32 protein-coding genes, 1 tRNA gene, 2 pseudogenes and 1 riboswitch are annotated in these 57,671 nt (G+C 38.1%); of the genes and pseudogenes, 19 read left to right on the top strand and 16 right to left on the bottom strand.

Annotated features, from left to right (window positions below; all coding sequences use genetic code 11):
- Positions 1-1,255: 1,255 nt before the first annotated feature.
- A complete protein-coding gene (locus tag ACFIKR_RS06690) occupies positions 1,256-2,173 on the bottom strand; it encodes a rhodanese-related sulfurtransferase (RefSeq protein WP_015856755.1) in 918 nt (305 codons plus the stop codon).
- Between the two features lie 115 nt (positions 2,174-2,288).
- On the opposite strand from ACFIKR_RS06690, the gene eda reads away from it, so the two are divergent.
- Entirely contained in the window at positions 2,289-2,954 is a 666-nt protein-coding gene (gene eda, locus ACFIKR_RS06685; RefSeq protein ID WP_375659312.1) for a bifunctional 4-hydroxy-2-oxoglutarate aldolase/2-dehydro-3-deoxy-phosphogluconate aldolase, read from the top strand.
- On the opposite strand, the pseudogene ACFIKR_RS06680 reads toward eda, so the two are convergent.
- Positions 2,852-3,380, bottom strand: a pseudogene (locus ACFIKR_RS06680) (hypothetical protein); the annotation flags it as partial. The gene eda and the pseudogene ACFIKR_RS06680 sit on opposite strands and share 103 nt — an antisense overlap.
- 37 nt (positions 3,381-3,417) lie before the next feature.
- Positions 3,418-4,245 (bottom strand): ferredoxin--NADP reductase, encoded by an 828-nt coding sequence (locus tag ACFIKR_RS06675; protein ID WP_375659311.1) that lies wholly within the window; start codon positions 4,243-4,245, stop codon positions 3,418-3,420.
- 1,027 nt (positions 4,246-5,272) lie between these two features.
- Between ACFIKR_RS06675 and alr the strand changes: the two genes are divergently transcribed.
- Positions 5,273-6,388: an alanine racemase gene (gene alr, locus ACFIKR_RS06670; protein WP_375659310.1), complete on the top strand. Its 1,116-nt coding sequence runs from the start codon at positions 5,273-5,275 to the stop codon at positions 6,386-6,388.
- 1,621 nt (positions 6,389-8,009) lie between these two features.
- Here the strand turns inward: alr and gcvP are convergent.
- From gcvP to gcvT, 3 genes are read right to left on the bottom strand one after another with little or no spacing between them, the layout of a single operon-like run.
- The gene (gene gcvP / locus ACFIKR_RS06665; protein WP_375659318.1) at positions 8,010-10,805 is read right to left on the bottom strand and encodes an aminomethyl-transferring glycine dehydrogenase; all 2,796 of its coding nucleotides are present in this window, start codon (positions 10,803-10,805) and stop codon (positions 8,010-8,012) included.
- Between the two features lie 5 nt (positions 10,806-10,810).
- Positions 10,811-11,179: a glycine cleavage system protein GcvH gene (gene gcvH / locus ACFIKR_RS06660; RefSeq protein ID WP_015856760.1), complete on the bottom strand. Its 369-nt coding sequence runs from the start codon at positions 11,177-11,179 to the stop codon at positions 10,811-10,813.
- Between the two features lie 6 nt (positions 11,180-11,185).
- Positions 11,186-12,298 carry a glycine cleavage system aminomethyltransferase GcvT gene (gcvT, locus tag ACFIKR_RS06655; RefSeq protein ID WP_375659309.1) on the bottom strand — a complete coding sequence of 371 codons (1,113 nt, stop codon included), beginning with the start codon at positions 12,296-12,298 and terminating at the stop codon, positions 11,186-11,188.
- Between the two features lie 137 nt (positions 12,299-12,435).
- A riboswitch (glycine riboswitch) is annotated at positions 12,436-12,533 on the bottom strand.
- Positions 12,534-12,979: 446 nt separating this feature from the next.
- On the opposite strand from gcvT, the gene ACFIKR_RS06650 reads away from it, so the two are divergent.
- From ACFIKR_RS06650 to ACFIKR_RS06635, 4 genes are all read left to right on the top strand, one after another.
- A complete protein-coding gene (locus ACFIKR_RS06650; protein WP_375644963.1) occupies positions 12,980-13,642 on the top strand; it encodes an LON peptidase substrate-binding domain-containing protein in 663 nt (220 codons plus the stop codon).
- A 13-nt stretch (positions 13,643-13,655) separates the two neighbouring features.
- Positions 13,656-13,862, top strand: a complete 207-nt coding sequence (locus tag ACFIKR_RS06645) for a Trm112 family protein (RefSeq protein WP_375659308.1) — start codon at positions 13,656-13,658, stop codon at positions 13,860-13,862.
- Positions 13,863-14,502: 640 nt separating this feature from the next.
- Entirely contained in the window at positions 14,503-14,883 is a 381-nt protein-coding gene (locus tag ACFIKR_RS06640) for a helix-turn-helix domain-containing protein (RefSeq protein ID WP_375659307.1), read from the top strand.
- 1,295 nt (positions 14,884-16,178) lie between these two features.
- Positions 16,179-17,210 carry an aspartate-semialdehyde dehydrogenase gene (locus tag ACFIKR_RS06635; protein WP_375644965.1) on the top strand — a complete coding sequence of 344 codons (1,032 nt, stop codon included), beginning with the start codon at positions 16,179-16,181 and terminating at the stop codon, positions 17,208-17,210.
- A gap of 282 nt (positions 17,211-17,492) precedes the next feature.
- Here ACFIKR_RS06635 and ACFIKR_RS06630 read toward each other — a convergent pair whose 3' ends face one another.
- Entirely contained in the window at positions 17,493-18,140 is a 648-nt protein-coding gene (locus tag ACFIKR_RS06630) for an SH3 domain-containing protein (RefSeq protein ID WP_375636454.1), read from the bottom strand.
- A gap of 535 nt (positions 18,141-18,675) precedes the next feature.
- On the opposite strand from ACFIKR_RS06630, the gene ACFIKR_RS06625 reads away from it, so the two are divergent.
- The 3 genes from ACFIKR_RS06625 to ACFIKR_RS06615 are packed head-to-tail and all read left to right on the top strand — an operon-like array spanning position 18,676 to position 21,208.
- Positions 18,676-19,494, top strand: a complete 819-nt coding sequence (locus ACFIKR_RS06625) for a MetQ/NlpA family ABC transporter substrate-binding protein (protein WP_273788251.1) — start codon at positions 18,676-18,678, stop codon at positions 19,492-19,494.
- Positions 19,495-19,521: 27 nt separating this feature from the next.
- Positions 19,522-20,556, top strand: a complete 1,035-nt coding sequence (locus tag ACFIKR_RS06620) for a methionine ABC transporter ATP-binding protein (RefSeq protein WP_015856779.1) — start codon at positions 19,522-19,524, stop codon at positions 20,554-20,556.
- Positions 20,549-21,208, top strand: a complete 660-nt coding sequence (locus ACFIKR_RS06615; RefSeq protein WP_015856780.1) for a methionine ABC transporter permease — start codon at positions 20,549-20,551, stop codon at positions 21,206-21,208. The genes ACFIKR_RS06620 and ACFIKR_RS06615 overlap by 8 nt, the downstream gene beginning before the upstream one ends.
- A gap of 922 nt (positions 21,209-22,130) precedes the next feature.
- Here ACFIKR_RS06615 and ACFIKR_RS06610 read toward each other — a convergent pair.
- Entirely contained in the window at positions 22,131-22,610 is a 480-nt protein-coding gene (locus tag ACFIKR_RS06610) for a MaoC family dehydratase (RefSeq protein WP_375636453.1), read from the bottom strand.
- 163 nt (positions 22,611-22,773) lie between these two features.
- Between ACFIKR_RS06610 and ACFIKR_RS06605 the strand changes: the two genes are divergently transcribed.
- Positions 22,774-24,108, top strand: a complete 1,335-nt coding sequence (locus tag ACFIKR_RS06605; RefSeq protein ID WP_375647641.1) for an NAD(P)H-dependent oxidoreductase — start codon at positions 22,774-22,776, stop codon at positions 24,106-24,108.
- A 698-nt stretch (positions 24,109-24,806) separates the two neighbouring features.
- Here the strand turns inward: ACFIKR_RS06605 and ACFIKR_RS06600 are convergent.
- Positions 24,807-25,175 (bottom strand): hypothetical protein, encoded by a 369-nt coding sequence (locus tag ACFIKR_RS06600; protein WP_375659306.1) that lies wholly within the window; start codon positions 25,173-25,175, stop codon positions 24,807-24,809.
- Positions 25,176-26,320: 1,145 nt separating this feature from the next.
- On the opposite strand from ACFIKR_RS06600, the gene ACFIKR_RS06595 reads away from it, so the two are divergent.
- The 4 genes from ACFIKR_RS06595 to ACFIKR_RS06580 all read left to right on the top strand — a co-directional run bounded on the left by ACFIKR_RS06595 (position 26,321) and on the right by ACFIKR_RS06580 (position 29,721).
- Complete coding sequence (locus tag ACFIKR_RS06595) at positions 26,321-26,464, top strand: hypothetical protein (RefSeq protein WP_375659305.1); 144 nt, start codon at positions 26,321-26,323, stop codon at positions 26,462-26,464.
- A 489-nt stretch (positions 26,465-26,953) separates the two neighbouring features.
- Positions 26,954-27,697 carry a creatininase family protein gene (locus ACFIKR_RS06590; RefSeq protein WP_375659304.1) on the top strand — a complete coding sequence of 248 codons (744 nt, stop codon included), beginning with the start codon at positions 26,954-26,956 and terminating at the stop codon, positions 27,695-27,697.
- Between the two features lie 13 nt (positions 27,698-27,710).
- Positions 27,711-28,739, top strand: coding sequence for a CobW family GTP-binding protein (locus ACFIKR_RS06585; protein WP_375659303.1), 1,029 nt, complete (start codon positions 27,711-27,713; stop codon positions 28,737-28,739).
- Between the two features lie 10 nt (positions 28,740-28,749).
- Positions 28,750-29,721 (top strand): WD40 repeat domain-containing protein, encoded by a 972-nt coding sequence (locus tag ACFIKR_RS06580; RefSeq protein WP_375659302.1) that lies wholly within the window; start codon positions 28,750-28,752, stop codon positions 29,719-29,721.
- A gap of 219 nt (positions 29,722-29,940) precedes the next feature.
- Here ACFIKR_RS06580 and ACFIKR_RS06575 read toward each other — a convergent pair whose 3' ends face one another.
- The 7 genes and pseudogenes from ACFIKR_RS06575 to ACFIKR_RS06545 all read right to left on the bottom strand — a co-directional run bounded on the left by ACFIKR_RS06575 (position 29,941) and on the right by ACFIKR_RS06545 (position 53,394).
- A complete protein-coding gene (locus ACFIKR_RS06575; RefSeq protein ID WP_375659301.1) occupies positions 29,941-33,282 on the bottom strand; it encodes an autotransporter outer membrane beta-barrel domain-containing protein in 3,342 nt (1,113 codons plus the stop codon).
- 168 nt (positions 33,283-33,450) lie between these two features.
- Positions 33,451-33,862, bottom strand: a pseudogene (locus tag ACFIKR_RS09660) (autotransporter outer membrane beta-barrel domain-containing protein); the annotation flags it as partial.
- Between the two features lie 479 nt (positions 33,863-34,341).
- On the bottom strand, positions 34,342-34,548 hold the full coding sequence (locus ACFIKR_RS06565; protein ID WP_375659299.1) for a hypothetical protein: 207 nt from the start codon (positions 34,546-34,548) through the stop codon (positions 34,342-34,344).
- Between the two features lie 747 nt (positions 34,549-35,295).
- The gene (locus ACFIKR_RS06560; RefSeq protein ID WP_375659298.1) at positions 35,296-38,415 is read right to left on the bottom strand and encodes an autotransporter outer membrane beta-barrel domain-containing protein; all 3,120 of its coding nucleotides are present in this window, start codon (positions 38,413-38,415) and stop codon (positions 35,296-35,298) included.
- Between the two features lie 429 nt (positions 38,416-38,844).
- On the bottom strand, positions 38,845-41,766 hold the full coding sequence (locus ACFIKR_RS06555; protein ID WP_375659297.1) for an autotransporter outer membrane beta-barrel domain-containing protein: 2,922 nt from the start codon (positions 41,764-41,766) through the stop codon (positions 38,845-38,847).
- Positions 41,767-42,902: 1,136 nt separating this feature from the next.
- Positions 42,903-46,031, bottom strand: a complete 3,129-nt coding sequence (locus ACFIKR_RS06550) for an autotransporter outer membrane beta-barrel domain-containing protein (RefSeq protein ID WP_375659296.1) — start codon at positions 46,029-46,031, stop codon at positions 42,903-42,905.
- Positions 46,032-46,707: 676 nt separating this feature from the next.
- Positions 46,708-53,394 carry an autotransporter outer membrane beta-barrel domain-containing protein gene (locus ACFIKR_RS06545; protein ID WP_375659295.1) on the bottom strand — a complete coding sequence of 2,229 codons (6,687 nt, stop codon included), beginning with the start codon at positions 53,392-53,394 and terminating at the stop codon, positions 46,708-46,710.
- 197 nt (positions 53,395-53,591) lie between these two features.
- Between ACFIKR_RS06545 and ACFIKR_RS06540 the strand changes: the two genes are divergently transcribed.
- From ACFIKR_RS06540 to ACFIKR_RS06520, 5 genes are all read left to right on the top strand, one after another.
- Complete coding sequence (locus tag ACFIKR_RS06540; RefSeq protein WP_375659294.1) at positions 53,592-54,542, top strand: siderophore ABC transporter substrate-binding protein; 951 nt, start codon at positions 53,592-53,594, stop codon at positions 54,540-54,542.
- Positions 54,543-54,644: 102 nt separating this feature from the next.
- The gene (locus tag ACFIKR_RS06535) at positions 54,645-55,601 is read left to right on the top strand and encodes an ABC transporter permease (RefSeq protein ID WP_375644975.1); all 957 of its coding nucleotides are present in this window, start codon (positions 54,645-54,647) and stop codon (positions 55,599-55,601) included.
- Positions 55,594-56,544 carry an iron chelate uptake ABC transporter family permease subunit gene (locus ACFIKR_RS06530; RefSeq protein WP_375659293.1) on the top strand — a complete coding sequence of 317 codons (951 nt, stop codon included), beginning with the start codon at positions 55,594-55,596 and terminating at the stop codon, positions 56,542-56,544. Before ACFIKR_RS06535 ends, ACFIKR_RS06530 begins: the two co-directional genes overlap by 8 nt.
- Complete coding sequence (locus tag ACFIKR_RS06525) at positions 56,541-57,299, top strand: ABC transporter ATP-binding protein (protein WP_375659292.1); 759 nt, start codon at positions 56,541-56,543, stop codon at positions 57,297-57,299. The genes ACFIKR_RS06530 and ACFIKR_RS06525 overlap by 4 nt, the downstream gene beginning before the upstream one ends.
- Positions 57,300-57,362: 63 nt before the next feature.
- Positions 57,363-57,436 (top strand) — tRNA-Gln (locus ACFIKR_RS06520).
- Positions 57,437-57,671 lie beyond the last annotated feature (235 nt).

The following is a 57,671-nucleotide window of genomic DNA, read 5'->3' as shown; positions in this document are numbered from 1 at the left end:
CCACAGGCACGTGCGACTTTGGGCAATGCATCCTATAAAACGAATTCTTGCTCATTTCAATCATTTTTTTAATTTTAAACATTTTTTAATTCTTAAAGATAAAATGATGCGAAAAAACAACACTCTCTTCCACCAGACAAAGCTATCCATCCGCTTTCATGAGATCAGACCCTTTACATCATCCGTGCAACATAAATCACTGTCTTGCTTTTAAAGCCCCTCGTTTCTTTACCCTATTCTATCTCCTAATATCCGCAGCAGAAAATAACGCAAAATAAATTACTCAACACATTAATTTATAATGATAATTTATTATTTTGCCTTTAAACAAAAATCTCATCATAAAATTCTCTTATTTCACCCCTCTTACAATGAATTCGTTAAGATCATTCTTTTGCGCATCACAAATAAAAAACAACTGAAAACTGGGGATAGTAACGACTAACACACTATCATCTTTAAAGATAACGATGTCCTTCCTCCAACAAATACCATTATCTTTCTTATTGACATCCTAAAAAACATCCCTGTTTCCACATTCATTTCACAGCATCGCTTAAGCAAAATATCATGAAAATTCCTCGTATAATATAGCTTGTGTAGTATAAATTAACTACATCGCACCCTCTTTACACTTATGAAAGTACAAGCCAGTGCCCCCATTCTATCTGCCAACTCCCAATATTACAGAAACTCCTACATTGAAATGTTTCATAACACCTTATCTAAAATGATTTTTGTCCACACGTTTCTCCCATTTGTAACGTACAGGTGAATGAGTTTTACGTGATTTGTTCTCATCTAATTTGAAAGCAATAAAGTTCACAATATTTAACTCTTTTATTCAAATAAAAATAATTTATCATTATAAATTAATGTATTATATTAAATTTTGGAATCATAAACTCCTATTATCATTTTATTTTTCCCACCTAGCATCTGCTTTTTCATCTCCTCTTATTAATCACATCTTATTCATACGCTTTTCTCTTAAGCTATAAATCTCCCTCCCCTGCGCTGTTGGTGAAGAGAGTTTCTATTTTAAAATGAAAAGTATTTAAAAACTCAATCCTATGAAATGTAAGGAGAGCAAACGATCTATAATGATTATTTATAAATCAAATAATCTAACATAGACAAAAAGACCGAATAATATCCGGTCTTATAAAATATTTTTCTACCAATATCAAAAAACTCTTTTCTCTTAAATTTAAGAGAAAAACGCTAAAATTTACAGCCCTACACTGTGCTATCCTTATGTCCCTTGATGAGAATCAATTGCACGCAACTTCAACAATTGAAACTGCCTATGGCGCTCACGAAAGCGCTCTCTATCGGCTTCACTACGCGTGTTATAACAAGCATCACAGGAAACACCTTCCTCATAATGAGGCGATAATTTGCTTTCAGCATTAAGAGGGGAACGACACGCGCGACATAATTCGCGTCCACATTCTTCAAGACCATGTTGAACAGAAACACGCTCATCAAAAACAAAACACTCACCCCACCATAAACTTTCCTCTTTTGGAATTTTTTCTAAATATTTTAGAATACCTCCTTTTAAATGGTACACCTGCTCATAACCAAGTTCACGTACATAAGCTGTTGATTTTTCACACCGAATACCGCCTGTACAAAACATAGCAATTTTCTTTTTCTTCTTTAAATCAGCTTCATGTTGACGCACCCATTCAGGAAATTCGCGAAATGTTTTAATCTGCGGATCAATCGCTCCTTGAAAACTCCCAATCGCATATTCATAATCATTACGCGTATCGATCAAAATTGTCTCTTCATCTTGAATAAGAGCATTCCAATCTTCAGGATCCACATAAGTACCAACAACTTTTAGCGGATCAACACCTTCAACCCCCATTGTCACAATCTCTTTTTTCAACCGCACTTTCATGCGATGAAAAGGCATTTTTGATGCCCATGAATATTTAATCTCCGGCGTTTGAAACGCTGGCTCAGCGGTAATAAAATCCACCAATGCCTCAATCGCAGCACAAGAACCAGCAACCGTTCCATTAATTCCCTCTTGTGCTAAAAGCAAAGTGCCTTTGATATCCTTTGCTTGACATAAATCCTGCAAAGGTTTTTGCAATTGATGATAATGCTTCAAATCTGCAAAGCAATAAAGTGCAGCAACTTTAAAATTCTTTTCCATGTGTTTTGCCATAACGCGCGTTTCATTCAATTTCAAGATTTATTCATGTACTCTTTAACATATTGTGCTTAATCAAACGATACAAATAATATCATCTCCAAGAAGAAAAAATATCATGTGCCAAAAAAGAGAAAAGCTTTTACTATATCTCCAAGGACAAACTGTTATACCTGTTTTGCTCATTGACAATCTACAAAGTGCTGTACCCTTAACACGCGCTCTTGTCAAAGGCGGATTAAAAACAATTGAGATCACCTTGCGAACACCAAATGCCCTCAAAGCAATTCAGAAAATTACACAAGAAGTCCCTGAAGCAATTGTTGGAGCCGGAACAATTCTCAACACAACACATTACGAAAAAGCCGAACAAGCGGGAGCCAAGTTTATTGTAAGCCCCGGATTATCAAATGAATTAATCAATTGTGCAAAAAATAGTGAAATTCCCCTTCTTCCCGCTGCAATGACCCCAAGTGAACTCATGCAAGCATTAAACAAAGGCTATTCATATCTCAAATTTTTCCCAGCTGAAGCCGCTGGAGGTATTTCCTTCATCAAAGCTTTAGCATCTCCCTTCTCTGATGTCCGGTTTTGCCCAACAGGCGGTATTACACAAAAAAGTGCAACACAATGGCTCCAACTGCCTAACGTCTTCTGCGTTGGCGGTTCTTGGATAGCGCCTCAACAACTCATTGCAATAAGTGATTGGGATTCGATTACTGCATTAGCATATACTGCATCGCAACTTCCCTCTCCCTCGAAAAAAGCTCTTTCTACAATATAATGTAAAATGCAAGAACATCAGCCCCTTCAACAAGACCAAAGCTTTCACACATCCTTGCGCAATCTTTAACATTGTCATAAAACCACAAATCATCACCCGATCTTCATCAGGATGAATTTAGGAGAGTGCTATTGTTTCAAAGCAGCTTGTTTCAAAAAAGCATCCACTCTCCATAACAGTCGTAATACGCTCCATATACTCAGAAAGCTCGCGCGTGGTCATAAAATAAGATTTCAACTGTTGTGCATATGCTCCAATGAGTGGATCTTGTTGCAAAGAGGAAAAAAGATCTTTTGCATAACTTAACTCATTCTGCTCACGCGTTATTTAAATAAGGACAACTTCTGAAAATTTTTCATAAGTGCCAAGATCACGAATAAAGCTTGCAAAAGGAAAAAAAACCGTACCGGTTTGAAAGAAGATTAGGCCGGTTGTTTCAAAAAAGCCTCAACTTTTCCACTCATTACTCCACAAAAGCGCGCTCTACAACATAAGTAGCAGGAGCATTATTGGCCCCTTCAACAAGACCAAAACTTTCACACATCCTTGCGCAATCTTTTAACATTGCCATGGAACCACAAATCATCACCCGATCTTCATCAGGATGAATTTTAGGAAGGCCAGTTGTTTCAAAAAAGTCCCCACTTTCCATAACAGTCGTAATACGGCCCATATGCTCAGAAGGTTCACGAGTAGTCATAGGATAGAATCTCAACTGTTGTGCATACTCTCCAATGAGTGGATCTTGTTGCAAAGAGGAAACAAGATCTTTTGCATAAACTAACTCACTCTGCTCACGCGTTGTTTGAATAAGGACAACTTCTGAAAATTTTTCATAAGTTTCAGGATCACGAATAAGGCTTGCAAAAGGAGCAACCCCCGTCCCAGTTGAAAGAAGATAAAGACGTTTTCCAGGAATAAGAGCATCAAGGACCAGTGTTCCTGTAGATTTTTTACGCATGAGAACTGTATCACCAATTTTAATTTTTTGGAGATGCTCGGTTAAAGGTCCCCCTGGAACTTTTATCGAAAAAAACTCAAGCTGTTCATCCCAAAAGGGACTTGCAATCGAATAAGCGCGATAAATCGGCTTTTCTGCATTTGGCAAACCGATCATAACAAACTCACCCGAACGAAAACGAAAACTATCCGGACGATTCAAACGGAATTTAAATAACCGATCTGTATAGTGGCAAACCTCTTGGACAGTAAGGGCGAACACATTCTCAGGAATCGGAAAATTTGCAACGCTGCTGATGTTTGACGGAACATTAGTAGCAGACGTATTCATACTCTTCCCCATATCTTTATTGAACGTTAAATTTCGAATCCTTGACGTGATATAGTACTTGCATAACCATCTGCCAACAATTTTCTTAAAACAAAAATCTCAAGATTAACACTTTATTAAACGAATGAGGAAAATACGAATACAAATCCCATTCAAAGAAAAACAAAAACATTGAGTATTAAACAATCACGGTACTCTTTTCCCCTTTAACACATAATGCATATTTCCATTGTAACGCTATAACACTCTCTCGCTTAACAAAACTTATGACCTAAAACCTTCAAATAAGAGAGATAAAATTTTTGTTGATTGAACGATAACCGCACGAATCTTCAACAAGATTTCCGGCATTACATCTATTGTTTTCGTTACTGACCTTTTTACACTGCGCTTTCCATAAATATCCATAAATAAAAGAATCTAACGCGCTCTATAAGCGACAATATTCAAATCAACGGGTTTTCTAAATCAACAGTTTTTAATATATCAGAAAGTGTTTACCACACTGTTTTCCATTTAACAAAAATAACTTTAAGTGCATGAGACGACATCCAAAATTGCACAGATAAATGATCTTCCCCCCATGATAGAAAACTTATAATGCATTGATTTAGAGTGGTTAATTTAATATTTTACCTTCTCTGAATAAACAGCCAATGCAATGTTTAATCAAAACAATCGCACCAGCAACAACAGCCTAATCTTGCACTCTTCAAAATGATACAATACAATAAACTATGTTTTATTTTTTTATATGCCTCAACTAAGGAAAATAAGTAAAAAACAAAAGTCTATGTTTTACAAATTATTAGAAGATACCGTGTTGCTAACAACACAAATAAAACTAAAATATCTCTTATATCCAGAGTACCATTTTACATAAAAAAACGACTTTAATGGTGCATAATTCAGTATAAGCTCCTTATGATTTTAACCATAGAAAATAGTGTCTTTCCCTATATCGTAAAGAACCTCAATGAAATAACCAAAAAACTCCGTATTTTACGAACACAGATAAGCTCTTAAAATGAAAAAATCCGTTAATGATGAAATCAATACATCACTCTATGTAGCTGTAGCAACCATCAATGTCAGTGCCATTGTTTCCAATTATATCACTTTAGCCAAACGTGTAGCTCCAACACAATGTTCAGCAGTTGTAAAGGCAAATGCCTATGGATTAGGAGCTCACAAAATTGCTCCTGCCCTTTATCAAGCTGGTTGTCGCACTTTTTTTGTTGCCCAAATCATAGAAGCCCTCCAATTAAAAAGCATCTTACCATCACATGTCACGATTGTCCTTCTAAATGGACTTCCACACTTAGCAGAAGAGTTTGTCGCACAATCTGGTATTGTTCCTGTTCTAAACTCTTGGAATGCCATTGAAAATTGGCAAAAAATTTGTCAAAAAAAAGATAAAAAATTTCCAGCAATTGTTCAAATCGATACCCATATGAACCGATTAGGACTGGATCAAAAAGAATTACAAAAACTCATCAAACACCCTACAATTTTCGAAAAAGCAGAAATAAAATATATTCTCAGTCATCTTTCTAACGGAGAAGATGATACCCACCCATCCAATTATGCCCAATTGGCTACTTTAAAAAACATCCTTGCGCAATTGCCTGCTTGCAAAGTTTCCTTTGCCAATTCTGGAGGTATCTTTCTAGGATCAGATTTTTATTTTGATCTTGTTCGCCCCGGCATTGCACTTTACGGAGTTGATCCGCGGGGGAAACACCCATCACCTCTGAAACCTGTTTTAAAACTTGAAGCCCAAGTCATTCAAAACCGCGTTGTTGATATAGGTACACCTATTGGTTATGGAGAAAGCTTTATAACCAACAGACCAAGCACTCTTGCAACCATTTCTATAGGCTACGCAGACGGCTGGCTCCGTACTCTTTCGAATAAAGGAACTGTTTATTTCAACGGGCACAAACTTCCCATGGTTGGGCGGGTTTCTATGGATTCCATTATTGTAGATACGACCGATCTTGAACAAAAACCTCAAACTGGTGACTGGGTAGAACTCATTGGTCCCCATCAAACAGTTGAAAAAGTATCTATAGATGCCGATACCCTTCCCAATGAAATTCTAACATCTCTTGGCTCCCGCTATAAATACATTTACACATAAAAACTCTTTAAAGAAATAAATTGATAAAAATCATCATTTTAGAAAATTGAGGTTTTTTTATGAAAGATTTTACAACAATCAATCACATAGAATGATCATAGACACCGCACATTCACAGAAATCTCAAAACAGACAAGTTGATGAACTGTTTTATGGAAGTAGCTTTCACCAAAAATACAAAAGCTTAGCCTTTCCCCCATAAATTGACAAAAAAGAATCTACTGCAAAGTTTTTAAAATGAAATGCCCAATTAAACCAAAATATTAATTCTCTAGATATCAAACAAAACATCCAATCTTGTAAGTTTCTCTTATTTTCAGCTTTGTTCATATTGAAGCAATCAAAATCATTCGCTTGCATACCACAAACTGGACTATGTGTAGATAAAAATGATTTAAGAAAAGAATACCTCTTATGAACCATCTCAAGTGCCAAGGGCTATAACATTAAGCGGCTGAAAAAGTGTATGATAGTGCCAACTTCCTCCTTCATAGAGCGTAAAGATTGGGGGGCTCTCAATAGATTTATCGTTGTACCATTCACGAGCGCCGTCGCGAAATGGAATTGGGAGCGAAATGTCTCTTTAAAACAAACACGTGAATTAACAACCAAAGTATATTCTTTTTGGAGTGTTCTGTTTTACATGAGGGGGTCCCCATTAAAGAACAAATAAATAAAAGCATGGGACAATGTGTAATCCCCATTATAAAAAAACATTGCTTTAGATGCTTCTGAAAGCCGTAAAGCTGAATTAAAAGGAGATGACAAACTGAGGATTGAGTTTCACCTTTACGGCTTTATATTTCTATGAAATTAGATTGTCTTCCAGTTTCAAAGATTACGTCAACAGAAATACGCAATCCCCTCGCCATCATCTGGCATACAAAAGCTTGAACTACTCATAAAGCTCTTTTTTGTCTCAATCTCTGACTTAAAACATGTCGCTGCATTAAGTTTGGATGTTGATTTACAGGCAACAGCTAAAGCACACGAGCTCTTAGGAAAACAACGCCGTAAAGTCACAAACTGACTTGCAATGAAGTGGAAAGATGTGCCGGCTTTTATAAGACCCCTTGTAAAAAAAACATAATACATTTGGCTTTGCGTTTGCTCATTCTGACAGGTGTTCTTACATATTTTTTCGTCATATTTACAAAAAGCAGATTAAAGAGAAATATTTAGACAATTCTTGACTCGAAAAGATGCAACAACAGAGTTTCGCGTGTCTTTATCATCAAAAACATTAAATTTGATTTTATTCTTTCTACAACCCGTCGTCGTCACCTTAGTGAGAAGTAGTATGTCACAACACATGCAACAGACGTGCCCCTATCCTCATAGGTTTTCACTCTCGTTTACATGAATTAGCTGGCTAAACCGATGCCGACTAGTCAAAAACCATGTCATACGGTAGAATGTAAAGGAGAGCATGCCTATTGCCGACAAAACACAGCTTTTTGTCGACTTTTTCGATTTTGCTCATGTTATAAAAAACAATGCAAAATTCTAGAAAATAGACAAATAATTCCATAGTAACATGATCAACAAGTACAAAACCCACACAAAATGTGTGGGCTTTTTTCGTTCATGCAAATAAACAAATTAAATATATATTTGTTATTTAATAGGTATTTCCCAATGGTGGACACGAACAAATGAGCATTCTGTCTCCCGCAACATTATCAATACGCGATACAGGAGGCCAATATTTACTGGCTGGATCAAGAGAACTGTTGGGAAAAGCAGCTTCTTGTCGCGAATAGGGTCGTTCCCAAGCATCATCTAAAGCATCTGCCACTGTATGAGGGGCATTAACCAACGGATTATTGTCTTTTGGCCAAACCCCACGACCAACTTTCTTCGCTTCTTCAGCAATAGAGAGTAAAGCATCACAGAAACGATCAATTTCTGCTTTTGGTTCTGATTCCGTTGGCTCAATCATCAAAGTTCCCGGAACAGGGAACGACATCGTGGGCGCATGGAATCCATAATCAATGAGACGTTTTGCAATATCATCAACACTCACCCCATACTGCTCTTTCAACACACGTGTATCCACAATACATTCATGAGCAACACGTCCATGCTTGCCCCGATAAAGAATGGAATAAGCGGGTGAAAGACGTGCAGCAATATAATTGGCATTTAAAATGGCTATTTGTGTTGCATATTTTAAGCCATCAGCCCCCATCATTCGAATATACATCCATGTAATCGCAAGAATAGACGCACTTCCATAAGGAGCTGCCGAAACCGCATGTGTTGTCCCATCCTGTTCATGCCCTGGTAAGAATGGTTTGAGATGCGCTGCAACTCCAATTGGTCCCATACCAGGACCACCACCTCCGTGGGGAATGGCAAATGTTTTATGAAGATTCATATGACAAACATCAGCGCCAATATCTGCAGGACGAGCAAGCCCCACAAGCGCATTGAGATTAGCACCATCGAAATAAACTTGTCCGCCATTTTCATGAATAATAGAACAAATTTCCTTAATGCTTTCCTCATAAACACCATGTGTTGAAGGATAAGTAATCATGAGAGCAGCCAATTTATCCTTATGCAATTGCGCTTTCATTTTGAGATCGTCTACATCAACATCACCATCGCTTAAACATTTTACCACAACGACTTCCATACCTGCCATATGTGCCGAAGCTGGATTGGTACCATGCGCAGATGCAGGAATAAGACAAACTGTACGTTGATGTTCTCCCCGTGATTGGTAATATCGTCGGATAGCCAAAAGCCCCGCATATTCACCTTGAGCACCAGAATTTGGCTGAAAAGAAACTTGCGCAAATCCTGTAATTTCACACAACCATGCATTTAACTGATTAATCATCTCTAAATAACCCGCTGCATCCTCTTGTGAAACAAAGGGGTGTATATTGGCCATACTAGCCCAACTTACAGGCATCAATTCAGCCGCCGCATTAAGCTTCATTGTACAAGAGCCAAGAGGAATCATAGCGCGATCCAGCGCCAAATCCTTATCCGCTAAACGACGCAAAAAGCGCATCATATCTGTCTCTGAATGAACAGCATGAAAAAAAGGCTGAGAAAGAAAAGCAGCATCCCGTTTTTTTCCAAAGAGTCGTGGAGAAACCTTATCAACGAGTTGTGCCCCCAAAAGCTGCGCTAAAGCACCAGCATCTTCTTCTGTTGATAATTCATCAAAATTGATTGCAATGGTGTCATCATCGAGAACACGAATAAGGCGTCCATTCATTTTGGCTTGATGTGCGATCTCTTTCGCTTTTCCCTTAACAGAAATACTCACACAATCAAAAAAGCTTTTCCCTTCAACATGAATCCCTGCTGCTTCTAAACCAGCAACAAAACGACATGTTAAATGATGAATTCGCTGCGCAATTTCTTGTAAACCTTTCGGCCCATGCCAAACAGCATAAGCGGTTGCCATATTAGCCAACAAAGCCTGCGCTGTACAAATATTTGACGTCGCTTTATCGCGCCGAATATGTTGTTCACGTGTTTGCAAAGCTAAACGAAAACCAACGCGTCCTTTGGTATCCACGGATTGACCAACAATACGCCCTGGAATAAGACGCGTTAACGCATCACTCACAGCAAGGTAACCAGCATGTGGACCACCAAATCCCATCGGAACGCCATAACGCTGCATAGTGCCAACAACGATATCTGCCCCCCATTGAGCAGGTGGCTCCTGAAGAGTAAGCGCTAAAGGATCAGCTACAACGATAACTAAAGCTCCCTTTTCCTTTGCCTCTTTTATGATCTCACTGTAATCATGAAAAGAGCCTTTTGTATCTGGCCAAGACAAAACAATTGCCGCTGTATCAGGATCAATTTCGCCATTTTGGCTAATCTGAATCCCTTGTGTTTCAGCACGCGTTTGCGCAACACTCAAAGTCTGAGGATGTAAAAGACTCTGAAGAGAAATCTTCGTCTTTTTCTCACGGAAAAAGCGAACAGCAAGGGCATTGGCTTCAGCTAAAGCAGTTGCTTCATCAAGAAGGGAAGCAGCAGAAACAGGCAAACCTGTTAGTTCACTAACCAATGTCTGAAAATAAAACAAAAGCTCTAAACGACCTTGGCTAATTTCTGCTTGATAAGGCGTATAAGCAGTATACCAAGCAGGATTTTCAAACAGATTTCGTAAAATAACCGGAGGCACATAAGTTCCATGATATCCTTGCCCAATAAAATTTTTGTGCACATGGTTACGCTCCATCATCTTGGAGAGTTCTTCCAAGGCTTGTCCTTCACTAGCAGCCTTTGGTAAATTAAGTGAACGTCCCAAATGGATAGAATGTGGAACAGCTTGAGAAATGAGTGTATCAACACAATCAAGCTCTAAAACATCAAGCATTTTTTGTGTTTCATCAGGACGCAGCCCAATATGTCGAGAAGAAAAAGAACGCTCGATCATGATACTCATCCAATCAAAGCCTTATAAGCATCTTTATCCAACAGCCCTTCCAGTTGTGTCTCATCCTGCAATGTCATTTTCCATAACCAGCCTTCTGTTTCGGCTTTCTGATTTACCAATTCAGGATGATCAGCCAATGCTTCATTTATTTCGACCACTTCACCATCAAGAGGAGCATAAACATCTGAAGCGGCTTTCACCGATTCCACAACAGCAGCTGCCTCTCCTTTGGAAAGTTTTGTCCCACTTTGTGGTAAATCAACAAAAACCAAATCTCCTAATTGCTCTTGCGCATAATGCGTAACCCCAACAGTCACCACTTTTCCTTCAACGCTAAGCCATTCATGGTCTTGTGTAAAATAAGTTTTAGACATAAAAAATCATCCTTTAAAATAACGTTGTTCAACAAAGGGAAGTGAATGAACTGATAATACAATCTTTTTGCCTCGCAGTTCTGTAAAGACTTGTGTCCCTTCAACTTTACAATCAACAGAAACATAACCCATCGCGACAGGACCATCAAAAGAAGGACCAAAACCACCTGATGTTACAACTCCAATCTCATTACCTTGATCATCAAGAAGCACCGCACCAGCACGAATAGGTTGGCGCGTTTGGGGTTTTAATCCAACACGACAACGAGCAGGTCCTTTTTGCAGCGCTTCAAGAAAAGCCTTCGCACCATAAAATTGTGCTTTTTCTCGAACACTTTTAGGAACAGCCCATGTTAGAGCCGCATCAATAGGTGTCGTATCAGGGGTAATGTCATTTCCATGCAAACACAACCCTGCTTCTAACCGCAAGCTATCGCGTGCTGCAAGTCCAATCCACTCAACACGAGAATCACTCAGCAATTTTTCAGCCAACATATGCGCATGCCCTATAGGCAAAGCAATTTCAAAACCATCCTCTCCCGTATATCCAGAACGCGTTATAAACCAATCCTGTTGTGGTTCGAATCCTTGCATAAAGAGCAATTCATTCCCTGGCAAATCGGCATCAGCAAGAACAGCAGCCGCTTCAGGACCTTGAAGAGCAAGCAATACCCTTTCAAGAGCAATCAGTTGACATTCAAAATCAACCGCACGCTTTTCCAATTCTACAAAATCAGCCTGTGCATTCCCAGCATTGGCGACCAACATAAAACGGCTCTCTTCCAAACGGGTAATGATAAGATCATCAAGAATACCAGCCTGCTCATTAAGCAAGTAATTATACCGTGAGTGCCCAATCTTTAAAGCTGCTGCATCAATGGGAAAAGCATAGGACAAAAACTCCACGGCTTGTGCCCCTTCAACAGCAATCAATTTCATATGAGAAATATCAAACAATCCCGCATGTGCACGCGTATGAAGATGCTCTTTCAAAACGCCAAGAGGATACGTTAAAGGCATGTTCCACCCCGCAAAAGCACCAAATTTTGCTCCTGCTTTTTCATGCATATCATATAAAGGAAGTGTTTTTAAAAAAGATGTTTCTTGTGCTGTGCCCATAATAACTCCAAAGCTGCGCTAACGCCCACAGAATATGGACGTCTCTGCACCCCTCTGTCATCAACCTGAGAGACTCGCGAAAAAATTTTTCGCTTACACCTTCGGCGCGGGCTCTCCCGACTTTCCAGATCTGCCTTCTTCCTTTTACGGTCCTTAAAGCCTGAGAGATTATGGGCTATTTCCCCTTCGGCGGCAATGCGAAAATTCGCAATCTGCACTCTCCCGCAAAAGAATGAAAGAAACGATAACGCTCTTTCCAGCATGCCCTAACCTATAACCTATCTTTATCACACTGTCATTAGTAAAGTGATGAAAATGTTCTCATTTTAAAACTTGCGTAAGCTGCTTCAAAAGATTTATAATAGTGTCCTTTTTAACCTTACAAAAATTGCAAGGAACACATTTTAGGAAATTTAAGACAAAATCAAAAGCTGTAAACAAAAATACCTCTTGAAAATCATGCAAAACGTCACACACTAAAAAGATCGCAAAGCAATATTCTTTCTCGCGCAGTTCAACCTTAAAGATAGGGTTTCATATTCTTTTTTTAGAATAAGGACTTCAAGTATTTTATAAGTATGATTTTAATGTACAAGAAGTAGGTTTTCTGCTTTCTCAATAGTGTCATAAATTGCGACTATTTACAGACTAAAACTACCGAACAAAGGTGACAAAATACTCATGAAAGCTGGTAATATCTCTTACAATTGCGAAAATGATCTTCCAAAGCAAATTGCCCTTTTTCCTTTAGAAGGTGCACTCTTACTACCCGGCGGTTTTTTATCACTCAACATTTTTGAACCAGAATCACTTGAAATGATTGAAAACGTTATGGTAACTGATCGTCTATTGGGCATTATTCAACCACTTTCATCGAACACAGACCGCTTCTCTACACAACTTTATAAAACAGGCTGTATAGGGCGCATTACAAACTACAGTGAAACAGGAAATGGACAACTGTTCATAATCTTACAAGGTGTTTGCCGCTTCACCTTAGAACAAGAATTGACAAACACAAAATCCTATCGAACAGCTCTCATCCAATCAAACATAAAAGACTTGCAAGAATTTGATGTTGAAGAAAGCATTAACCGAGAGAGCTTACTCGACGTTGTAGAAAAATATCTAACCATACATGAAATGGAATATAATTGGAGCAGTATCATAGAAGCCCCTACACCTATATTGGTTAATGCTTTTTCAGCTCTTATCCCCTTTACACCAGCAGAAAAACAAGCTCTCCTTGAAGCTCCAGATATTGAAAGCCGTGCCCAAACTCTTCTTGCATTAACAGAACGCTCACTCATGAAACAAACAGGTACAGATTACCGTTTAAACTAATAAACGTCAAAACATGAAAAAAATGACCACAGACTCCAAAATGCTCGAATTGCTCGTTTGTCCAATAACGAGAGGCACACTCTCTTACAACCGAAAAACACAAGAGCTCATTTCTCTCAAAGCCAAACTTGCCTATCCTATTCGTTATGGCGTTCCTATTATGCTTGCCTCAGAAGCACGCCCTTTGCAAAACAATGAAAAAGTAGCGTATAAAAAATAAAAAATCTTCGTTCATTTTTTTCTGGAGAAAGCTGTTATTAATCACTGCTCTATGAAAAGCTCTCTTTTGCTCATGCAATCTTTTTAATATTGGTATTTTAAACGCTAATCCACCACACGCCAGCACCAGCATTCTCTTTACCAACTTCCCTCTTTACCAACTCCCAATGTTATACTTACTCTAAAAAGTCTTTTGCTTCTGAATGCGAAAAGAAACTTCCGTTTTTATACAAAATAAATGGATAAAGTCATATAGTTACAATTTTAAATATATCCCATAATGATCACCAAGAAATTGTCCTAAATTTCATCAAAATAAAGGGATGCATTGCAACAGTTGCATGTAAACTTTGCAAAAAACAACCAAACCAACTGCTGTCACTCTGGTTGACGATTTAAAGAAATTACCCTATGAATGAGACTTGTGTTTTTGGTCGTATACGCGACGATCAAATAGGGTCTGGAAGCCCGAAAAACTCAAACTAGAAATAAAACCGCTTTTTGCGGATATCCCGGAATTTCCGGGGGCTCTTGTTATGTCCAAGTGCTCTCAGCACTAAAAGCAAGAGGCTGTTTTGAGTCAGCACTTCCAGACCCCGGAATACTAATGCGAGGGCGCTCGCAACCGGAGGGGGAGCAAAGTGCGAGCCAAAAATTTACATTTTTACGACATTTCTTTAGGCAAAAAAATTCGCTTTAGAAGAAACGTCATGGGTTTTTCTCAAAAACAATTAGGGAGTCATTTGGGCGTAACATTTCAACAAATTCAAAAGTATGAGAAAGGTTTAAATCGCGTAAGTGCAAGACGTTTACAAGAAATTGCCCATATATTAGATGTTCCCGTTTCCTTCTTTTATGCTGATAACACAAAAAAAGAAGATCCCCTCTATCATTGTGATGACAGAGTAGAAAGCAAAGCAGAATATTTACTTTTGAAAAGTTTCAGAATGATGACCCGCAAAAAACAAAGGGCTATTTTGCAGTTGATTTCTGGTGAAAAAAATGGCCCCTTATTTTCATAAATTCACTGAAAGGACAATCAACGTCCCTAATAACATTGAATAGAATTTTGACTGTCTCCCCACACCTCATGAGAACGAAAATTCTTAAATCTAATCTGATCTGTAAATAGTCCGAATTCTAACGAGTTTAACTGAGTAATAGCGCTTTGATTCATAATGATATATCTAACGTTATGTATATTGAATAAGTGTCTCGAATATCATAAAATTCTTTCATTTCAAACTTGTTCTATATTGAATCAATCAAAATCACTTATTTGCACACTACAAGCAAAGTTGGCGTGTGAGTAAACGTGTGAGTAAAAATGTACAAAAAAGGCATATCTCTTAATTGAATCGTCTCACATACCAAGAACTGTAGCCACATTGAGTGCTGGAAAAATATATGATGATGCTAACTTACTCTTTTTTTAAACATTAAACATGGAGGTGTTCAACGGCTTTCCACTCATATAATCCACTTGAAACAAAAAGCCCGCCAAACAAGCCTAAGAATATTCCCACGCACTAAAAAAATACTTAAATATATCAAGAAAGCTTAAAGATCTTATACCACCATACTTCAAATGAAGATATTTTATAGCATAACAGGATTAAAGTAAAAAACAGACACAAAAAAACTATATGTATAACTTTCATAAGAATTTATTTATATAATGGATACTTAAGTTTATCCTGTTGTGCCATAAATTCTATCATTTAAGGTATGAGAATATGAAGCATGCATACCTCCTTAAAACATTCAAATGTTTTTTAGGTGCCAAATGTTTTTTTTAATATTTTTAGGCTTGCTTGTTGAGCCTTAAGTTTCAAGTGAAAAATGAGAAGCCGCTAAAAGTACCGCTAGAATCTGGCTGTTTACAGACTGAATAGGAAGCTTCGCTTTTAAGGGCATAGGGAGAAGATCAAATACTTCAACACTTAACAGATAAGGTATTAAAAGACAGATAAAGTACTAAAAGATTCCCCCAACGCAATACGTAATAGCATCCTTAAAAAATTCAAAAGTGTGAAGGTAAACAATTGACAGAAGATATGGAATTCACTTAATTAAAGTGCTCTCTAAAAGAGATAACAGTTTAGCGTACAATATTCAATTTTTCAATTCTGAAAGATTAAAAAGACGTATCATTTGAAATAAAACAACTTATTGTGCTGCTGATGGTGATTGATGTGTACAAAATTGAGTTGTTGAAAATCAAAAATATAATTTAATGATGTTCCTTGACCAACTCACTCTCTCCTGAGTATAGCACTGGGAATAAACGTGGAGAGACATGAGGAGTATATAGAAAATGAGTTTTAAAGTTGCAATTGTCGGCGCAACCGGAAATGTTGGTCGTGAAATGCTTACAATTTTAGAGGAACGTGGTTTTCCTGCGCATGAAATTGTCCCTCTAGCATCACGACGCTCATTAGGACAAGAAGTTTCTTATGGAGATAAAACTTTAAAAGTAAAAGCACTGGATACTTACGATTTTTCTGACACAGATTTTTGTCTGATGTCCGCGGGAGGAAGCATTTCCAAAGAATATGCTCCTAAAATCGCTGCCGCTGGCTGTGTCGTCATCGATAATTCCTCCACGTGGCGCTATGATTCCAATGTTCCGTTGATCGTCCCTGAAGTCAATGCCGAAGCTATAAATGCCTTTTCTAAGCGTAATATTATAGCAAATCCTAATTGTTCAACAATTCAACTGGTCTTAGCTTTAAAACCTCTCCATGATGCTGCAATCATTAAACGTGTTGTTGTCTCTACATATCAGTCGGTTTCTGGAGCTGGTAAAGAAGGAATGGACGAACTTTTCGAACAATCACGTGCTGTTTTTGTTGCTGACCCAATTACATCAAAAAAATTCACTAAACGCATTGCCTTTAATGTCATTCCTCATATCGATGTTTTCATGGAAGATGGTTATACAAAAGAAGAATGGAAAATGACTGCTGAGACGAAGAAAATTCTCGATCCGAAGATTAAATTAACAGCCACTGCTGTTCGGGTCCCTGTCTTTATCGGTCATGCCGAAGCTGTCCATGTTGAATTTGAAAAACCACTAAGCGTATCTGAAGCACAAGCGCTTCTCCGCGATGCTCCCGGTTGTCAGCTTATCGATAAACACGAAGATGGTGGCTATACCACACCTTATGAATGTACCGGAGAAGATGACACCTTTATTAGCCGTATTCGTGAAGATATCACCGTTGAAAATGGTTTAGCTTTCTGGGTTGTCGCCGATAATTTAAGAAAAGGAGCAGCATTGAACGCAGTTCAAATTGCTGAATTGCTCATTTCTCGTAATTTGATAAAACCTAAGTCCGTAAATTAACGCCCTGTCCGAAAGGATGAAGAGCCCTAGCCGGTCTGTCAAAAGTCCGGCTTCTCTTCAGTAGGATCTTCCCCTGCTGGAGATTCATATCACCAGCCTAAAGGACTGTAATTCGGGATATTGACAAATTTTACTCTGAATATCCATAAATACCTCGCCACCTTAATTAATCATCGCCGCCTTAATGCCATTTTACAGTACAATAGGATCAGCAGCATAAGCGTTTTTTGCTTCATGCTGCTGATCCTTTTTATCATTCCGGTTGTGAAATTAACTTTACCCTTATCGAGCAGGATAAGTCACAACACGGTAACGTGTTTCATTACGTTCAAAATTTTTATAATTGACATTGTCAGGAAAGAAGGGATTATAAGCATTTACGTGCTTTACAGAAACTCCTTGTGCTTTGGGCGAAGGATTTAAAATTGTCCGTTCATCTCTTTTTTTGACACCTGTAGAATCGATAATCATATCTGTTCTGTAGAGTTTTTGTATGTTTTTCCGTGTTTTTTGAATCGCCGGAAGAGCTTTAAAACCAGAAACAACCTGTTTTACTTTTTCTTTTTTTACTTTTGGCGATTTTCTCATAGCATTTGGCTTTACTGGCATCTTTGTAAAAGCAACGGTAGGAACATTGTTGACATTGACATAACGTGCAGATGCCCAACCAACCTTTCCGTGATAACCAAGAGAGCACCAAGTTTTATTGGATAGACAGCCATAAATTTGCACTTTTGCTCCCATTGGAACCATTGTGATTACTTTATAAGCTGTCGCAGGGCCTGTGCGTAAAGATACCTGACCTGATGCAACACGAGCAACTGTTCCTGCAATGGTTCCAGCTTCCGCGTGAGAAGCAGTCACAGCCACCCCCGACGCTCCCAAAGCCCATAAAATCATTGTTGTTGATAAAAATTTCTTTCTTAACATTATTTTTCTTCCTCTCTCAAAACATGTGAAGGGCAAAATTTCGCCTTTGCAAAAATTTGCCGCGGTTAAATCCAATGATCAGCAACCTTTATTTCCCGCCCAAAAGCCCCCTCAATATTGCAACAAAATCTCTCTTTATTCCCCTTATTCCCCCTCTACACGAACACGGCCTTTTGATCTTGATTGCGCAGTATGCTCCTCATAAATTTACAGCTAAAGCATCATTTGATTATCTGGTCCTTCAACCAATCGTCCCTTAAAGAAGTTTTTAAAGTGCTATTGGTTCCCTCAACAAATGATTGCAATAAAAGAATTGATTACCTAAATTACAGAGAATTTCAGAGAATGAATGATGATAAGCCCCCAAAATACTAAAAATAGAAAGAAAAATAATACTCTTTTAAAAATAAAAGTGATTGAATATTCTCTAAAGCTTGTATAACTTTAAATCTTCCTAAAAAATACAGAGTATAAAAATACAGAGTATATTGAAACTTCCCTCAAAAAATCTCTTGGAAAAGAAAGTTAAAAGTACATGACATTAAAAATTTTTTCTCGTAGTCGGATTATAGGATTATTCCTCTCTCTCTTTGCACTTTTTTTATCTACGGTTTTTGTCATGGCTACAGACAAATCAAAAATCAAACTTGGTATTATGGAAGGGCGGGATGCGATTATTTGGAAAACTGCTGCTGAACAGGCTAAAAAAGCTGGTTTAGATATTGAACTCGTTTATTTTTCTGATTACGCTTTGCCTAATGACGCTGTCAACGCAGGAGAGATCGATGCGAATGCTTTTCAGCACGCTCCTTATCTTAATGAACAAATGAAACAACGTGGCTATAAACTTTCAATTGTCGGCTATACATTTATTGCTCCAATCGGTGTTTATTCGCACAAAATCAAAGACTTAAAAGATCTACGTGATGGTGCACATGTTGGTATTCCAAACGACCCATCTAATGGTGGAAGAGCCTTACTTCTTCTCAATTCTTTAGGTCTCATTAAGTTAAAAGACCCCCATAATATTCTTGCATCTCCACTTGATATTATCGAAAATCCTAAAAACCTGCAAATTCGTGAGCTCGATGCTGGTATGTTAGGGCGAGCTATTGACGATTTTGATCTTGCAATTATAAACACAAACTGGGCTATTGTTTCCGGATTAAACTTCGAAAAAGATGTCGTCGCATGGGAGAGCGCAAAAAATAATCCTTATGATAATATCATCGTTGTACGCACGAGCGAAAAAGATGAGCCATGGGTTAAAAAATTAGTTGCCGCTTACAACAACGATCTTATCCGTGCAAAAATCAAAGAGATTTTTGGCAAAACCGCCCAAACTTCTTGGTAATTGTGCCAAATATCCGAGTAATTGTGAATGGAAAAACCTACCCTTATCTCCTTAAAAAACATCAGCCGTTGTTTTAACAAAACGGCTGGTGTTCCGGTAATTAATAATCTCTCTTTAAATATCCATGCTGGTGAAATCCTTGGGATTATTGGGCGCAGTGGAGCAGGAAAATCAACACTTATCCGCTGTTTAAATGGGTTAGAGAAGATTGATGCAGGGTCCATTTTTTTTGAAGGTGTTGATATTTCAAATCTATCAGAGATAGAGTGGGCGCCTTACCGTCAACGAATTGGGATGATTTTTCAACATTTCAATCTTCTCTCATCGCAAAATATTCTTGATAACATTGCATTGCCGCTTAAATTAAGTGGTGTAAGTAAAAAACAACGCCACAAACGTGCCCTTGAACTGATTGAATTGGTTGGGTTATATGGAAAAGAATATTGCTATCCGGCACAATTGTCAGGGGGGCAAAAACAACGCGTTGGCATTGCTCGTGCGCTCGCTGCTAATCCTAAAATATTGTTATCAGATGAAGCCACCTCTGCTCTTGACCCTGAAACAACACAATCTATTCTAGAGCTCCTTGCTGATATTAATAAACACCTCAATCTCACGATTGTGCTCATCACCCATGAAATGGAAGTTGTGCGCACCATAGCGCATCGCGTTGTTGTTCTTAATCAGGGGAACATCGTAGAAGAAGGACGTGTGAAAGACATCTTTACATCACCGCAAGACGATACAACCATAGCCATGCTCAAGCTTGTCACCCCGCAACTTCCTGAAAAATTTGCGAAAAATCTCAAACCAATCGGGCGAGAAGCTGTCATTGAAATCAATATTGCCGGTGAAATTGCCCAGCAGCCTTTTCTTCATCTTCTAGAAAATGAGAGTGGTTTAAAAGCACGTATTTTGCATGGTGGCATTGATACAGTTCAAGATGAAACCATCGGGCGACTCTTCTTGGCTCTTCCTGGAGAAGATAAAGAAGCTTTAGAAAAAGCTGTTCAATGGTTAACGAAAAAAGGACGATATTGTGAGGTGTTAGGCTATGTTTAATGTTCTGTCTCATGAACTTCCCCAAGCTGTTATTGATACAATATTGATGACACTTAGTGCTTCTTTTATGGCATTTATTATAGGACTTCCCCTTGGTCTTCTTCTTCACACAACAGCACGCGGGGGGATTTTTTCCTCATCTCTCATCAATCGCCCTTTAAGCATGATCATTGACAGTATTCGTGCCATTCCCTTTATTATTCTTGCATTTTATCTTCTTCCCGTTACGCGTATCGTTGTAGGAAGAGGGATAGGAATGCCTGCTGTAATTTTTATACTGACCATTTCAGCTATTCCTTTTTATGCACGCATGGCGGAACTCTCTTTTAAAACCGTTGAAAACGGTCTCATTGAAGCGATCCGCTCTATGGGTGCAAGCCGTCTTCAAATTATCAGACATGTTCTTATTCCTGAAGCTCTCCCTAGCCTGATTACAGGTTTTACAGTCATGGTCATTTCTCTCATAGGAGCCACCTCACTTGCTGGATATCTTGGTGGAGGCGGTTTAGGGGATATGGCAATCCGCTATGGCTATCAACGCTATAATACCTTCATCATGACCATTGTCATCATTCTTTTGATCATGCTCAATATTATAACCCAATGGACTTCTGATAAAATCGTACAAAAACTTGATAAAACAAAACATTAAAAGACTTAGAATTTCACATACCAGTATCATCATCCTCTTTGCCACTTTCCAAGTGCAACAACCCTTGGTTATCGAAAACGTTCATAAGAGATTAGGAACTTTTTTCTTAAACCGTTTTTATCTCTCCCCATCCGTTTGTAACATGAAAGAAAATAGTTTTAACTGATTGAATATAAAAGGAAATGAAATGAGAGATCTTACAATATTTGAAACTCTCTCTTAACATAAAAATGATAAATTATCATGTCAAATTAAGACATTGGTCACGACCTTTCCCAACCTTAGACAACATATTGAATAAGAACTCTGAATACCGTAAGGTCCTCTCATTCCCAATTTGTTCCATATCGAATTAATCAAAATCTCTCGCTTGCATGTTACAAGCAGGAAGAGCCGTGTGAGTAAAAACTATACAAGCAAGGAAGGCGTGCCTCTTATGAATTGTCTCAAGCACCAAGACCTGTCTTAACATTGGGTGCTAGCATATAAGGTGCTAGCATATAATATGATAGTACCGGTTTTCTTCTTCACAAGCATAAAGATATGGGGTGCTCAATGGCTTTACCGTTATACTATTCACAGGCGCCATTGCGAAATGGGTGTGACGAGCGTTGAGAGATGTTTCTTTAAAATAAGCCCGTGAATTAGCAACGCAAGTATATTCCATTTGAAACATTCTGTTTATGTGAGGGCTATGATCCCATTAAAGAATGCTATAAACAAAAGCGTGAGGCAATGCACTATCTTCACCAAGAAACTCCTCTTCAAAAAGATCTAGGAAAGATAGCAATCTGCTATAGCTATCAACGCTATGATAGCTCCAGCATATCTATCACCCTATAGATTATTCTCAATATTATCATTGAAGAAACTTCTCATAGAATTGTACAAAAATTTTATAAAATAAAGTACTCAAACTAATCTAGATATTGGAAGATTTTTCCCCCATCACTGCCACAATAAGCCACTGAGCCGTAAGAGCTGGTTTTTTTAACTGTTCAATTTCTACCGTAACCCCATAATGGAAAACCACTCGACCAGAAGGGCGAATTTCTGCATCATCTAACACAAAACGCGCACGTACCCGTACCCCTGTTTTCACAGGACTCATGAAGCGTACTTTATCGAAACCATAATTAATCCCCATTGTGCTCCCCTCCAACTCTGGAAGTGCCTCATAAGCGAGCGTAGACAAAAGCGATAATGTTAAAAAACCATGAGCAATTGTGCCTCCAAAAGGTGTCTTTTTAGCCTTTTCCTCATCAACATGTATCCATTGATGATCATCTGTAGCGCATGCAAACTGATTAATCATATCCTGTGTAACAAGACGCCACCCCGATAATCCCACTTCTTTCCCAATAAAACTGGTGACATCTTGTACTGCTATTTTTTGCTGCATAACGCTATTCCTATTTTATTTGATAAAAACAACCACCCCTCTTGCTTTTATAAAATCCATTGATTAGAGCATCAAGAATAAAAGATTAATTGTCTTAAAAGCAAATGCACCTTATGAATGAGAAAAGTTCTTTAGCAGAATAGTTTTCAAATGGGAAAAAAGAATGGCAAGCAATGTGAACCTAACAGGTTTAGCGCATGATTTGAAACAACGTGCAGAAAAGCATCCCCCCATCCGTATTGGACTGATTGGTTGTGGTGAAATGGGCACAGATTTATTATCAAGTATTGCGCATATGGATGGTATAACAGTCGCTGCAGTAGCCACTAGGACGCCGTCACGTATTTTTGATGCCGCTACAATAGCCTATGGCGAGGATGGACATGTCTGTGAAGTTGAAAATACTTATGCTCTCACGCAAAGCATTGAAAAAAATTTGATTGCAGCAACAGATGATATTAACCTTGTTTTACGTCATGAACAAATTGATATTATCGTTGATGCAACAGGCTATCCCGAAGCAGGAGCAGAAATTGGTATCAAAGCGCTTGAGAATAACAAACATCTTGTCATGATGAATGTTGAAGCAGATGTTACAATTGGCGCTTATCTCAAACATGAAGCAGAAAAACGAGGGCTCATTTATACACTTGGTGCCGGAGATGAACCAACTTCTTGTATGGAACTCATAGAATTTGTTTCAGCCCTTGGACATAAGATTGTTGCAGCAGGTAAAGGAAAAAATAATCCTCTGCGCTTTGATGCTACACCTGATGCTTACGAAGAAGAAGCATTCCGGCGTAATATGAATGTGCGCATGTTGGTTGAATTTATTGATGGTTCCAAAACGATGGTTGAAATGGCAGCAATTGCCAATGCCACTGGGCTTCTCCCCGATTGCCCAGGAATGCATGGACCACAAGCGGCACTGCAAGATCTAAACAAAGTGCTTATCCCAAAACAAGATGGAGGCATTTTGCAGCGATATGGTATTGTAGATTATTCAACAGGCCAAGGTGTTTCCCCAGGTGTCTTTGTCATTGCAGAAATAGCGCACCCACGTTTACGCGAACGTATGGAAGATTTAAAAATTGGTCAGGGGCCTTATTTCACCTTTCACCGTCCCTATCATTTAACAGCAATGGAAGTTCCCCTCACCTGCGCACGCGCTATGCTTTATGGCAAAAAAGATATGGTTCCTCTTAGCCATCCCGTAGTAGAAGTCTGTGCTGTTGCTAAAAAAGATTTACATCCAGGTGATCAGCTAGACTTTATCGGTCTTTATACTTATCGCGCTTGGATAATGAACATCGCAGAAGCACGCGCTCACCACGCCATTCCTTGTGGTCTTTTAGAAAAAGCAACAGTAACAGCTGCAATTAAAAAAAACGAACTCATTACAATACATAATACTGCTATTCGTGAAGATCAATGGATTGCGCGTCTTCGTGCTAAACAAGACCTTTTACTTCATGTCCCTTCTTCCGCTAAGCTATAAACACTCCTTAATTACCCTACTTAACAGCATCTTTCCCTGACACGAAAGAACAACCCAGAATACACTTGTATCGCAAATAAAAGTATTTATCTTTTAATAAAGGCATTTTCAACGATGCATATCACCACTTCCCTCTCACAATATGACGCGTAAATGCTACAATATAAACCACCCCATGAGATGGCATAAGATTCATTGTGTATCACTATCTTTACTCTATAAAGATACAAACCGGCATCATCATTTTATTTGTCAATATTACGACAGCTCTTGAGCCTTTGAGATGATTCATGAGAAGAATTTTTACCCTTTTTTTAATAATCTTATCCATACACGAACGCAACTTGTTCATGCTTTTGATGGATTTAACATAAACAAATTTGAAATGATAAAATATGCCTTTGATGAATAATCTTCATATGAGAGAAGGTAAACAATATTAAAAGGCTGATAAAGATAGTAAGTATACTAGCCATATTACTAGGAAATAACCATAAACTGTAAAAAATGAGGTTACACTATTTTGTAAAAAAACATAAATGTAGGACATTGAAGTTTAATAATGTTAATAAAAGCTACATTTGGTATTAATAATAGTGATTATTCCATCCAATACAGTATAAATAAGTTCAAATATTTATTTTTTCAAAATCATGAAATGAACAAAAAAATCATCGACAAAGCCGATGAGCTTTCTACTAAAGTGTAGTGAATATTCCCCAAAGAGATACAACAGCACCTAATACATCCCCAACACATAAAGAAGCAAGAAGTGATATAATACCTATTCCCCCCCAAAAGGCTGCACCTGAAAAGGCAGCAGTTTTTTCAGCTTTCCCCAAAGCAATAGCATCTTGTTCCTCAACGCCTTGAATAACAGCTCTATCCACAGCTCTATCCACAGCTCTAATAGCTACATTTTTTTCTAGTGTAGAAATAGTAACTGCCACTCTCTCTTGAAATTGATTTTTTACAAAACTTGCATTTCCTTCTATAGTTTGTACAAAAAAAAGAATAAATAGTGTAAAAGTAAATGAACATACACGATTTTTAAATATTTTAAACATAGCTTTCTTTGCTCCTCTTTTTCTTCACTGAAAGAATATTCACATATATAAAAACCATAACTTATATTTAATATAAATACACATATAAAATATTATATGTAATTATATTATATAACACATTACGTACTGCATGTAAAGACAGAAAAACAATAAATGATAAAAATCATTTATTACTTTTACACTATGATAAATAAGATCATAACAGTAATATCGTGTCATTGTTATTGATCTAATTCAATATAATAAAAATTTGTCAAATTTCTTATTATAATAAATATTATAAAAATAAATTCATTTGAAAAAAATACATAATAGAAATTCTATAAATAATTTAAAATGTAATTAAATTTTAAAGCACTATAACATTAAAAACTGTCAATATAATAATATATAATTGTCTATTATTTCAATAAACATAAAAATAAAATTGGTAGCGAATAAAAACCTCGATCTAAGACAAATCTATCCTAATAAATAAACCTTAAAATAGTGTATTATTTTTCTATAAAACAGTTATAAAATGTAAAAAGAAATCAAGATCTCTATTTTCAAATAGAAAAGATGTTAAAAAATGATTCTCAATTTTTACTGATATATAAAGAAAAATAGCGCATAGCATCTTTAAAAAGGCAATTCAGCCCCCTTTATCTCATACAGCATAAAGAACTCAAAATATTGGCTTTCAAACCCAACAAAACAAACGCATAAAATAAGTAAATCTATCAGATTTACAAAAACATTATAAGCAACACTAGAGCACCAACAAACTACCTAAAATTAAATAAAAAGAGAATCATGAAAACTGATATTGAATGATAAATTTAGCAATCGATCATTTTAATAGAAGGATACTAATCTATAATAATAATTTATTGTTTTGCATGTTGAATGAGAGGGCTGATTATTATAAGACTCTCTTAATTTTAACTCTGTTTATATTGAATCAATCAAAATTTTTCGCTTTCAAATCACAAAAGAAAACGATGTGTGTGTGTAAACACACTTGAAAAAAGGAAAATATCACTTATGAGATATTTTAACTATCAAGCGCTGTTAACACAATATTGAAAACTGGCAAAGTGAATGGTGGTGTCGCTTTTTACTTTAAAAGTGTAAATATAGTGAAGTACAATAGATTTTATATTATGAGGATTTACCGTTATACCCTTCACGAACAGCGTCGCAAAATAGGCTTGGATACCTTAGGAAAGGTTTCTTTAAAACAAGCATACCAATGTGCAACACAATGGCGTTCTGTTTATCATGTATCCAACGGTGTTTCTTCTTGAATCATCTTATAAACTCATCGAGCTCTCTGAGACTACAAGTTTATCTTACGTGAATCCTTCCCTTTATATTCATTTTTTCTCATGAACACTAAAGTCTAGTAAGACACTATCCAAAGTAAAATCAATCAATAAATGTAATATACAGATACTTGAATTAAGAATTAAGAATTCCTGATTGCAACAAAAGTCTGTACTATTGCAATAATAGAAATACTTTTGTAATCCTCGCTCCATAGTAAAAAGAAGAATCTGCATCAGAAAGTCTTACCAAAGATAGCTATCTTTAGAAAACTCGCCTCATATTACAAAAAAATTGAGTTGGCTTTGCTCAATAAAAGCTTCACTATTGTTTAACAAAGCTCTCATTTTTACAGCATCCATATGTGATGTAAAAAGACGCCTATTTGCGTTTTTCTTATAGATAGATTAAATTGTGACAACACTTTTGATCACTTTATCTGTGTTAACTTCTCTTTTGGGCAATAAATTATGGTATCTAACACGCCTTTCCTTGCTCTTTTACCTTTGGGCGCACACGAATATCACGGAGAGCACCTTCCCTTCGAAACCGACTGGATTATTGCTGAAGCTTTTGCAAAAGCCCTCACTTTACAAACAAAAGAGCAGTTTCATATCGCACTTTTACCGGTTGAAAAGATTGGCTATTCTATAGAACATATGGATGTTACAGGCACACAAACGCTCACCTTTTCCGATGCTATTGAGCAATGGATAAGCATTGGTGAGAACTGCTATCGCAAAGGAATAAAGCGTTTTCTTCTTCTCAACGCCCATGGAGGCAATTCACCTTTAATGAGCATTGTTATCACCGAATTACGGAGGCGTTTTTCAATGCTTGCAGTAGCAACAAGTTGGAGTCGTTTTGGTTTGCCACAAGATCTCATGGAGCCTTTTCAACAGCATCTTGATATCCATGGAGGTTTTATCGAAACCTCTCTCATGCTCTATTTAGCACCGGAAAAAGTTCATATGGAAAAGGCAACAAATTTTCATAATAAACAAGCGGATATAATTGCCAACTATCAGTATTTACGCGCCTATGGTCCTCATGCCTTTGGCTGGACAATGCGTGACCTTAACAAACAAGGAGCAGCAGGCAATGCAAGTAAAGCAACACCGCAAGCCGGTGAAGCAATTTTCTCTCATGTTCTTTGTGGGCTTCGTGGTTTACTTGATGATATCAATCGATTTAAAATAAACACGTTTCAATAAAAAGGCATGAACCATGGAAAAGACGCAAAACACTCCCACAAAACTTCCTGTTACGGTTCTCACAGGCTATCTTGGATCAGGAAAAACCACTCTTCTCAATCGCATTCTCAGTGAAAATCATGGCAAACGTTATGCCGTCATTGTCAATGAATTTGGTGAAATTGGTATTGATAATGATCTTATCATTGAATCAGATGAAGAAATTTATGAAATGAATAATGGTTGTGTCTGTTGCACCGTGCGCGGCGATCTTATTCGCATTCTGGAAAGTTTGATGCAACGTTCTCATCGATTTGATGCGATCATTATAGAAACAACAGGGCTTGCTGACCCAATCCCCGTAGCACAAACTTTTTTTATGGATGATACAGTCCATGAAAAAACCGCTCTCGACAGTGTTATCGCAGTCGTTGATGCAAAGCATTTTTCACACCAACTTAAAAAAAGCCGGGAAGTTGAAGAGCAAATTGCTTTCTCTGATATTGTTCTCTTAAATAAAATTGATCTTGTCAGCGAAGAAGAACGTGCACACGCGCAATCGCTCATTCTTGCAATTAATCCCAGAGCCATAATTTACGCAACAGAGCGCGCTAACATCCCTCTTGATAAACTCCTCAATCGAGGTTTCTTTGATCTCCAACGCACTTTAGATAATGATCCCCATTTTCTTGACCATCAGCACGCAGACCATGTCTGTGGTCCCGATTGTAATCATGATCATGCACATCACCACAAATCCACCATTCATGATATTACAATAACCTCTGTAAGTTTAAAAACAGGTGCCCTTCAACCAGAAAAGTTTTTCCCATGGATTCAACAGATCACGCAACAACAAGGTCCCGATATTTTGCGTTTAAAGGGTATTATCGCATTTCAAGGAGACGATGATCGTTATGTCATTCAAGGCATACACATGACCCTTGAAGGACAGCACCAACGTCCATGGCGTGAAGATGAAAAACGTGAAAGTCGACTTGTTTTTATTGGCCGCACCCTTGATGCCGAAAAACTGAGAACGGGTTTTAAAAATTGTGCATAAGCGAGTAACAATGCCAAGCATTACCAATTACAATTTACAAAATTATTGTCTTTCCTGCGGTTTTATTGATAATAAACCAGCTTTTCTCTCGGTCGAAGGTTCCATTGTTTTTTTAAACCCAATCCCACAAATCTTTGAAGTTCACAAAGGAATAATTTCAAGCCATTTTTCCCATGACAATACCGCGATCATCACAGGTGGAGAAGACGGAAAGGTCTGTCAAACAACAGCAGATGGTCATACAAAAGTACTGGGCAAGCAGGAAGGCAAATGGATAAGCAATGTTGTATTTGGACCACGGAAAGTTTTTGCCTTTTCCTCTTCACGTATCACACTGGCAAATGTTGGCAAAGAACTGCAAGAGCTTATACATGAACGCAGTATAGAAGGTCTTGCTTTTGCTCCAAAGGGGTTGCGCCTTGCCGTTGCCCATTACAATGGTGTTACCCTTCATTGGTTATCAACGCAAACATCTCCCACCACATTGGTCTGGAAAGGAGCACATTTTGGTGTCACCTTCTCACCAGACAACCGCTATGTCATTTCTACCATGCAAGAAAACGCCCTCCATGGCTGGCGTCTCACTGATAATCAGCATCTCCGCATGAGTGGCTACCCAAGCAAAGTCAAAAGCTGGTCTTGGAGCGCGAAAGGAAAATGGTTAGCAACATCCGGTGCATCAGCAGCCATTGTCTGGCCCTTTCATACAAAAGATGGCCCCATGGGAAAAACACCATTAGAACTGGGCACACGAGCAAATGCTCTTGTCAGCACCGTTGCATGCCATCCAAGCGAAGACATTGTAGCAATAGGCTTCAATGATGGAATGATTTTGTGTGCACATTTTCACGATGGAAAAGAGGTTCTTCTAAAAGGCTATGGAAAAAGCGCCATTTCAGCGCTCAACTGGGATCAGACAGGGCACAACCTTGCCTTTGGTAGCGAAAATGGTGAGTGTGGTATTATCAACATTTCTGTTTAAGAAAAAAACAACCATCACAGCTAAAATAACCGCACAATCCTCCAGAAGTAATTGCGCATGAAACCCATCTTCCTTACCCCTATTTATTAACGAAGAACAATCAAATAATGTATATTACAAACTTCTTAAAATAAAATAAATATAAGATAAATAGTTAACTTAATTATTAATATAACTCTTATATACTTATATATAAATTATTCTATATTTAATGGACAACTAAAAATGATATTGTAATCTACCAGAAAAGCTCATTCCAGAAAACCCTGCTTTTGTCAGTCTATGCTGATAATTTATATCTCCATGAAGTACAAATTTCGAAGATAATTTGGCATTAAAACCAAGACCCGCTTCTAAAGAAGAACCCAAAAAACCTAATTGGAAATCGTTTTTAAAAGAAACAAATTGCTTATCTTCAAAACTATGCAAATAAGAAAGCTTACTATAAAAAGAAACGACACGTCCCTCTTCAGAAACATTAAGTGTCTTGCTTAAACGCCCACCAACACGCCCCACCCATTGATGAAATTTTCCTAAATCAACATCAATATTATCAACATCATGTGCCGGATTAAACTGAAGATGCTGATAAACAACCTGAATCTGCGGATCAAAAATAACACCTTTATACCCTGTTGCAAACGTTCTGCCACTTGTTAAAGAACCGCTAAACTGTTTACCCTTTAACGCTACAACCTTGCCCCGTGCTAGTGTCAAAACATCTCCCTTAAAAAGTCCATACGATAATACTCCATCGATATAAAAACCCGTATCATGCTGTAAACTTCCATAGGCTCCAACAGACCATTTATCAAATGCGCTTTTTTTGCTTTGTTCAACATCCTGTGGGTTTAGAGAGAGGTTTCCATAGTTCCCCAAAGCCCCAAAGAATGTACGACTGTATAAACTCTCAGTCTCGTTTAACAAAACACCTGCTTCCAATGCACTATAATTCAGCTCAGCGTTATAGCCATATTCAAAAGCAGATAAATTGGAAGCATAATGATGACTACCACCATAAGCATGCAGAAAAAAGGCTGGCTTTTCATCATCCTTCCAAGAGGAATGAAAAGCATTCCGCATTGTCTCTACCTTCTTATTTTGCGTGGTCATATCCACTAAACCAGCATGAAATAAGGTATTTGGCAAAAGAAGATAAGTTGGCAATTGAGGAACAACAGCTCTAATTTGGAGATTAGACTGAACATTAAGCGACACAGGAAGATTAGACGAAGGATCAACAGAATCAGAAGACGTAGAAGACGCAGGTGTGGCAGATGTCAATGACGTAGGAAGTGGATCGGAAGGCGAAGGGGGAGGATCAACAGGGTCAGAAGATGTAGAAGACGCAGGTGTGGCAGATGTCAATGACGTAGGAAGTGGATCGGGAGGCGAAGGGGGAGGATCAACAGGATCAGAAAGTGTAGAAGACGCAGGTGTGGCAGATGTCAACAACGTAGGAAGTGGATTGGGGGGCGAAGGAGGAGGATCAACAGGATCAGAAGATGTAGAAGAAGGCGAGTCAGACATCAACAACGTAGGAAGTGGATCGGGGGGCGAAGGAGGAGGATCAACAGGATCAGAAGATGTAGAAGAAGGCGAGTCAGACATCAACAACGTAGGAAGTGGATCGGGGGGCGGAGAATCTAAAGGACGAGATAATGAAAACGAAGCCGGTTTAATAAATGGACCATTATAAGTACCTATTCTAGAAGAAATATAGATACCTTCAAGACGGAAATCCCAAAAATCCCCCTCACCTTCCACTAATCTTTGCTTAATATCCGCTTTTCCAAAGGGCGAATTCGGACCATAACCACGAATACGATATTGATAAGGAAAACCTTTCACTGTAGTATAACTATCATAACCATTGGCGAGTTGAAAAGAACCTGCCTGCGCTGTTCCAGCAACTTGAATAAGTGAAATGCTTTGATCTCTTCCATCATAGACTTCTTTATTTGCAGCTTTTGGAAAATTTCGCACATGAATGAATGTCGTTCCAGAAACATCACCAGAAATCAATATACGATCAGTTTTTTGAGGATCAAACAAACCCTCATCACTCAAAAATGCACTCAACTTAATCTGAGCATTTCCCTCAGCACTGTAGACTTTTTTATCTTTTGATGCGAGAATTCTATCTCCTGCGTCTATATCCGCCCTTTTTCCAATGCGTAGCGTTTGATAACCATTCGATATATCTTCATCATTAAAGATCAGTGTACTATTGGAAAGACGTAGAGAAGAAAGTGATGAAACAGATTCCCGTAAACCGTTGTATTTACTTTTAGTAAGATACCATGTTGAATAGTGGGTTAACTCTAAATCAATAGTTGATTTATCGTCAACACGCGTACCTCCTGTAAGAGAAGAAGCACTTGCTTTCACCAATAGAGAAGAGTTATTTTTAGCTTTTAGCAACAAATCACCAGAAATCTTTGTTTCATCAGATAATTCAAGAATACCTTCAGCCCCATAGCCTCTATTCCCCTTCGCATAAATCGCAATACCATCTAGAACTGTCATATTTGTCTGTGATAAATAAACAAATGCCTTCCCCGTGAGAACTTTTTGGATTTCTAAAACTTTTTCATCATCTCGTTGCCTAATCATCTTAGCAAGCTCTTCTGGAGCTAAAACATTAAAATACAAACCATGTACTCCATCCCCTTTCACAGAAATATTATTTTTTTCTATCTTAATACTTGTATTCTTAAAGCCATCTGGCGAAACATACTTTTGAATTAATTTGCCATTATCGTCTACATAACCTGAAAAATTTTTAACCAAGAATCCATGCATATTGTTAAGATGAATAACATTTTTTTTCAAATGAACATCCCCCCCTTGAAAAACCTCAAAAGCTTCAGGCAATACCCCCATAGCGCCATTACCATCTATTCTAGCTTCCTCCCTCCTTCCTTGCCCCGTAATACACATAGTATCAAGAATATAGCACCCCCCAAACCGAGTTGAAAATGAGCCAATCTGATTAAAATTAACGGTACCTTCTGACATTCTAACCATTGCATCAAAACCACTCATAATACCGATCCCTTTTACCTTCAAATTATCTGGTTCAATATCGATATTCACACTCACTAAAGAAATATCCGTTTCTTTCCCCCATGCATAAATAGCATGTGAAGCCCCCTTAATTTCCCCTACTGTCATGCTAATAACTGCATTTTGAGCACGAAGAGCAGGTATATCCTTAAAATCGGCAGCTGTTAGATTAAGTTTTCCACCATTTCTTACATACGCTCCATAGGCAGATATTTTATCTGAATTATCGCCATAAACTGTTATCTGCGAGGCATTAACAACAGTGCCAGCTTTTTCTACATATATAGCTGCAATAGGCGCAACCTCCTGAGAATTTTTTAAGTAATAAACTTTATTTGCGAGAAAGTGTGTTTTTCTATCATCGCATTTATAAAATGCCTCTCCTGCATCACTTGAAGATCCTGCAGCACTAACATAAGTAACCTGCAAAAAATAAAGAATAGCTGTTGTAAAGTTACACAAAAATACATGTCTTTTAAATACATAAACCATAACTCTTCCCGACTCCTATTCCCCTATTTTTATTCATTTAAGAATAATATCTATATTTAAACTAACAAAATTATTAAAATATAATAAATATAAAACTAAACACCTACTTTTAATACTTAATATAACAATATATACTTATATATACGTTACTATATAGTTTATGTATAGCTAGAAATGATAGTGTAATCCGCCTGAAAAAATGGTCTCTGAAAAACCAGCTTTGCTAATTTGCTAAGACGATGTTGATAAGTTACATCTCCATGCAATGCAAAATGTGAGGACAACTGAGTATTCGACTCAACTCCAATTTCTAGAGAAAAACCAAAAGCCCCTCATTGGAATTCATCTCCAAATTGTACACGTTGTTTTCCTCCAAAACTATTGGCAAGATGAAGCTTGCCATTGAAAGAAACAACAATCCCCTCTTCAGAGACAGAAAGCATCTTTCTTAAAGACCTACCAACACACATCACCCACAAATCAAGTTTTCCATTTCAATATCAAAACCATCAATATCAGACACCTTATCAAACCGCACCTTTTGATAAATAACCTAAACCTGCAGATCAAAAATAACCCCTAACTATAATTGTAACAAATATGAGTGTTCAGAAGAATCTGAAGACATTTAAATTAACGACATGACCTTCGGTCATGAAAAAAAAGCTTATAAAAAATAGAGAAAGGCAGAAACGAACTATCCCCTTTATGTCCTGTCATAAATGACTTACCCGCACTCAAAGGTGTTCCTCTTCAATGTTGTTGTCTTGCCTCTTGCTTGCATGAGAACATCCCCCTTAAATAAACCATAGGAAAAAAGGACATCTATACAAAAGCCTGTATCATGCTGCATGCTGCCATATGCTGTAATAGACCATTTATCAAATGTACTTTTTTGCTTTCTTCAAGATCTTGAGGTTGTAGAGATTTTTTTTCCATCATTCCCCATTATTCCAAAGCTCAAAGTGTGATGTATATCCTCAACGCATTGAACAAGACACTTGCCTCTATAGCGTTATAATTCAAATTTCCGCCATAGCCATATTGAAGCTCAGGTGGTCAGAAACATAATGATAACTTCCACCGTAACCTCGCGCAAAAAGTGCGGGATTTTTTACCATTTTCCCCTAAAGCCCCAGCAGCGATACGCAATGTTTCCAGCTGTTTTTTGTGATTGTTTATATCCATCAAACCAACCTGAAACAAAGCATCATGATCAGCTAAAACATTATTATGATGAGTATAAGTGCTTAAAGAACGAGACACATCATTTTCTAACCGAATATGACGCAGATGAGAAAGTTTCTGAACATATTCAACCTCAAGTCGATAATTCCAAAATTTCCATTATACTTAATATTTTTCTCTTTAACGGATTCATTCCCACTTTTTACCTGTCTATGAGAAGAATTTGGACCATTAGCACGAAAACACTATATCGATAAGGCGCTCCTCTTAAAGCAACATAATCTGTTGCCAGTTTAAAGGCATCCTCCGCAACCTTTCCATAAACCTGAACAATTGAAACACTGAGACTATCTTTTTATCGTCTTTTTGCTTACCTTTGCTATGGTTCTTTATTTTTTTGAAGCCACTAAAACATCGACAATATGCATCTTAGTTTTTCCATAAACATCACCATAGATTAAGAAGTTTATCAGCTTTTATTCCCTTGCTTTTACCATTTGCAGCAAGATGTGCATTAACATATAAGCGTGTGTCCCCCTGCAACGTAAGCATAATCTAAACCATGATCATCATCCAATCTCCTAATACGAAGTGTCTAAAAAAATCATTTCTTGGTTTTCTGAAAAAAATAGAGGTTGTAAGAGAACACACACACATGGCATTTTAATACTTTAATCATAATTTAGTCTAAACTTTCTTTATTTTATCTTTATAAAAAACTGAAAAGACAGACCTGGTTCATACACTAATTATTCTTATTATGTGTTGTCCACATAATTTGCTTTATATTATATATGAAAATCAAAAATCAGAAAAATAATACAATTAAAAATGATAGCTTAATCCACCAGAAAAATGCGTTCCAGAAAAGCCGGTATTCGTAAATTTATGCTGATAAATCAGATCGCTATGAAAAATAATTTTTGGAGATAGTTGCGAAAAAATACCAAATCCAGCTTCTAAAGAAGACCCAAAGGAACCAAGCTGGAAGACATCTTTAAAATACACAAATTGTTTATCATCAAAACTACGAATGAAATGAAGCTTACCATAGAATGAAAGAACATGTGCATCTTTAGTAAACGTAAGTGTCTTCGTTAAATACCCACCAACACGCATCCCCCAATGATCCGGGCTTCGCATATCAATATTAAAATTATCAATATCACGAGTCTTATGAAACTGGAGATTTTGATAAACAAACTGAACCTGTGGTTCAAAAACAAAATATCGGCTGCCTATCATAAACGTTTTACCAGCAGTTAAGGAAACACTTAGGGGCTTACCTCTCAATGCAGCCGTTTTACCTCGCTCAAGTGTGAGAACATTTCCATTAAACAAACCATAAGAGAAGAGACCATCCATATAAAGCCCCGTATCATGCTGCATGCTTCCATATGCTGTGATTGTCCATTTATCAAATATACTTTCTTGACTTTGTTTAATCTTTCGAGGCTGCAAAGAAAGCTTGCCATAATTTCCCATAATTCCAAAGGATGTCGTACTATATGCACTTTCGATTTTCTTGAGTAAAATACTTGCCTCTAGTGCATTATAATCAAGCTCACCGCCATAATCACCATATTTAAGTGCAGATAAATTTGAAGTATAATGATGATGTCCACCGTAACCGCGCAAAAACAAAGCGGAATTTTCATCATTTTTCAACAACCGACCAGAAACAGTTCGCAGCGCTTGCAACTGCTTGTTTTGATTACTGATATCCATCAATCCAGCATAAAATAAGGTATTTGGCACAAGAATATAAGTCAGAACCTGTGGAACAATGACTCTCACATTTGGTTCAAAATGAGAAGAAGGCTCAAAAACAGGCGGCGGAACAGAAGAACCAGACGCAGGTGGGGCAACAACAGAAGTGGGGCGAGAAACAGGAGGCGGAACAGAAGAATCAGACGCAACTGGGGAAACTGGTTTAGATTCAGCAATAGCGGGAACAACAGGTGCAAGAGAGGAAGGAGGGTTGGAGATCTCAAGCACAACAACATCAGGTACATTAGGTGTGGTAGTAAGATGGAAGTCCCTATCAGAAGAATCTACAAAAGAAGAAAGACTTGGCTCCTGAGGTTTTTGCCTCGAATTAGAATCAATAGAACCATCCTCACCTCGAGTCATATTAGGATGAATTTTAGGAAAAGAAGGAATATCATCAGAAGAAGGAGGGACAACCAAATCAAGAACAGAAAAAACTTTAGTGGAATCGAGAGAAGTAGAATCAACAAATTGACTTTCGAGGCGAAAGTCCCAAAATTTTTCAGTATTTTTAAGCACTCTTTGATTGGAATCTGCCGCCCCTAGAGCAGAGCTTGGACCATAACTCTTAAGATGATACTGATAGGGAGAGGCTTCAAGTGTGACATACCCCCCATTTAACTCAAAAGAATCTTCAGCGGCTTTTCCATAAACCTGAATAATGGAAATCCCCTGATCATTACCACCATCCCCCGTCAATGCCCCTAGGCTTCCAGGAACACTATACACATGGACTGTCGTTTTTCCTTCAAGATCACCATTGATTAAAAGCCTATCCGTTTTTTGCTCTTGCAGAGCTCCTCCTTTATCCAAATATGCATTAAGATAAAGACGCGCATCGCCTTGTGTACGATAGACAGTTCCTGACCCTTTTCCGATAAGAAGTGTCTGATAACCATCTGTCGTTTTGGATTTTAGTTCTTCAAAAACAAGAGAACTATCCGTAAGATTGACCGATGAAATGAAGGAATAGCCCCCTAACTTAGAACCAGAAGCATCAGAGTTGTGCAATTTGTCAATTTTTGGTCGCGATAAAATCCACTTTGAACCATTTTTTAACTCTATCTTAGCTGTAGAACTTTCATCAACATGTGCAACTCCTACAAGAGTAGAAGCATCAGCCTCAATCTTTACATTGGAATGCTCAACAGCTTTCAGGAGTGAATCACCAGAAATTTTTGAATGTTGTGAGAGTTTAACAGAAGTTTCAAATTGGCGGCTATAAATAGCCGTACTTTCTGGAGCCATAACAGTTGTCTTTGTCAAATGGACAGACCCTTTTCCAGGTATAATTGTTTTTTTATCATTGAAGACAGCTTCCCAAAAAAAGCGCATGCCATTAAATGCATTGCCTCTCACAAAAATATTGGAATATTTGATATGAGCATCATTATTATCATTCCCCTGCAATACAATGCCATGAGCATTGCTAACATTAACGTTTCCCTTCTGGAAATTAAGAGAGCCTTTCCCCTGAAGCATACTAAAAGCAGAAGCTTCACGATGATTATCTGTATTTGTCCCCTGTTTCCCCCTCCCAGTAATAGAAACACCATCTAAATTAATTTCTCCTTCTCCTCCTGTTTGAACACCAATACCATCAGCAAAGTTAATTTTCCCTCCTTTTATATAAATTTTTGCACCATTATAACTCAAAAGACCTATCGCATCAGAAGATGTCTTAATCTCTGTCTTGGTCAAAGCAACAAACGACCCTTTACCAGCAACACTGATCCCCATTCTGGTTGCTTTAATCACCCCATCCTGCATCTCAAAAGCGCCCTCATCATTAACATCGGCCCCTATCGACACATCGTTTAACATGGAATAAAATAGAGCAACGCCTCCCCCATTTGAGGACTTTACAGCTGTTGTCCAAGCATTTGCTCCTGAATGGACATTTGCATTCGAAACACCGTTAATGATTATAGCCTCTCCCTCAATGACTGTATCTTCCCCTGATGCCTCTATGGCAGCATCAGAACTTTCACCCGTAAGTCGATAAGTTTTCTGGGAAATTTCATGCGGTTGACCATCATTACAGCGATAAAATGAGGCACTTTCGTTACATGAATATAGCTTCTTCTCAGCAGGAATCTCACCTGCATCAGCATTGTATACAAAGAAAAAAATAACCGTTGTAAAACGACATAAAGAGAGATGATTTTGAAGCATAATTTTCTACAAACTTTCTTCCCCTTCTCTAAAAACAAAAAAACACGCGTTCTGTTTAATAACTTTGGTTACGCGCGATAATTTAAAATACGTTTTGTATTTTATATATCCACTAAATGTTTTATGTAAAGCCAGAATCCCAAAATATCACAATTTAAAATTGTATTATTTATAAAAACGCGTAAAAATATAGATAAAAATAAAAAATCCACCCCAAAGCGGTGATTTCAAGAGAATTTAATAAAAATACACTAAAGGAAGAAAAACAGCATAAGAAGCAAGAACTGCAAACCAGAAAGCCTTATCTCGTTTCTAAAAAGAAACAAACTTGCTCATGCAAAAAACATATTTTAAAAGTTGCAAACAAATAATAAAAAACCACAAGCTATGCTTGTGGCTTTTTAAATAACTTACCCCAAGATGATCATCCTAAAAACGATAGCGCAAACCACCAGAAAAACTGATTCCGGAAAAACCACCTTTGCTCAACTTATGCTGATAAACCAAGTCACCATGAAGCGCAACTTTTTGAGACAAGCGAGCATTAAGCCCTAATCCAGCCTCTAGAGAAGAACCAAAAGCCCCTAACTGGAAAGAATCTTTAAAGCGCACAGCTCTTTCTTTGCCAAAATCATGGGCAAAATGAATCTTTCCATAGAAAGAAACATCACGATCTTTTTCAGACGCAGTCAGGGTCTTCATCAAACGACCACCCATACGTACCATCAATTGATCCAGTTTACCCATCTCAATATTAAAATTATCAATATCACGAGCCTCATTAAATTGAAGATGTTGATAAACAACCTGAACCTGTGGATCAAAAACAACACCTTCATATCCTGTGGCAATTTTCTGACCACTCATCAAGGAAACACTTAAAGGGTTACCCTTCAATGTTGCAGTCTTACCCCGAGCAGTTGTCAGAACATCTCCCTTAAACAGACCATAGGATAAAAGACCATCAACATAGAATCCTACATCATGCTGCATACTGCCATATACTGTAGCAGTCCATTTATCAAATGTACTTTTTTGGCTTTGTGCAACATCTCGAGGCTGTAGAGAAAGCTTTCCATAAGACCCCATAACCCCAAAGGATATAGTACTGTCAACATTCTCAACAGTTTGTAGCAAAACACCTGTCTCTAGCGCATAGTACCCTAGATCCCCTCCATAACCATATTCAAGCGCAGATAAATCTGAAACATAACGATAACTCCCACCATAGCCACGCAAAAATGAAGCAGGATTTTCACGAATTTCCAACATTCCACCCAAATTAGTCCGTACTGTCTCCAACTGCTTGTTTTGATTGCTAATATCTATCAAACCTACATGGAACAAACTATTTGGCAAAAGGAGATAAGTTGGTACCTGAGGAACAACAGATCTTACACCTCGTCCAGATGAGGGAACATTTTTAATTTTAGAAAGACTATCCGCAGAAGATGCTGAAACAACATCCACAGAAGACGCTGGCACAACACCCGCAGAAGACACCGGAACAACATCACCAGAAGACGCTGGAACAACATCCACAGAAGATTCTGGAACAACATCCGCAGAAGATTCTGGAACAATATCCACAGAAGATTCTGGAACAACATCCGCAGAAGATTCTGGAACAATATCCTCAAAAGAAGCATGTGCAGGAGGTGTACGTTTAGAAACCATAGGAGTACTTTTAGAAACATCAGATGTTTGAACATATTCATTTTCTAAACGAAAATTCCAAAATGCGCCTCCATTCAAAGCAAATTTCTGTTTAACATGCTCCTCCTCTCCAGTAGCACTTGGACCATAAGAACGAAGTACATATTTATAAGGGGCCTCCTCTAAGGCAACATACTGTCCATTCAGTTGAAAAGAGTCATACGATGCATCTCCATAAACTTGAATAATTGAAACACTATGCGCTTTTTTATTTTTTTCTTCTAAACCTCCCGCAACCCCTTGTATATGGACTATAGTTTTTCCCTTAACGTCACCATGAATGAGAAGCCGATCCGTTACTTGATGATCACTTGTATCACTAGGATTTAAACGTGCATTCAAATGAATCCAAGCATCACCAAAAGCCTGATAAACAATACCTGTTCCTTTTCCAATATAAAGCGTTTGATATGCATGATCAGTACTGGACTTTGTTTTTTCAAAAGTAATAGAACTATTAGAAAGCCTTACCGATGAAATAAATGAAACATCTCTATAATGAGGATTTTGTAATTTTTTATGTCTTGGTTGTAATAAAACCCACTGTGAATTATTTTTCAATTCAAGGTCAACTTTAGAACTATTATCAACCTGAGTTTGACCGACAAGTGCAGAGTCATCAGCAACAACCTTTATAGAAGAGTTACTATCAGCCTTCAGCAACAAATCTCCAAAAAGCTTTGTTTCCTTTAAAAATATTTTAGACTTTCCAGATTGACTGCTATAAAGAGCTATACTATCTGGAACAACAAAACGCGTTTTTCTCAAATCAACGCGCAATGCTTCCCCCTCTGACGAACCACCTGATGTTGCCTTACCTTCAAAATGCATACCATAAAATGCATTACCTTTCACTGTAATATTGGAATCTCCAATATTAATCTGAGAACCTTTATTTCCCTGCAATAAAAGCCCATGAGCATCAGTAACATCAACAGACCCTTTCATAAACTCAACATAACCATCTTCAAATATGTGAAAAGCTGCCTGACGACCTGTATCCAGCTCTTGATCATCCTTGCCAGTACTACCCTTGCCGGTAATAGAAACACCCTCTAAAATAAAATACCCTTTTTCTCCTGCTTTAACCCCAACACTCCCTAGGCTAATTTGCGTATTCGTTAAATCAACTCTACTTTGAGATTTTCCTTCTGCAACAGCCCCCACTTTGATTGCATCAATTGATCCACCAGACATTACGATGAAACCATCTTGAGCTTCCACCCCCACTAAAACGCCACTCAAATTGGAAACACTCAGAGAGACTCCTGCCTGTTCTGATGCCTTTACTCCATATTTCCAAAAAATCTTTTCCGAATTATTCTTTTCATCCAAAATACCCTTAACAGTTATATTCTTGCCTTCAATAATTGTACCTTTCTTAGACGCCTCTATGGCTCCATAAACACCATTAATATTTTTATCCGTTAGTGAATAAACTTTATTATTAATTGCGTGCTCTCCACCATCAGAACACTGATAAAATGCTGCGTTCTGATCACATGAAGACTGCTTTTTTCCAGAGGAAACTTGAGATTCAGCATTGTTTGCAAAAACATCAACATTGTGTGCAAAAAAAAGAAATGCTGTTGTAAAAGTACATAAGGAGAAACGATTTTTAAATATATTTACCATAATTACACCATAATTCCGCCCCACCACAGAGCAACGCATAACGCATCAAAATTTAATACGTTTTGATTTAAATACAGGAAGTTTATTAATATTTTTTGTATTTTATGTAAATATGAAATTAAAAAATTACTCAAAAATACAATCTAAATCTGTCGCTTTTACAAAGAATTTGCAAAAATATAACTGAAGAACGACAGAAAAATCACCTTCAAAGTTGTTATTCCAAAATAGCCTTAATCGGTTGACATGCGTTAAAAACGCCTACTTTAACTACTGTCTAATCCCACCAAAACGGGTATAATCAACCTCCTTACGATAGAGATATTATATTGAAACAATATGTATTTGTAAGCAGACAAAACATATACCAAAATTGAAAAACAAGAGTTTACATATACCTTTTTAGACATCTTCATGGTAAGACAGCCTAATAAAGAGTAGGAACGTGTAAAAATCAGTTCCTATTTTTACTATCTCCTTTTAATTCAACTTGACAACATTCAAAAGCATTCAGAGCCAGATCTTTAAAAAGTAAAGATTATACATAACTTCATCCTGTTATTTATCGCATTCCTTTTAAGAAAACACCTTTTCCAAAAACAATATGTCATTATGTTTCTCATTCATCAGTTTTCTCAGATATCTCTCTTTTTTTCCATCCCCATTTCACAACGACAGCGGATATAGCCCTCATTGCGCTTGAGTATCTTCTTTTCCTTTGCCAATTTCTAATATTGTAAATTCTCTCCTCCTAAGGTGATTTCCCAAATTATATTGACTCCTTTCTTAGACAATTATCCACTTGCCAATCTTACATAATATGCAAAGGAATGCTTTTTATGGGTTCATCATAAGAGCATTAAAAATATTTCAGCATCCTGAATTAAAAAATATCTTTATCAATCGGCATATTATAAATAATATAATAATCACTCTGAAATATGCGTTTTGAAACCATAACGTACAAACTCTTCAAACTTTTCAAAAAAATGAAAGAATTACAACCCAAAAGCATATCAAAGATATGCAAAGTCACACTCTCGTAAAAATGCTATAACACAAAATGAATAGAGAATGAGAAAAAGCCACAAGTTATACTTGTGGCTTTTTCAAAGGAATCAGAAACAGCAACAACACTAGAAATGATAACGCAAACCACCAGAGAAACTAGTTCCAGAAAAACCAGCTTTCGTTAGCTTGTGCTGATAAACCAAATCGCCGTAAAGCGCAAAATTTTGAGACAATTGAGCATTAAAACCTAATCCAGTTTCTAATGAAGAACCAAAAGAGCCTAGCTGAAAAGCATCTTTAAAATGCACAAATTGTTTTCCTTCAAAACCGTGAGCAAGATGAAGCTTACCATAGAAAGAGACAACTTGAGCCTTATCAGTTGCGACTAGCCTCTTTGTTAAACGCCCTCCAACACGCCCTATCCACTGATGAAGCTTTCCCAGCTCAATATCAAAGCCATCCACATCATGCACTTTATTAAATTGAAGATATTGATAAACAACTTGAACTTGCGGATCAAAAACAAAACCGTTCTCCCCCACCATAAACGTTTTACCAGCAGTCAATGAAGCACTTAAAGGATTTCCCTTTAATATTGCCGTCTTGCCACGTGCAGTTGTTAGAACATCACCTTTAAACAAACCGTAAGACATAAGACCATCAACGTAAAAACCCGCATCATGCTGCATACCACCGTATGCTGTAACTGACCATTTATCAAATGTACTTTTTTGACTCTGCTCAACATTCAAAGGTTGCAAAGAAAATCTCTCGTAGGCCCCGATAATTCCAAAAGAAGTGGAACCATACATATTTTCGATTGCTTTCAGCAAAACACCTGCCTCTATGGCATTATAATCAAGCTCGCCGCCATAACCATATTCAAGCGCGGAAAGATTTGAAGTATAACGATGATTGCCGCCATAACCGCTCACAAAAAAGAAAGGATTTTCACGACTTTCTAATAAACCCCCAGAAGGAATTCGTAAAGCTTCTAATCGCTTATTTTGGTTGCTCACATTCATCAAACCAATATGGCGTAAGGCATTAGGCAAAAGCAGATAAGTCGGAACCTGCGGAACAACAGCCCTAACTCCCGGCTTAGGATGAGGCTCCGGAGCAGGTGCTGGAGAAGGTCCTGGTCCTGGAATTGGGTCAGGAAAAGGCTTCGGAGCAGGATCTGGTTTAGGTTTAACATCAGAATCTACAGATCTACTTTCAAGGCGAAAATCCCAAAATTCTCCGTTCCCTTCAACTAATCTTTGATCCATGTTTGCTTTTCCTAAATGAGACCCTGGACCATAACTATAAAGCTTATACTGATAAGGTAATTTATCTAATGCTACATAACCACCTTCCAACTGAAAAGAATCTTGCTCTGCTTGTCCAGAAACCTGAATGACTGAAATACCTTCATCATTTCCTCCCTTTCCCGTGTATCCTCCTGGACTTCCTGAAACCCCATGCACCTGGAGCTTTGTTTTTCCCAAAACATCACCATGAATTAAAACACGATCAGTCTTTTGATGATCAAGAGCCCCACCACTATTCAGATAGCTATTAAGGGAAATAGAGGCACCGTCCCGTGCTCTATAAACTTCACCCTTTCCCTTTCCAATACGAAGAGTTTGATAATCATCAGCAGAAGAAGATTCATGTCTTTTAAAATTAATAGAGCTCTCACCCATAAGACTAACGAGTGAAATAGAAGAATCATGGGCAGCCTCATGTTGATCTTTTTGCAACGGCTGTTGTAAAATCCATTTAGAACGGCCTCCCAAATAAAGTTCGGCATTAGAATTTTTATCAACATGTGTGCGGCCTTCAAGAGTAGAAGCATCAGCCAAAACTGTTATAGAAGCACCTTCCTCAGCTTTTAATAAAAAATTCCCTGAACGAAGAGTGCTGTGCACCAACCCCACTGCACCAGAAATAATGTTTCTACCATAAAGAGCCACATCGTCTAAAACAGAAAGCTCTGTTTTATCCAAATTAACAACTTCTAATCGTGGTAAAGCTTTTTCTTCCTCTGATGAAATTTCTTCTTTTTTATCCCCACCTTCACTCCATGGCTTCTCTCCCCGCAAATAGATACCATAAGATCCCTTACCCTTTACAGTAACAGAAGAGGATTTCATATTAACTTCAGTCACAGGAATCTTTGAATCAGAATCTTCATTTGATAAATCTTTAACTTCCTGCAAAGGAATAGAATTGACTGTATTTCCTAATAATATGCCATGGACATCCATAGCACGAATAGTCGTACCCTCTAAATTAACAGCCGCCCCTGAATCCATATGCACAACCGCATGATCCTTGCCGTTGTCCGCCTTCCCAGTAATTTCAACATTCTCGAGATTTACCTTCCCACCTAACGTCGAAGAAACCCCATGGCTGTTCATAAAATCAATTGATCCACCTGACATCCAAATTTCTGAATGATCATAACTTAAAAGACTCGCATTCCCATTAGCGGTCTTAATTTCTGTATCTTCTAAAAGAACAAACGAGTTCTCTGCTGCATCAACACCCTCATGACTTTCCTTAATCTTTCCATTTTTTACCTCAATCACTCCATTACTCGCACGAAGGGCTATAACTGTATTTTTGATAATCGGATCTTTCAAAACAATCTTACCGTTCTCTAATACATGTACCCCCATTAGAAAAGTTTTATCAGCAACTTGACTACTAACCGTTACATCCTCCCCACTAACCCTTGTGCCTATTCCTTTTACCGTTATAGCAGTAGGTTCATCAGGATAATTGGAAACGTTCTTATTTGTAATCCTATAAGATTTATTATCAATTTTAGGCTCCCCTTTAGACTTCCCGCAATTATCGCATATATAATACAACCCATTATAGTAATAAAACCCAGGATTCACACCTCTTCCATCAAAGTCCTCATTTTTAACCGTATTATCTACATTATTCTTACGCCCATTCTCTCCAATCTCTCCACTAAGCTCATGATAGTCACTCCCCCCACGAATACCCACATCGTTGTCGCCAATAGGAGGATAATAATTAACCCCATTCTCTCCCCTAAGAAGAGGCTTATATGCATTACTCCCACCAAGACGAGAACCAGAAGTAACACGAATACTGTTAATCGGAGTAACAGTTATAACATAAGGTTTATCGACCTTCTCTGTAGCCGCATAAACTTCTCTTCCATTTTGGAGCAAAGAGAGGATAGCTGTTGTACAAGCACATAAACATAGATGATTTCTAAAAACTTTAATCATAGTTCCCTCGAAACTTTTCTTCCCCTCTCATTAAAAATAAAAGCACCTGCAAAACATCCCATTGCACACCTCAAAACACGAAAAGTGTAACAAAAAGAACATGCCTCATGCTCATCTGAACTGTGCAATGAATTACCCCAATAGATTTGGCAGAAGCTCTACGCTAAAACCACCTATAAGAGAATAATAAACAATCACACTTTATAAGTGTATAATGCATTCTGTATTTCGTGTAAAGAAAAAATAAAATCAGTGCGTGCAATTAATTAAAAAAACAACCAAACCTTGTGAACTTTAAAAATTAATCCACAAGGAGATAAATAAAACAATGATTTAAATCAGTGGAAAACAAACTCTCAAAAACGAGTTTTAGAAAACATCAAATATTATATTAGATAATATCAATACAGTACAAAAAAGGATAACGTAACGCATACTGGACCGCTGAACGCTTAAAAAGCTGATAAAAGCGAGGCGCTCCATCGCATCAGTAGCAGCATAAATTTTAAGAAAATTCGCTTTAGCGTAGAAAAGCGCTCTCATGCATAAAACAAACTATGTCCTTTTTTGCTCAATCAAGAAGATGAAAAGCTTTTAAGAGAAACACAAGTTGTTACAAAGAAAAAAGGCAGCACAATGTGCTGCCTTTTTTAAAAAGTACATAGCGTACTTTATATTAAAACTGATAACGTACTCCACCAGAAAAACTTGTTCCAGAAAAACCAGCCTTATTAAGCTTATGTTGATAGAGAACATCAGCATGCAGAGAGAACTGTGGCAACAATTTGGCATTAAAGCCTAACCCAGCCTCTAATGAAGAACCAAAAGCCCCTAACTTGAAAGCATCATTGAAATGCACAGACTGTTTTCCTTCAAAACCATGAGCAAGATAAAGCTTACCATAGAAAGCAACAGCATTCACGCCTTCAGAGCCTGTAGGAGTCTTGGTTAAGCGTCCACCAACACGTGCCACCCACTGATCAAGGTTACCCATTTCAATATCAAAATTGTCGATATCACGGGCTTTATTAAACTGGAGATGTTGATACACAACCTGAACCTGCGGATCAAAGACAAAACCCTTATATCCTGTAGCAATTGTCTGACCACCAGATACGGAAACACTTAAAGGATTACCTTTCAATGTTGCTGTCTTACCCCGTGCAAGGGTGAGAACATCACCTTTGAACAGCCCATAGGATAAAAGACCGTCAACATAGAAGCCAACATTATGCTGCATGCTACCATATACTGTAGCAGTCCATTTATCAAATGCACTCTTCTGACTTTGCTCAACATTCAAAGGCTGCAGAGAAAGTTTTCCATAAGTTCCCATAACACCAAAGGATATAGCGCTATCAGAATTTTCAATAGTTTGCAGCAGAACACCTGCCTCTACACCATTATAACTAAGATCGCCGTCATAACCATATTCAAGTGCGGACAGATCTGAAGCATAACGATAACTTCCACCATAGCCGCGTAAATATAAAGCAGAATTTTCACGAACGTCTACCATTCCTGTAGAAGTCATCCGCAACGTCTCCAATTGCTTATTTTGATTGCTAATATCCATCAAACCAGCGTGGAATACGCTATTAGGCAAGCTGAGATAAGTTGGAACCTGTGGAACAACAGACCTTACAAATTGTTCAGGAAGGGCAGCAGATCCCATAGACTTAACATACTGATTTTCTAGACGGAAATTCCAAAACTCTCCACCATCCTTAACAAACTTCTGCTGAACATGCTCCTGTTTCGAAGTCGCTTTTGGAGCATAAGCACGAAGAGTGTATTTGTAAGGTGAGTTGCTCAGTGCAACATAATTGCCATCGAGTTGGAAAGAGTCTTTCTTCGCTTGACCATAGACCTGAATAATTGAAACACTATGAGCAACCTTGGCATTCGCTTGACCATCCCCTACGTTGCCCGCATCACCTCGTACATGTATTTTTGTTTTTCCAAAAACATCACCATGAATGACAAGCCGATCCGTGACTTGCTGATCACTCGGATCACGAGGATTTAAACGTGCATTGAGATGAATTGAAGCATTACCCTGTGCCGCATAAACTGTTCCTTTTCCATTTCCAATATGGAGAGTCTGATATTTTCCTTCAGATTCCGAAGGTGCAAAATCAATAATACTATTTACAAGTCTCACAGAAGAAACGCATGAATTCACACATCCTGAATCTAAAGTACCCAAATTCTTCTGCGCACTTCTTTTTAAAACCCACTGTGAACTATTAGCCAAGTCTAATTTTGCATAAGAACTTTTATCAACGCGAACATCGCCTGTAACAATAGAGTTATCAACCGTAACTGATATATTAGAATCATTCTCGGCTTTTAATAATAAGTCACCAGCAAGAGTTGTTTTATTTTCTAATGAAACATGACCACCAGAATTATTACCATAGATAGCTATACCCTTTGCAACTTCAAAATCAGTTTTCTTCAACGAAACTGTTCCTGTTATGCCTATAGGTGTTTTCTCCTGTTTGGATACAGCACTCCACTTAACAACAACTGCTTCCTCAGTTGCTAAGTCCTTACTTCGATTTTGTTGACTCTCTTCTTTCTGTGTTACTCCATCAAAATATATACCATAGGTTCCATCACCTTCTACTTTAACAGTGGAAGACTCGATATTTGCGCGATTCATAGTAGGACGAACCTCAGAAGATCTCCTTCTCCTAGAAGAACCGGCCTCAACCACATTATCACCAGAGTTCATAATCCACAAAGCACGAGAATCAGTAACAACATTTCCATTCTTAAAATCAATGGAAGCATTATCACTCAACAGAAAAGCTGCACGCTCTAAGTTCTCTATGGAATCTAACTTCCCTGTCGCTTTTTTCACATTAATGCTAACTTTGTCTAACTCTACGCTCCCCCCAGATTCTGACAACACTGCTACTCCCTTTGCCAAAGTAATAGCCCCAGAATCCATGGTTATCTTACCGCCTTGACTTGCCAGACCAGCTGCAACATCCCCCGTCACGTTAATTTTTGTATCCTTTAAATTAACAGATGATCCAGAACCAGCCAAAGCACCCACATAAAGCGCATTGACTGTCCCTCCAGTCATCTTAACCTTTCCGCCACTTTGCGCTTCAAGCCCAATCAAAGAAGATGTAATTGTTGATTTATTATCCAAAACAATCTCTGCTTTTTCTTCTGCAAGAACAGCACTCACAGCCTGTATTGCAGTCAAATCAACACTATTTTTACTATCAGAAGAATCTGCACCACTAATAGTAGCACCTTCTAATTTAACAACTGTATTACTCTTTGCATGCATAGAATGCTGAGTTCTCTCACTTGCATTCAGTGTAAGATTTGTCATTGTATGTGATTGACCATCACTACAAAAATAAGCACCTTGCAATCTTTCCGTACCATTTTCCCCCGTATTACTACACTGAGAAGAAACACCTTCCTGCTTTATACCATTGGCTGATGCAACAGTATACACAACCACAGGCTCTTGCAATTCAGATCTAAGCGTATCAGTTCCTTTATTATAAAGTAGAACACGCGCTACAGGTTTACCTTCCTTCTCCTTAGATGTAGGCTTCTTTTGCTTAGATTTAGTAGAATTAACTAGGGTAGAAGAAACCTTAGGCTTTTCGGCTTTTCTAGAAGCTGCAGGCACTTCAGTCTTGACATTTTCCAACGAAGAAGATTGAGGAGCAGAAGATGAAGTCCGTTCTTCAGTTTCAGAAACTAGAGAAGTTCCAGTCAAAGAATCTAATTTCACATCAGAATTGCCTGTATCAGACCTTCCAAGTACAGAACTCTCCAGCGTAGAAGCTTGAGGAGCAGAAGATGAAGTCCGTTCTTCAGTTTCAGAAACTGGAGAAGTTCCAGTCAAAGGACCTAATTTCACATCAGAATCGCCTGTGTCAGACCTTCCAAGTACAGAACTCTCCAGCGTAGAAGCTTGAGGAGCAGAAGATGTAACAGCCTGAGACGGAATTAATACAACCGCTGCACTATTACCCTCTGTACTATTACCTTCTTCGTCTACTATATCATACCCTACATCATCAGATTCCGCACTTGAATTACCAAGAAGAGAAGTATCTACACTTTCATCAACAGTTTCCTCAGTTGCCAAAACACTTTGTGAAGCAGATGGAGTATGTCCTGAAACTTCAAAAGTTGGAATAAGATTTCCAACAGATGCATCAACTGAATCCACATCAGGCTCTTCTACATCAGATCTCCCAAGTATTTCAGGATTGCTAGGCAAAACAGAGGCAGTAACTTGATTAAGTGCTGAAGAACCATTGCCCCCAGATACAGTGCCTTCACCCTCAGATGACGAAACATCAAATTCAGATGACGAAACATCAAAAACAACAGGCTTAATACTATTACGAGGTCCATGAGCTATACTAGCAGCTATATTTCGCCGCCCCTCACCATTTTCTAACTTACTTTCTAAGCTGAAAGTCCACAGTGTATCAGGATCACCTCCCAATTCTTCTGAATTCCTGGAAAATGTTATTGGACCAGACGCCTTAAGAATATATTGATAAGGAGATCCCTGCAATGTGACATATTCATCAGCAAGTTCAAAAGAATCTTTTTCTGCATCTCCATAAACTTCAATAATATGAAGAGCGGCAGGTTTTTTCGTCTTTTGCTCCCGTTCACCTTGATTTTGCACAGCTTGACGCTGAATTTTCTCTCCATCTTTTAGGTTTTTATTTAAAGTGGTGATGACAGAATTATCATTTACATACACCTTCGTTTTTCCAGTAACATCGCCGTAAACCAAAAGCTTATCAGACACAAGCTTAACGTTACCTGAATCACCAGAAACAAAATCCACATTGACATAAAGCCTAGAATCTCCACGAGCATCCAACCCTCTACCTAGACGCAGTGTTTGATAACCTTCATCTGCACTTCTTGGAGGCAAAAATACAATACTACTATTTGTAAGATATACCGCCGAAAGATTTGAATCTATATGATTTGTACCTTGCCCCAATTGTTTATGATGAACACTTTTTGTTAAATACAATCCTGAATGAGACAAATAAAGCTCAGCATTTGCATTCTCATCAACACGAGCTGCACCTATAATCGAAGATTTATAAGCGTGCACCAATAGATGAGAATGAGATTCAACTTTTAAAAATAGATCACCCGAAAGAACCGTATTCTTTCCTAAAATGACAGCACCATTTAAATCACCACCATAAATAGCTATACCTTCTGGAATTTTAAGAGTAGTTTCTTCTAAAGCAACCATCTGTGCCTTAGGACGATTGTCGCTCTTTCTTATGTTTTCTGCTTCATCTAATTCTTCTTCATCTTCTGCAGATACGGTATTAAAATATATGCCATAAGAATCTGTTCCCGTTATTTGAATATTTGATCCTTGAATATTAGCTTTAATCTTAAAAGGACTATTATTCTCCCCATCGCCCGTAATATGTCCTATATATTTCAAGGCATTGGTACTACCTACAGTCCAATATAGAGTAGAATGAGCATTCTCAAGAGCACCAGCGGGAGCGTGATACGCATCATAAAGTGCATTCATCTCAAGCATTTCATCCTTTGTATAAAGAGAATCACCATTATCATTATGATTACCACCAATATCAAAACGATCCTGCAAAACACCAATCGCAAAAGCACGATCATCTACTGGAGCAACTACAAGCTCATTAGCATCAGAAGTAACCCAAAGAGCAACTGCATCAGAGGCCTTAACGTTCCCTTTATTAAAAGAAATAAGACCTCCATTTGATAAGAAAATAAGATTTGAAGAATCTTTAGAATCAGAACTCTCTCGCCCACTCATCCCTTTTTTAAGGTTAATATCAACCCCATCTAGTTTTACAATCCCTTTATATCCCGATACAACTCCCACCCCACCTTTATCAAGATTAATTGACCCAGATTGCATCATTATTCCAGACCTATCAGCACTGTACAAACCAATCCCAACAGCGTGCAAACCCACTCCATTTAGAGAAATAAACGACTGAAGATCAGCAAAAGCTCCTATCCCAGCATAATAGATTCCTCCACCCTTCATATGAATCCTTGCCTCGTTTTGAGCATCAACCCCAACTATAAATTCCTTAATATGTGAATTTTTCAGTTTAACTGTTGAACTAAGCGTTGCTAGTACCCCAGCCCCCAATTTTTGATCAAGATCGTCATTTAAATTATTAGGATTACCATTAGGATCATTGTATTCATTAGCATCTAAAATCAAACCACCTTTTGGCAAATCTGCCCCCCTAATAGACACTTTCTCTAACTCAACAGTTGTACCTCTAATTGAATACTCGACATATTCACCTCTCTGACCCTCGTCATATTCATACAACTCCAGCTCTCTATACTTCTTACTCTGAGTAACCTGTCCTGCTACATGCATAGCGTTATCACCAAACTTCAACACACCAATACTGCTGTTCTTTAGTATATGCATCCCCCCATCAGAACAGAGCACAGAGTTAAGGGACAAGAAACTCCCATCAGAACATGGACTTGCAACAGGAGCACCTTGTACAACACCAGGAGCAGGAGCACCGGGGACAGCACCAGGAGCACCAACACCGCCAACGCCGCCAGGAACACCAACACCGCCAACGCCGCCAGGAACACCGCCAACGCCAACGCCGCCAGGAACACCGCCAACGCCAACACCGCCAGGGACACCACCAACGCCAACACCGCCAGGGACACCGCCAACGCCAACACCGCCAGGGACACCGCCAACGCCAACACCGCCAGGGACACCACCAACGCCAACACCGCCAGGGACACCACCAACGCCAACACCGCCAGGGACACCGCCAACACCAACACCGCCAGGGACACCGCCAACACCAACACCGCCAGGGACACCGCCAACGCCAGCACCACCAGCACCACCAGCACCGCCAGCACCACCAAGTCCGCCAGCACCACCAAGTCCGCCAGCACCGCCAAGTCCACCAGCACCACCAAGTCCACCAGCACCACCAAGTCCGCCAGCACCACCAAGTCCACCAGCACCACCAAGTCCACCAGCACCACCAAGTCCACCAGCACCACCAAGTCCACCAGCACCACCAGCACCAGGAACGCCAGCGCCAGGAACGCCAGCGCCTGGGTCAGCGACTCGTGGTGCAGGAGGCGCGGGCAATTCTTCTTTAGGCTCAGGAGATGGTGATGAACCTCCGAAAGATGGTATCAGAGATGAAAGTGAAGAAGGTAGTCTTGGAAGTGATATGTTAAACCAACTAGCCCCCATAGAAGCATCTACACTTTGTAAAAAGAAGAGAGCACTTGTTGTCAGTGCGTACAGACTTGTACGCTTTTTAAATACATTGGTCATATGTTAAACTTTCTAAATATGTTGCAAAAACACTAGAATTAAGTGAAAATGAGGTAAGTGAACAATTTGTAACATATGTTAGTCAACTTTACAACATAGTGTTATTTATTTACGCTTCATTTTGTGCATAAAAATACCAAAGTTAAGTTTTTAAGTGCGCAAACCCTTATAATATTAGATAAAAGGATAAAATTACGATGATAAAATATATGAAACGGATGACTTCTGTTTTACTGGTTGCAACCAGCTTTGCAACAGCTTTATGGACACAGACGAGTATTGCAAATACGAGTACTCAAACAAATGTAACAATTAATCATGTTTCAGGCACGACTCCTGTTCCCGCTTCTCCGCAAAAGGTTATTGTGTTTGATATTGCCTCTCTTGATAATATGAATCGCCTTGGTATCAAAGCGGTTATCGGTATTCCTGAAGGAAAAAAACCATCCTATCTGCAACAATTTGATGATGCAAAATATGAAAAAATTGGTACCCTTTTTGAACCCGATTATGAAAAAATTGCCACTCTTCAACCTGATTTGATTATCATTTCCTCCAGAACTCAAGCAAAATATAACGATTTATCCAAAATCGCTCCAACAATTGATCTAACTGTAGGAAATGAAAACTCTCTTGCAGATATTGAACGGAATGTGTCTATCCTTGGCAAAATTTTTGGCAAAGAAAAAGAAGCTGCAGCAGAAATTGCAAAACTCAATGAAACTTTAGCTGAAGTTCGTAAAAATACTAAAGGAAAAGGCCATGGTCTTGTACTCATGACCTCTGGTGGAAAAATCAGTGCCTTAGGACCAAAATCACGTTTTGATATTTTGCATTCCGCTTTTGGAATTGCCCCAGCAACCGATAAACTCACTGTACAAAAACATGGACAGCTCATTTCTCCTGAATTTATTCTTGAGACAAATCCTGATTGGTTGTTGGTGATTGATCGGGATGCCGCAATTGGACGTGAAGGGCAATCTGCAGCACAATTGCTTAACAATGAGCTTGTTCACCGCACAATAGCAAGCAAACAAAATCAAATTATTTATTTGGACTCTTGGAGCTGGTATCGTGCAAGTGGTGGTTTAACGGGACTTATTGAAACCGCTAAGCAGATCAATGAAGCCTTTACAAAGAGCAAATAAGCGTACAAAAGAGCTTGCTTGCTATATAAATAAAATTTAAAAGCAGAGATTGTTTATTAAGCAGTCTTTGCTTTTTTAGGTTTTGTTAGAAAATGATTTAACGTGAAGAATTACTGGATAACCATAACACTTCTCATTCTCCTGTCCATCCTCAGCATTTTTGTTGGTTATTCTGATGTCACGCCTTCTGACCTTTTCGCAGCAGATCCCCATGCGTGGCTTATTTTTTGGCAAACACGTCTTCCTCGTACCATTGCAATCCTTTTAGTAGGTGCATCACTTGCACTTTCAGGTATGATTATGCAACTATTGACACGCAATCGCTTTGTCGAGCCATCAACCGCTGGAACTGTTGAATCTGCTTCGCTTGGCATTCTTTTTATTATGATTTTTCTGCCCGATATTTCTGTTTTAGGAAAAATGGTCGTTGCGACACTTTTTGCCATGACAGGCACTTTACTTTTTATATTTTTATTGCGCCGCATTCCTCTAAAATCTGCTCTCATTGTACCCCTTACAGGGATTATGCTAAGCTATATTATTGGCTCTTTAACCAATGCCATTGCAGATTATGAAATGTTACTTCCCTCTCTTCAAGCTTACTTATTTGGCAGTTTTTCAATGGTTCTTGAAGGAAAATATGAACTCTTATGGCTATCCCTTCCCCTTTGTATTCTCGCCTATTTCACTGCTGATCGCTTTACAGTTGCAAGTTTGGGAGAAGATTTAACCAATAACCTTGGATTGAATTATCGTGCTGTCATGTTTTTTGGTCTTTTTATTGTCGCCTCAATCACTGCTGTTGTTGTCTGTACCATTGGCCGTATTCCTTTTGTTGGACTCATTGTGCCCAACCTTGTGTCAAATTTCATGGGCGATAATATGCGCCGTACTGCTCCTTGGGTAGCCATCAGCGGTGCAGGATTGGTCTTGATTTGTGATCTTGTAGGACGAATAATTCATCCCTCTCTTGAAATTCCCATCAGCACTATGATGGGTGTAATCGGTAGTTTTATTTTTATGATACTGCTTTTACGCTGGAGAAAGCGTCTTGGATAGAAGAAGAAAAACAATATGTGTACTAACAACACTTATCATCATAGCATGTACTGTCATTAGTCTTTACATGACGTGGAATATCAATGTTTATACATGGACATTTCGTCTTACAAAACTTTCCTCTCTGCTTCTTATTGCCTATGCCATAAGCGTTTCTACGGTTTTATTTCAAACAATCGTTAATAACCGTCTTCTTACCCCTTCAATTATGGGATTTGATCAGCTTTATATTTTAATAAAGACTGTTCTGATATATTTTGTAGGCTCTCTTTCTTTACCCTTTTTAAATGAAGAAGGACAACTCATTCTCGAAGCCCTCATTCTTATTCTTTTTTCAATAAGCCTTTTTCGCTGGCTCTTTTCAGGAAGCCTAAAAGGGCTTCATTTGACGCTTTTAATCGGTGTTGTTTTAGGCGGATTTTTTTTCAGTTTACGGATGTTTATGCAATTGCAACTAAATCCAGACCAAATGATGAATTTAACCGATATTATGTTTGCAAATTTTAATAAATTCAATACACCATTAATAAGCTTTGCCACAATCATTGTCTTCATTGTGAGTCTGATTGGATGGCATTCCCGTCATCTTCTTGATATTTTAGCTTTGGGACGTGAAAATGCCCTCAATCTTGGCGTTAATTACCACAAAAGTGCGACAGCTGTCCTTATTTTTGTTTCCATTCTCGTTTCCATTTCTACCGCATTGGTAGGCCCCGTCACCTTTTTTGGACTGTTAGTTGCCAACCTTTCCTATGAACTTTCTCCTCAAGCAAAACACAGTGTTGTTGTGCCGATTGCAATATTATTAGCGATTATTTGTTTGGTGGGAGGACAATTTATTTTAGAGCAAATTTTTCACATGGCAGGACGTTTAAGTTTTATCATTGAATTTTGTGGAGGAATTGTTTTCTTAATGTTACTGATGAAGGGAAAACTAAAATGATTGAGATCAATCATCTTTCCAAGGCTTACGGAGCACGATTGATTATTGATAATTTATGCCTTCATCTTCCCAAAGGGGGGATTATTTCTCTCATTGGGCCAAATGGTTCGGGAAAATCAACTCTTTTAATGCTGATAAGACGTCTTTTGCCACACCATAATGGTACAATTCATATCGACGGCTTTGATATTGATAAAATGCCCCACGATATTTTGGCTCAAAAACTCTCAATTCTGCGTCAAGATAATCCTTTATCCTTCCGTTTAACCGTGTACGATTTAGTAAGTTTCGGACGCTATCCTTATTCAAAAGGCTGGTATACACATGAAGATAAACAATTTATCGACAGTGCACTACGCTATCTCGGCTTACAAGATTTACAAGACCGTTTTTTAGATGAGCTTTCTGGCGGTCAGCGTCAACGCGCTTTTATAGCCATGGTTATCTGCCAAGATACTGATTACCTTCTCCTAGATGAACCATTAAACAATCTGGACATGAAACATGCCGTTTCTATGATGAAGCAGTTACGCCGCACAGCTGATGAACTGAAAAAAACCATTCTTATTGTTATGCACGATATTAATTTTGCCTCATCTTATTCAGATATGATTGTTGCACTGAAAAATGGCAAAGCAGCCTATTGTGGAACTCCCAAAGAAATTATGCAACCAGAAATTCTTAAAGACATTTATGATGTTGATATTCAAATCAAAACAATCAATGACATTCCTATCGCTCTTTATTATCGATAATCTAAAGATTTTTTGCGCTTGCCTACACTGTAGAATCTGCTAGAGATGATAAAATTGGCTTATTGGGGAATAGTTTAATGGTAGAACAGCGGACTCTGACTCCGTCAATCTTGGTTCGAATCCAAGTTCCCCAGCCAGTATAGCTGTATGTAGCTTGCCTGTAGCTTGTGTAGCTTGCCAGCGGGTTTTGTATATTTTGCCACTAGGTTTTGTACCAATTTATTTTTTCTCAAAGAGTTTTTAAGGGGTTCTCAAAGGGTCTTCAAAGACCTTTCAAAGATCATTTAAAGCCTCTTTTTCTTTTCTGCTCAAAATCACAATTTGAGATGATCAATCAAATTGACTGATAATTTTTCTGTATCCTAAGCATAC

Origin of the sequence: Bartonella sp. MR30HLJHH, assembly GCF_042194195.1 — a bacterium.
GTDB lineage: Bacteria > Pseudomonadota > Alphaproteobacteria > Rhizobiales > Rhizobiaceae > Bartonella > Bartonella grahamii.
The sequence above is the reverse complement of the archived record's forward strand: the minus strand, read 5'-3'. Positions and strand labels throughout refer to the sequence as shown.

Bases quoted from the DNA above. Each gene is read 5' to 3' on its own strand.
- ACFIKR_RS06690 (WP_015856755.1), bottom strand. From the start codon at position 2,173: ATGGAAAAGAATTTTAAAGTTGCTGCACTTTATTGCTTTGCAGATTTG.
- eda (WP_375659312.1), top strand. From the start codon at position 2,289: ATGTGCCAAAAAAGAGAAAAGCTTTTACTATATCTCCAAGGACAAACT.
- ACFIKR_RS06675 (WP_375659311.1), bottom strand. From the start codon at position 4,245: ATGAATACGTCTGCTACTAATGTTCCGTCAAACATCAGCAGCGTTGCA.
- alr (WP_375659310.1), top strand. From the start codon at position 5,273: ATGAAAAAATCCGTTAATGATGAAATCAATACATCACTCTATGTAGCT.
- gcvP (WP_375659318.1), bottom strand. From the start codon at position 10,805: ATGATCGAGCGTTCTTTTTCTTCTCGACATATTGGGCTGCGTCCTGAT.
- gcvH (WP_015856760.1), bottom strand. From the start codon at position 11,179: ATGTCTAAAACTTATTTTACACAAGACCATGAATGGCTTAGCGTTGAA.
- gcvT (WP_375659309.1), bottom strand. From the start codon at position 12,298: ATGGGCACAGCACAAGAAACATCTTTTTTAAAAACACTTCCTTTATAT.
- ACFIKR_RS06650 (WP_375644963.1), top strand. From the start codon at position 12,980: ATGAAAGCTGGTAATATCTCTTACAATTGCGAAAATGATCTTCCAAAG.
- ACFIKR_RS06645 (WP_375659308.1), top strand. From the start codon at position 13,656: ATGAAAAAAATGACCACAGACTCCAAAATGCTCGAATTGCTCGTTTGT.
- ACFIKR_RS06635 (WP_375644965.1), top strand. From the start codon at position 16,179: ATGAGTTTTAAAGTTGCAATTGTCGGCGCAACCGGAAATGTTGGTCGT.
- ACFIKR_RS06630 (WP_375636454.1), bottom strand. From the start codon at position 18,140: ATGTTAAGAAAGAAATTTTTATCAACAACAATGATTTTATGGGCTTTG.
- ACFIKR_RS06625 (WP_273788251.1), top strand. From the start codon at position 18,676: ATGACATTAAAAATTTTTTCTCGTAGTCGGATTATAGGATTATTCCTC.
- ACFIKR_RS06620 (WP_015856779.1), top strand. From the start codon at position 19,522: ATGGAAAAACCTACCCTTATCTCCTTAAAAAACATCAGCCGTTGTTTT.
- ACFIKR_RS06615 (WP_015856780.1), top strand. From the start codon at position 20,549: ATGTTTAATGTTCTGTCTCATGAACTTCCCCAAGCTGTTATTGATACA.
- ACFIKR_RS06610 (WP_375636453.1), bottom strand. From the start codon at position 22,610: ATGCAGCAAAAAATAGCAGTACAAGATGTCACCAGTTTTATTGGGAAA.
- ACFIKR_RS06605 (WP_375647641.1), top strand. From the start codon at position 22,774: ATGGCAAGCAATGTGAACCTAACAGGTTTAGCGCATGATTTGAAACAA.
- ACFIKR_RS06600 (WP_375659306.1), bottom strand. From the start codon at position 25,175: ATGTTTAAAATATTTAAAAATCGTGTATGTTCATTTACTTTTACACTA.
- ACFIKR_RS06595 (WP_375659305.1), top strand. From the start codon at position 26,321: ATGAGGATTTACCGTTATACCCTTCACGAACAGCGTCGCAAAATAGGC.
- ACFIKR_RS06590 (WP_375659304.1), top strand. From the start codon at position 26,954: ATGGTATCTAACACGCCTTTCCTTGCTCTTTTACCTTTGGGCGCACAC.
- ACFIKR_RS06585 (WP_375659303.1), top strand. From the start codon at position 27,711: ATGGAAAAGACGCAAAACACTCCCACAAAACTTCCTGTTACGGTTCTC.
- ACFIKR_RS06580 (WP_375659302.1), top strand. From the start codon at position 28,750: ATGCCAAGCATTACCAATTACAATTTACAAAATTATTGTCTTTCCTGC.
- ACFIKR_RS06575 (WP_375659301.1), bottom strand. From the start codon at position 33,282: ATGGTTTATGTATTTAAAAGACATGTATTTTTGTGTAACTTTACAACA.
- ACFIKR_RS06560 (WP_375659298.1), bottom strand. From the start codon at position 38,415: ATGCTTCAAAATCATCTCTCTTTATGTCGTTTTACAACGGTTATTTTT.
- ACFIKR_RS06555 (WP_375659297.1), bottom strand. From the start codon at position 41,766: ATGGTAAATATATTTAAAAATCGTTTCTCCTTATGTACTTTTACAACA.
- ACFIKR_RS06550 (WP_375659296.1), bottom strand. From the start codon at position 46,031: ATGATTAAAGTTTTTAGAAATCATCTATGTTTATGTGCTTGTACAACA.
- ACFIKR_RS06545 (WP_375659295.1), bottom strand. From the start codon at position 53,394: ATGACCAATGTATTTAAAAAGCGTACAAGTCTGTACGCACTGACAACA.
- ACFIKR_RS06540 (WP_375659294.1), top strand. From the start codon at position 53,592: ATGATAAAATATATGAAACGGATGACTTCTGTTTTACTGGTTGCAACC.
- ACFIKR_RS06525 (WP_375659292.1), top strand. From the start codon at position 56,541: ATGATTGAGATCAATCATCTTTCCAAGGCTTACGGAGCACGATTGATT.